This is a genomic window from Agrobacterium burrii (assembly GCF_017313405.1).
GTDB lineage: Bacteria > Pseudomonadota > Alphaproteobacteria > Rhizobiales > Rhizobiaceae > Agrobacterium > Agrobacterium burrii.
Window position 1 is genome coordinate 54275 of record NZ_JAFLNA010000016.1, and the last position, 55935, is coordinate 110209.

General features: G+C 60.2%; 52 protein-coding genes, 2 tRNA genes and 1 pseudogene (2 of these 55 only partly in view). 25 read left to right on the top strand and 30 right to left on the bottom strand.

Going from position 1 to position 55935, the window contains the following annotated elements; genetic code table 11:
* Positions 1 to 7, bottom strand: the 5' end (the start) of a protein-coding gene (locus tag JZX89_RS24080) for a hypothetical protein (RefSeq protein ID WP_207135552.1). Its footprint begins 1094 nt before the window's first position; 7 of the gene's 1101 nt are visible here — the first part of the coding sequence; the start codon lies at positions 5 to 7; its stop codon lies off the left edge, out of view.
* A 234-nt stretch (positions 8 to 241) separates the two neighbouring features.
* Here JZX89_RS24080 and JZX89_RS24085 point away from each other — a divergent pair, with 234 nt between their 5' ends.
* From JZX89_RS24085 to JZX89_RS24095, 3 genes are all read left to right on the top strand, one after another.
* A complete protein-coding gene (locus JZX89_RS24085) occupies positions 242 to 1387 on the top strand; it encodes a site-specific DNA-methyltransferase (protein ID WP_153513313.1) in 1146 nt (381 codons plus the stop codon).
* Positions 1388 to 1944: 557 nt separating this feature from the next.
* Positions 1945 to 2421, top strand: coding sequence for a hypothetical protein (locus tag JZX89_RS24090; RefSeq protein WP_207135553.1), 477 nt, complete (start codon positions 1945 to 1947; stop codon positions 2419 to 2421).
* A gap of 248 nt (positions 2422 to 2669) precedes the next feature.
* Positions 2670 to 4184, top strand: a complete 1515-nt coding sequence (locus tag JZX89_RS24095; RefSeq protein ID WP_207135554.1) for a DegQ family serine endoprotease — start codon at positions 2670 to 2672, stop codon at positions 4182 to 4184.
* A 66-nt stretch (positions 4185 to 4250) separates the two neighbouring features.
* On the opposite strand, the pseudogene JZX89_RS24100 reads toward JZX89_RS24095, so the two are convergent.
* The 4 genes and pseudogenes from JZX89_RS24100 to mutY all read right to left on the bottom strand — a co-directional run.
* Positions 4251 to 4346 (bottom strand): annotated as a pseudogene (locus tag JZX89_RS24100) (HAD family phosphatase); the annotation flags it as partial.
* A 50-nt stretch (positions 4347 to 4396) separates the two neighbouring features.
* Complete coding sequence (locus JZX89_RS24105) at positions 4397 to 5152, bottom strand: alpha/beta hydrolase family protein (RefSeq protein WP_207135555.1); 756 nt, start codon at positions 5150 to 5152, stop codon at positions 4397 to 4399.
* A 68-nt stretch (positions 5153 to 5220) separates the two neighbouring features.
* Positions 5221 to 5832 carry an HAD family hydrolase gene (locus JZX89_RS24110; RefSeq protein WP_207135556.1) on the bottom strand — a complete coding sequence of 204 codons (612 nt, stop codon included), beginning with the start codon at positions 5830 to 5832 and terminating at the stop codon, positions 5221 to 5223.
* Positions 5829 to 6932: an A/G-specific adenine glycosylase gene (gene mutY, locus JZX89_RS24115; protein WP_207135557.1), complete on the bottom strand. Its 1104-nt coding sequence runs from the start codon at positions 6930 to 6932 to the stop codon at positions 5829 to 5831. Before mutY ends, JZX89_RS24110 begins: the two co-directional genes overlap by 4 nt.
* Positions 6933 to 7029: 97 nt before the next feature.
* Between mutY and JZX89_RS24120 the strand changes: the two genes are divergently transcribed.
* The 3 genes from JZX89_RS24120 (at position 7030) to JZX89_RS24130 (ending at position 11920) form a co-directional block, all read left to right on the top strand.
* A complete protein-coding gene (locus tag JZX89_RS24120) occupies positions 7030 to 7557 on the top strand; it encodes a DUF721 domain-containing protein (protein ID WP_207135558.1) in 528 nt (175 codons plus the stop codon).
* Positions 7558 to 7687: 130 nt separating this feature from the next.
* Complete coding sequence (locus JZX89_RS24125) at positions 7688 to 8368, top strand: DsbA family protein (protein WP_207135559.1); 681 nt, start codon at positions 7688 to 7690, stop codon at positions 8366 to 8368.
* 84 nt (positions 8369 to 8452) lie between these two features.
* On the top strand, positions 8453 to 11920 hold the full coding sequence (locus JZX89_RS24130) for a chromosome segregation SMC family protein (RefSeq protein ID WP_207135560.1): 3468 nt from the start codon (positions 8453 to 8455) through the stop codon (positions 11918 to 11920).
* A gap of 465 nt (positions 11921 to 12385) precedes the next feature.
* On the opposite strand, the gene JZX89_RS24135 is transcribed toward JZX89_RS24130, so the two are convergent.
* On the bottom strand, positions 12386 to 13363 hold the full coding sequence (locus JZX89_RS24135; RefSeq protein ID WP_207135561.1) for a VOC family protein: 978 nt from the start codon (positions 13361 to 13363) through the stop codon (positions 12386 to 12388).
* A gap of 228 nt (positions 13364 to 13591) precedes the next feature.
* Here JZX89_RS24135 and ppdK point away from each other — a divergent pair, with 228 nt between their 5' ends.
* Positions 13592 to 16318, top strand: a complete 2727-nt coding sequence (gene ppdK / locus JZX89_RS24140) for a pyruvate, phosphate dikinase (RefSeq protein ID WP_174372956.1) — start codon at positions 13592 to 13594, stop codon at positions 16316 to 16318.
* Here ppdK and JZX89_RS24145 read toward each other — a convergent pair.
* The 3 genes from JZX89_RS24145 to JZX89_RS24155 form a co-directional block, all read right to left on the bottom strand.
* Positions 16296 to 16568, bottom strand: coding sequence for a hypothetical protein (locus JZX89_RS24145; protein WP_149898760.1), 273 nt, complete (start codon positions 16566 to 16568; stop codon positions 16296 to 16298). The two genes, ppdK and JZX89_RS24145, sit on opposite strands and share 23 nt — an antisense overlap.
* A 205-nt stretch (positions 16569 to 16773) precedes the next feature.
* Positions 16774 to 17172 carry a hypothetical protein gene (locus JZX89_RS24150; protein ID WP_207135562.1) on the bottom strand — a complete coding sequence of 133 codons (399 nt, stop codon included), beginning with the start codon at positions 17170 to 17172 and terminating at the stop codon, positions 16774 to 16776.
* A gap of 170 nt (positions 17173 to 17342) precedes the next feature.
* Positions 17343 to 18707 (bottom strand): dicarboxylate/amino acid:cation symporter, encoded by a 1365-nt coding sequence (locus tag JZX89_RS24155; protein ID WP_207135563.1) that lies wholly within the window; start codon positions 18705 to 18707, stop codon positions 17343 to 17345.
* Between the two features lie 749 nt (positions 18708 to 19456).
* On the opposite strand from JZX89_RS24155, the gene JZX89_RS24160 reads away from it, so the two are divergent.
* Positions 19457 to 20377, top strand: coding sequence for a DUF1499 domain-containing protein (locus JZX89_RS24160; RefSeq protein ID WP_207135564.1), 921 nt, complete (start codon positions 19457 to 19459; stop codon positions 20375 to 20377).
* A 279-nt stretch (positions 20378 to 20656) separates the two neighbouring features.
* On the opposite strand, the gene JZX89_RS24165 is transcribed toward JZX89_RS24160, so the two are convergent.
* Entirely contained in the window at positions 20657 to 21565 is a 909-nt protein-coding gene (locus tag JZX89_RS24165) for an MBL fold metallo-hydrolase (RefSeq protein ID WP_207135565.1), read from the bottom strand.
* Between the two features lie 203 nt (positions 21566 to 21768).
* Between JZX89_RS24165 and JZX89_RS24170 the strand changes: the two genes are divergently transcribed.
* A tRNA-Gln gene (locus tag JZX89_RS24170) sits at positions 21769 to 21843 on the top strand.
* Between the two features lie 12 nt (positions 21844 to 21855).
* On the opposite strand, the gene JZX89_RS24175 is transcribed toward JZX89_RS24170, so the two are convergent.
* From JZX89_RS24175 to JZX89_RS24190, 4 genes are all read right to left on the bottom strand, one after another.
* Positions 21856 to 22167 (bottom strand): type II toxin-antitoxin system RelE/ParE family toxin, encoded by a 312-nt coding sequence (locus JZX89_RS24175; RefSeq protein ID WP_174372951.1) that lies wholly within the window; start codon positions 22165 to 22167, stop codon positions 21856 to 21858.
* The gene (locus tag JZX89_RS24180) at positions 22157 to 22438 is read right to left on the bottom strand and encodes a type II toxin-antitoxin system ParD family antitoxin (RefSeq protein ID WP_149898766.1); all 282 of its coding nucleotides are present in this window, start codon (positions 22436 to 22438) and stop codon (positions 22157 to 22159) included. Before JZX89_RS24180 ends, JZX89_RS24175 begins: the two co-directional genes overlap by 11 nt.
* Positions 22439 to 22722: 284 nt before the next feature.
* Entirely contained in the window at positions 22723 to 24456 is a 1734-nt protein-coding gene (mqo, locus tag JZX89_RS24185) for a malate dehydrogenase (quinone) (protein WP_207135566.1), read from the bottom strand.
* Positions 24457 to 24845: 389 nt separating this feature from the next.
* Positions 24846 to 25265 (bottom strand): hypothetical protein, encoded by a 420-nt coding sequence (locus tag JZX89_RS24190; protein ID WP_153513326.1) that lies wholly within the window; start codon positions 25263 to 25265, stop codon positions 24846 to 24848.
* 264 nt (positions 25266 to 25529) lie between these two features.
* On the opposite strand from JZX89_RS24190, the gene JZX89_RS24195 reads away from it, so the two are divergent.
* Positions 25530 to 25606 (top strand) — tRNA-Pro (locus tag JZX89_RS24195).
* A 263-nt stretch (positions 25607 to 25869) separates the two neighbouring features.
* On the opposite strand, the gene JZX89_RS24200 is transcribed toward JZX89_RS24195, so the two are convergent.
* The 4 genes from JZX89_RS24200 to JZX89_RS24215 all read right to left on the bottom strand — a co-directional run bounded on the left by JZX89_RS24200 (position 25870) and on the right by JZX89_RS24215 (position 29824).
* A complete protein-coding gene (locus JZX89_RS24200) occupies positions 25870 to 26091 on the bottom strand; it encodes a hypothetical protein (protein WP_142839283.1) in 222 nt (73 codons plus the stop codon).
* 487 nt (positions 26092 to 26578) lie between these two features.
* Positions 26579 to 28060 (bottom strand): sulfate adenylyltransferase subunit CysN, encoded by a 1482-nt coding sequence (gene cysN / locus JZX89_RS24205; RefSeq protein WP_207135567.1) that lies wholly within the window; start codon positions 28058 to 28060, stop codon positions 26579 to 26581.
* Positions 28060 to 29013: a sulfate adenylyltransferase subunit CysD gene (gene cysD, locus JZX89_RS24210; protein ID WP_207135568.1), complete on the bottom strand. Its 954-nt coding sequence runs from the start codon at positions 29011 to 29013 to the stop codon at positions 28060 to 28062. The genes cysN and cysD overlap by 1 nt, the downstream gene beginning before the upstream one ends.
* Positions 29014 to 29041: 28 nt before the next feature.
* Complete coding sequence (locus JZX89_RS24215; RefSeq protein WP_174372946.1) at positions 29042 to 29824, bottom strand: phosphoadenylyl-sulfate reductase; 783 nt, start codon at positions 29822 to 29824, stop codon at positions 29042 to 29044.
* 204 nt (positions 29825 to 30028) lie between these two features.
* On the opposite strand from JZX89_RS24215, the gene JZX89_RS24220 reads away from it, so the two are divergent.
* The 5 genes from JZX89_RS24220 (at position 30029) to JZX89_RS24240 (ending at position 34953) form a co-directional block, all read left to right on the top strand.
* Positions 30029 to 30469 (top strand): RrF2 family transcriptional regulator, encoded by a 441-nt coding sequence (locus JZX89_RS24220; protein WP_111781800.1) that lies wholly within the window; start codon positions 30029 to 30031, stop codon positions 30467 to 30469.
* A gap of 487 nt (positions 30470 to 30956) precedes the next feature.
* Positions 30957 to 31982 (top strand): sulfate ABC transporter substrate-binding protein, encoded by a 1026-nt coding sequence (locus tag JZX89_RS24225; protein ID WP_149898773.1) that lies wholly within the window; start codon positions 30957 to 30959, stop codon positions 31980 to 31982.
* Between the two features lie 196 nt (positions 31983 to 32178).
* On the top strand, positions 32179 to 33036 hold the full coding sequence (cysT, locus tag JZX89_RS24230) for a sulfate ABC transporter permease subunit CysT (protein ID WP_010971172.1): 858 nt from the start codon (positions 32179 to 32181) through the stop codon (positions 33034 to 33036).
* Positions 33029 to 33901, top strand: coding sequence for a sulfate ABC transporter permease subunit CysW (gene cysW / locus JZX89_RS24235; protein ID WP_207135569.1), 873 nt, complete (start codon positions 33029 to 33031; stop codon positions 33899 to 33901). The genes cysT and cysW overlap by 8 nt, the downstream gene beginning before the upstream one ends.
* An 11-nt stretch (positions 33902 to 33912) precedes the next feature.
* The gene (locus JZX89_RS24240; protein ID WP_207135570.1) at positions 33913 to 34953 is read left to right on the top strand and encodes a sulfate/molybdate ABC transporter ATP-binding protein; all 1041 of its coding nucleotides are present in this window, start codon (positions 33913 to 33915) and stop codon (positions 34951 to 34953) included.
* Positions 34954 to 35378: 425 nt separating this feature from the next.
* Here JZX89_RS24240 and JZX89_RS24245 read toward each other — a convergent pair whose 3' ends face one another.
* The 5 genes from JZX89_RS24245 to JZX89_RS24265 form a co-directional block, all read right to left on the bottom strand.
* Positions 35379 to 35744 (bottom strand): HVO_A0114 family putative DNA-binding protein, encoded by a 366-nt coding sequence (locus JZX89_RS24245; RefSeq protein ID WP_149898777.1) that lies wholly within the window; start codon positions 35742 to 35744, stop codon positions 35379 to 35381.
* Positions 35741 to 36034: a toxin-antitoxin system TumE family protein gene (locus tag JZX89_RS24250; RefSeq protein ID WP_207135571.1), complete on the bottom strand. Its 294-nt coding sequence runs from the start codon at positions 36032 to 36034 to the stop codon at positions 35741 to 35743. The genes JZX89_RS24245 and JZX89_RS24250 overlap by 4 nt, the downstream gene beginning before the upstream one ends.
* A gap of 49 nt (positions 36035 to 36083) precedes the next feature.
* A complete protein-coding gene (locus JZX89_RS24255) occupies positions 36084 to 37097 on the bottom strand; it encodes an NAD(P)H-quinone oxidoreductase (RefSeq protein ID WP_207135572.1) in 1014 nt (337 codons plus the stop codon).
* Positions 37098 to 37435: 338 nt separating this feature from the next.
* Positions 37436 to 39238 (bottom strand): GGDEF domain-containing protein, encoded by a 1803-nt coding sequence (locus tag JZX89_RS24260; protein WP_149898779.1) that lies wholly within the window; start codon positions 39236 to 39238, stop codon positions 37436 to 37438.
* A gap of 180 nt (positions 39239 to 39418) precedes the next feature.
* Positions 39419 to 39655: a ribbon-helix-helix domain-containing protein gene (locus JZX89_RS24265; protein ID WP_207135573.1), complete on the bottom strand. Its 237-nt coding sequence runs from the start codon at positions 39653 to 39655 to the stop codon at positions 39419 to 39421.
* Between the two features lie 359 nt (positions 39656 to 40014).
* On the opposite strand from JZX89_RS24265, the gene betI reads away from it, so the two are divergent.
* The 3 genes from betI (at position 40015) to betA (ending at position 44009) form a co-directional block, all read left to right on the top strand.
* The gene (gene betI / locus JZX89_RS24270) at positions 40015 to 40635 is read left to right on the top strand and encodes a choline-binding transcriptional repressor BetI (protein ID WP_207135574.1); all 621 of its coding nucleotides are present in this window, start codon (positions 40015 to 40017) and stop codon (positions 40633 to 40635) included.
* 12 nt (positions 40636 to 40647) lie between these two features.
* Positions 40648 to 42129: a betaine-aldehyde dehydrogenase gene (gene betB, locus JZX89_RS24275; protein WP_174372939.1), complete on the top strand. Its 1482-nt coding sequence runs from the start codon at positions 40648 to 40650 to the stop codon at positions 42127 to 42129.
* Between the two features lie 230 nt (positions 42130 to 42359).
* Entirely contained in the window at positions 42360 to 44009 is a 1650-nt protein-coding gene (gene betA, locus JZX89_RS24280; RefSeq protein WP_207135575.1) for a choline dehydrogenase, read from the top strand.
* Between the two features lie 3 nt (positions 44010 to 44012).
* On the opposite strand, the gene JZX89_RS24285 is transcribed toward betA, so the two are convergent.
* Complete coding sequence (locus tag JZX89_RS24285; protein ID WP_207135576.1) at positions 44013 to 44312, bottom strand: type II toxin-antitoxin system RelE/ParE family toxin; 300 nt, start codon at positions 44310 to 44312, stop codon at positions 44013 to 44015.
* Complete coding sequence (locus JZX89_RS24290; RefSeq protein WP_207135577.1) at positions 44309 to 44584, bottom strand: YlcI/YnfO family protein; 276 nt, start codon at positions 44582 to 44584, stop codon at positions 44309 to 44311. Before JZX89_RS24290 ends, JZX89_RS24285 begins: the two co-directional genes overlap by 4 nt.
* Before the next feature lie 146 nt (positions 44585 to 44730).
* Between JZX89_RS24290 and JZX89_RS24295 the strand changes: the two genes are divergently transcribed.
* Positions 44731 to 46074 carry a chloride channel protein gene (locus tag JZX89_RS24295; RefSeq protein ID WP_174372935.1) on the top strand — a complete coding sequence of 448 codons (1344 nt, stop codon included), beginning with the start codon at positions 44731 to 44733 and terminating at the stop codon, positions 46072 to 46074.
* Positions 46075 to 46078: 4 nt separating this feature from the next.
* Here the strand turns inward: JZX89_RS24295 and JZX89_RS24300 are convergent, their stop codons facing one another.
* A complete protein-coding gene (locus JZX89_RS24300; RefSeq protein ID WP_207135578.1) occupies positions 46079 to 46831 on the bottom strand; it encodes a DUF3750 domain-containing protein in 753 nt (250 codons plus the stop codon).
* Positions 46832 to 46904: 73 nt separating this feature from the next.
* Here JZX89_RS24300 and JZX89_RS24305 point away from each other — a divergent pair, with 73 nt between their 5' ends.
* A complete protein-coding gene (locus JZX89_RS24305; RefSeq protein ID WP_207135579.1) occupies positions 46905 to 47903 on the top strand; it encodes an asparaginase in 999 nt (332 codons plus the stop codon).
* Positions 47904 to 48051: 148 nt separating this feature from the next.
* Positions 48052 to 48672, top strand: coding sequence for a glutathione S-transferase family protein (locus tag JZX89_RS24310; RefSeq protein WP_149898788.1), 621 nt, complete (start codon positions 48052 to 48054; stop codon positions 48670 to 48672).
* Positions 48673 to 48813: 141 nt separating this feature from the next.
* Here the strand turns inward: JZX89_RS24310 and JZX89_RS24315 are convergent, their stop codons facing one another.
* Both JZX89_RS24315 and JZX89_RS24320 read right to left on the bottom strand, forming a co-directional pair.
* Complete coding sequence (locus JZX89_RS24315) at positions 48814 to 49473, bottom strand: glutathione S-transferase family protein (RefSeq protein ID WP_149898789.1); 660 nt, start codon at positions 49471 to 49473, stop codon at positions 48814 to 48816.
* Between the two features lie 82 nt (positions 49474 to 49555).
* Positions 49556 to 50071, bottom strand: coding sequence for a MarR family winged helix-turn-helix transcriptional regulator (locus JZX89_RS24320; RefSeq protein ID WP_149898790.1), 516 nt, complete (start codon positions 50069 to 50071; stop codon positions 49556 to 49558).
* Between the two features lie 141 nt (positions 50072 to 50212).
* Between JZX89_RS24320 and JZX89_RS24325 the strand changes: the two genes are divergently transcribed.
* Positions 50213 to 51742 (top strand): MDR family MFS transporter, encoded by a 1530-nt coding sequence (locus JZX89_RS24325; protein WP_207135580.1) that lies wholly within the window; start codon positions 50213 to 50215, stop codon positions 51740 to 51742.
* Positions 51743 to 51773: 31 nt separating this feature from the next.
* Here the strand turns inward: JZX89_RS24325 and JZX89_RS24330 are convergent, their stop codons facing one another.
* Entirely contained in the window at positions 51774 to 52073 is a 300-nt protein-coding gene (locus JZX89_RS24330; RefSeq protein WP_207135581.1) for an addiction module antidote protein, read from the bottom strand.
* A complete protein-coding gene (locus JZX89_RS24335; protein WP_207135582.1) occupies positions 52054 to 52368 on the bottom strand; it encodes a type II toxin-antitoxin system RelE/ParE family toxin in 315 nt (104 codons plus the stop codon). The genes JZX89_RS24330 and JZX89_RS24335 overlap by 20 nt, the downstream gene beginning before the upstream one ends.
* A 234-nt stretch (positions 52369 to 52602) precedes the next feature.
* Here JZX89_RS24335 and JZX89_RS24340 point away from each other — a divergent pair, with 234 nt between their 5' ends.
* The 3 genes from JZX89_RS24340 to JZX89_RS24350 all read left to right on the top strand — a co-directional run.
* Positions 52603 to 53619 (top strand): ligase-associated DNA damage response exonuclease, encoded by a 1017-nt coding sequence (locus JZX89_RS24340; RefSeq protein WP_207135583.1) that lies wholly within the window; start codon positions 52603 to 52605, stop codon positions 53617 to 53619.
* 1 nt (position 53620) lies between these two features.
* Positions 53621 to 55246 carry a cisplatin damage response ATP-dependent DNA ligase gene (locus JZX89_RS24345; protein ID WP_149898791.1) on the top strand — a complete coding sequence of 542 codons (1626 nt, stop codon included), beginning with the start codon at positions 53621 to 53623 and terminating at the stop codon, positions 55244 to 55246.
* A 128-nt stretch (positions 55247 to 55374) separates the two neighbouring features.
* Positions 55375 to 55935: the 5' portion of an alpha/beta hydrolase family protein gene (locus tag JZX89_RS24350; protein ID WP_207135584.1), read on the top strand. The gene runs 405 nt beyond the window's last position; only the first 561 of its 966 coding nucleotides appear in the window; the start codon lies at positions 55375 to 55377; the stop codon falls past the right edge of the window.

Below are 55935 nucleotides of genomic sequence, written 5' to 3' on the forward strand. Positions count from 1 at the left end.
ACCCCATTGCGGATCACCCCTTGCCATTGCCGTCTTCCTGCCGCGCAGAACAGCGCGACAGACTAACCCGTTGTGCACAACGTTTTCGTGCCGCTTCGGGTTCCCCGCCCGCCGCCGCAAATCCAACCTGTCCGCGTCAAAAGCTATTTATTTTGCGTTTTCCGTGACTTGTTCAGGCTTTGATAACCATCTTCGGTAACCATAAGCGTCAGTAGAGAGTAAGCGTATGGAGCGAGTACCAATGGCAGCAGTTTTTCCGCTGGCCGATTTTCGGCGTGCCGGTTTTGATCGTGCGGGCGAGAGTGACGCCTGGAAAGACAGCATCATCAAAGGTGATTGTGTCGCTGCCTTGGATGCCCTCCCGAGCCAGTCGGTGGATGCGATTTTCGCCGACCCGCCCTATAACCTCCAGCTTGGCGGCACGCTGCACCGGCCCGATCAGTCGCTGGTCGATGCCGTCGATGACGAATGGGACCAGTTCGCCTCCTTCGAGGCCTATGATGCGTTTACCCGCGCCTGGCTGCTCGCCTGCCGCCGCGTGCTGAAACCCAATGGCACCATCTGGGTCATCGGCTCCTATCACAATATCTTCCGCGTCGGCTCCATGCTCCAGAACCTCGATTTCTGGATCCTCAACGATATCGTCTGGCGCAAGACCAATCCCATGCCCAATTTCAAGGGCCGCCGTTTCCAGAACGCCCATGAGACGATGATCTGGGCCAGCCGCGATCCGAAAGCCAAGGGTTACACCTTCAATTACGATGCGCTGAAGGCCTCCAACGACGATGTGCAGATGCGCTCCGACTGGCTGTTCCCGATCTGCAGCGGCCATGAGCGGCTGAAGGGTGACGACGGCAAGAAGGTGCATCCCACCCAGAAGCCGGAAGCCCTGCTGGCACGCATCATCATGGCGTCGACCAAGCCGGGTGACATCGTGCTCGACCCGTTCTTCGGCTCCGGCACCACGGGTGCTGTCGCAAAACGTCTTGGCCGCCACTTCGTCGGCATCGAGCGCGAACAGGATTATATCGACGCGGCATCCGCCCGCATCGCCGCCGTCGAGCCGCTCGGCAAGGCGGAACTGACCGTCATGACGGGCAAGAAGGCTGAGCCGCGCGTTGCCTTCAACACGCTGGTGGAAAGCGGCCTCGTCCGCCCCGGCCAGGTGCTGACGGACGCCAAGCGCCGTTATAGCGCCATTATTCGTGCCGATGGTACTTTGGCATCCGGCGGGACCGCCGGCTCCATTCACCGCCTCGGCGCGAAGGTGCAGGGTCTCGACGCATGCAACGGATGGACATTCTGGCATTTCGAGGACGGCGATGACTTGAAGCCGATCGACGATTTGAGAACCATCATCCGCAGTGAAATGGCAAAGGCCGAATAGTCAAAAGCCTTGGAGGCTGGAGACGGACGATCCACCGCCCGCCCTTGTCAGAATACGTCTCCGTCCGGTTTAGTACCTTCAGTCCCGGATGGAGAACGACCAAAGCCCGGCACCTCAGTGTCGGGCTTTGGTATTTTCGAATATATTATTTTAGCCAGACAAGTTTCGCGCAAGAGACGGCCCATACTCTCTTGGTCAAAGCAGTGGTTGTGAAAATCCGGTTCGGACAGATCACGAAAACATTGCTGTCCCATGCCGCTTGCGGCAGGACTGGCGCAGGCCGGAGACCGCCATTTCCGCCTGCGCCAATTTTCTTTATGCGGTCCCGAAGGCTTTCATGAGCCGCTCCATAGCGGCTCGCCCGGCCAAGACGAGTTCCCTTGCCTTAACATTAGATGTCCTGCGCGTTACGGAAGATTAACGTGACGCTACACACGGCGGGGAGTACATATTCTCCCAGGCTGAGTGTCGCCGGCGACCGGAAACGATCGCGACGCGACGATGCGAGACAGCCGGATTCGCAAGGCGCAGACCTGCGATGAATAAGGAGGCGTGCCATGCGCTCGCTTTTCAAAACAGTCACAATTGCATCCTTCATTCTGGCGGCCGCCACCGGCGGTGCTTTCGCGGCCGGACATTCGCACGGCGAGCATTCCGGTTCCGGTGGAATGCACCACGAAGGTTTCCACGCTTCCGACCGGGGTGGGAGACATTTCTTCCGCCATAATGATGACGACCTGTTCATGAACGACATGTATACGGGCTATACCGGCCCCGCCGCTTACGGACAGAGGCCGCATCTGGTTCGCGTTCTCCATGAGCTTCGCGTCGCCGACCACAGGATCGACTTCGAACGCCAGCAGGGCAAGTTGACCGCAAGCGCATTCAACAGGCTCGAAAACGAAGCTTCCGCAATCCGCACCCAGGCATTGAAAACCGCCGACATGCATCGTGGCTATATTCCCATGAAGGCGTTTGCCACGCTTCAGGGCGAAGTCCGGCAACTTGACCGGAATATCGTTCGAATGAGCTGACCGGGGCTTTTCTGTCCTCGGCAGCATGAGGACAGACCAGGCTGCCACGAATAGGGCCGGAGAGCGGTGACAACGTTACGACCCGCCCTCCGGCCTTCAGGAATATCACCCCGTTCGGGGTTGCGCGGATTTCGAAAGAAACGATCGAAAACTCAAAAAACCATGTGCCCGGCCGGATGCATGGGGTGCGGGCAAGCCTGCTCCCCGATGGCTGAGGCCGTGAGCATGTCCTTGAAAGGAGAAACGTCATGTCCGGCATTCTACGCAGATATCGCATTGCAGCTTTGCTCGGCGCAGCCTTTGTCGCCGCACCGCTTGTGACGCCTGTCTTTCTGCATAACACACCCGCTTTTGCCCAGGCCGGATTATCGGCTGTTCCCGGTCCGGTGACGTCGGGCGGTTCCTTCGCCGGGATAGTTACCGCCGACAAGCCGGCGGTGGTGACCGTCACCACCGAAATGAAAACGCAGGAACAGGCGACCGATGACACCACGCCGTTTGACCAGCAGTTTCGGCAGTTCTTCGGCGAGCAGGGCATTCCCCTGCCGCAACAGCAGCCGCAGCAGCGTCAACCCCAGATCGCGGAAGCGCTGGGTTCCGGCTTCATTATCTCGCCGGACGGCTATATCGTCACCAACAATCACGTCATCGACAATGCCACCTCCATCAAGGTGACGCTGGATGATGGCACGGAGCTTCCCGCCACGCTTGTCGGCGCCGATCCGAAATCGGATCTGGCCGTCCTCAAGATCACCGCTTCCAAGCCGCTGGCGGTGATTTCCTGGGGGGATTCCGACAGGCTGAAGGCCGGCGACCAGATATTGGCAATCGGCAATCCGTTCGGCATCGGCACCACGGTCACGGCCGGCATCGTCTCGGCCCGTGGGCGCGATCTACACAGCGGACCCTATGACGATTTTATCCAGATCGACGCGCCGATCAATCACGGCAATTCCGGCGGTCCGCTGGTCGATGTCGAAGGCAAGGTCGTCGGCATCAACACGGCGATCTATTCACCGAATGGCGGCAGCGTCGGTGTCGGTTTCGCCATTCCCTCCGATCAGGCGCAGAATGTCGTCGTCCGCCTCATGAAGGATGGGTCGATCCACCACGGCTTCATTGGCGTCCAGATACAGCCGGTGACGCCTGACGTGGCCAACGCCATCGGCCTTGCCACGCCGGAAGGTGCGCTGGTCGCCAAGGTGGAAGCGAGCACGCCCGCAGGCCGCGCCGGCATTAAGACCGGTGACGTGATTACCGCGCTCGGCGGCCAGGCGATCAAGTCCCCGCGCGACCTGTCGCGCATGGTCGCCGATCTGTCGCCGGGCCAGAAGGAACACGTTACAGTCTGGCGCCAGGGCGAGACGAAAGACTTGCTTCTCACCGTGGGTGGCAATGATGGCCAGAGCGCACAGGCATCCCCTGACAATGGCCAGCAAAAGGGCGACGCCTCATCGCAAGCCCTGCCGATGATCGGTATCGGACTGGCCGATATCACCCCGGCGATCCGTGAAGCCCTCAATCTCCCGCAGGATGAGAAGGGTACGATCGTCGAAAGCGTGACACCCTCCAAACCCGCCGCCGAGGCCGGCTTGCAGGCGGGAGATGTGATCGTTTCGGTCAATCAGACCGCGGTGAAATCGACTGCTGACGCCAAGGCGGCCATTGCGCAGGCCGGCAAGGCCGGTCGTAAATCCGTTCTGCTGCTCATCCAGCGCGGCGATTCGCAGACCTATGTCGCCGTGCCCTTCGCACAGGGCTGAACGCCGGTTTTCCGCTAAAATCTCAAGGAACGGGCAACTCCATAGGAGCTGCCCGTTTTGTCATCTTCAGGCATCTACCCCATAGGCCCGCAGATCCTGCCGCAGCTTTTCCGCGCCGGTGAAATGCACCGCCTGCCAGCCGGCTTGCTTTGCGCCGTCAACCATTGCGCCAGTTTTCTTTGCACAATCTTCGGTTCAATCCGGTTACAAGATCAGTGAAAAGTGGCGGCGGGGGCAAGTATCCTCGTCAGAAAACCGCGCAGTACTGGAGCGGTCAGCTCGCCTCCGATACGATGCCCACATTCAAAGGTGTGAAGGTCGACGGATAGTCCTGCTTCCGCAAGCGCATTCGCAAATCTCTCGGCTTGATCCACCGGTGCACGGTCGTCATGTTTACCATGCAAAAGAAGCGTTTCTGCGCGAATTTTGTGTGAATGAAACAGAGCAGAACGATCCAGGAAAGCTGTATTTGTAAGTCCAGCCTCTTTCTCAATGGCCAGCCGCAGACCCCGCGAACTGCTTTGGTAAGCTCGTTTGAGATCGTAAACGCCACTCGATAGAATGACAGCGCGCAGGCTGGGCATCCGGGTGGCAACCATCGCCGAAGCAACTGCACCGCGACTATTGCCGTAAAGAATGATCCGTTCGGGATCGATTGAAGCTTGCTTCTGGAGAAAACCCAAAGCGGCTATAATCGCCTGCTGCGTAGCTGGACCGCAAAAATCCGTGGGGCCTTCGGATGCGCCGAATCCGGGCTGCGAAACCGCCGCCGCCGTGACGTTTAGGCGGGAGGAGAATCGCAGCAGCATTCCGTTGTCGACAGCCTCTTTCGCCCCCAGAAGAAGCCCGCCCTGATTGCCATGCACAAACAGTATCGCTCCCTTCGGTGCGTCTGACGTTTGAGCTTGGAAAAGTTCGACGGCGGCGCCATCGCCTCGATCAATGATATGTTGCGTTGGAGCCGCCATTCCCATCCCCAAATTGAAACCGGTTCGCGAGGGAGCTTACGAAGATATGATGGCTGTGCCCATGTTTTTTAAACCTCCACCCCATAGGCCCGCAGGTCCTGCCGCAGCTTTTCCGCGCCGGTGAAATGCACCGCCTGCCAGCCGGCTTGCTTTGCGCCTTCCACATTCGCCAGAGTGTCGTCGATGAAGATGCTGGCAGCGGGATTGAGGCCGAATTCCTTGGCGTGCAGATCGTAGATCGCCACGTCAGGTTTCAGCAGCTTCACATCGCCCGAAACCGTCACGCCGCGCGGCAAAGTCAGGAAGGGAAACATCTTCTGCGCCTCACGAAACGTATCGGAGGCGAAATTGGTGAGCATCGTCACATCGTGGCCACTGTCGATCAGGCCAACCATGATCGCGACGCTGTCATCATAGGAATGCGAGACCATCTCGTGCCAGAATTTGCGGAAGGCGCGAATATGCTCTTCCCGTTCGGGAAACTGCTCCAGCAACAGCGCTTCGGCATCCTCCCAGCGGCGACCGCGATCCTGTTCGAGGTTCCAGTCATGGGTGCAGACATTGTCGAAGAACCATTGGCGCTCGTCGGCATCGGGAATGAGACGGCTGTAGGGGAGATGCGGATCGTAGTGGATCAGCACTTTGCCGATGTCGAATACGATATGCTCAATCTTGGTCATCGAAATTTCCTGCGTTCATCGAATGCGGATGGAATAGCCTGCGCAATGACTTTTTTCATCACCGTTGGCAGCGCCTGCGCGTCAAGATTTGTAACCGGCTCCCACCATCCGTCATCCGGCCCTGTTTTGAGGCTATCCGGCACCTGCACGCGATAGACGGTGAGCCGCAGCTCGAAATGGGTGAAAACATGCACGATCACGCCCGCCGCCTGCCATTCGGCGGCAAAGGGCGCGTGGTTCGTCTCCGTGCCGCCATCCACGCGGGCGGTCCATGCCGTTGTCGGCACCTCGGTCATGCCGCCGAGAAGCCCGCTGTCGATGCGCCGCCGCAGCAGGATTTCGCCGCTGGTATTCACCGCCACGAAGGCGCCGCCAAGCCGCACCGGCTTTGCCTTTTTCGCAGGCTTGACCGGAAAACGCTCCGGCTCGTCATCGGCAAGCGCCAGACATTCGCCGTTGAACGGACAGAGCGCGCAGGCCGGCCGCTTCGGCGTGCAGATCGTCGCGCCGAGATCCATCATCGCCTGGGCAAAATCGCCGGGCCGGTCGGCAGGGGTGAGCGCCGCCACCTTTGCCTTCATGGCGGGTTTGGAGCCGGGCAGGGGGGCATCGATGGCAAACAGGCGGGAGATGACGCGCTCGACATTGCCGTCCATGACAGCCGCCTGCCGGTTAAACGCGATTGCCGCCACGGCGGCGGAGGTGTAATCGCCGATGCCGGGCAGCTTTTTCAGGCCCTCTTCGGTATCCGGAAAGACGCCGCCATGCTCTTTCGCCACGGCTTCCGCGCATTTTTTAAGGTTGCGGGCGCGGGCATAATACCCAAGCCCCGCCCATGCGGCCATCACATCCTCAACCGGTGCCGCCGCCAGATCGCTGACGGTTGGCCAGGCGGCGAGAAACTTTAGAAAATAGGGTTTTACCGCCTGCACCGTCGTCTGCTGCAGCATGACTTCCGACAGCCAGACGTGATAGGGATCGGCACGTTGTCCCCGCGCGGCCATGGCCGGGGAGGTGCGCCACGGCAACTCGCGATGGTGGCGGTCGTACCATGCCAGCAGCATCTGCGCGTGAGACGGCGGGGCGGTTTTCTGGAGCATGGTTTGCCGTTTCCGTTGGATTCGGCCTATAGTTGGGACATCAGGACCGGCCGATCAAGAACACCCCGATGGTGCGGTCAAAAATCGCGAGTGAAACATGCGTTATCCCCAGAAGGGCGTCGGATACAAGAAGGGCGTGGTACAGATCGCCGAAGTCGCCAATGGCATCATGGATCCGGTGCTGTCGAAACGCGCCGGCATCAATACGGCGCTGCTCGGCTCATGGGACGAGATCGCCGGCGATGACTTTGCCGATTGCACCCGCCCGGAAAAGATCACCTGGCCGCGCCGCGACGAGGGGCCGGATCGCGGTGGCTATCAGCCGGGCGTGCTGACGATTGCCTGCGAAGGCGCGCGTGCGCTGTTCCTCACCCATGCGCAGGGCGAACTCATCGCCCGCATCAATGGTTTTTTTGGTTTTCCGGCGGTGCGCCAGATCAGGATCGTGCAGAAGCCGGTTTCCCAAACCATTACCCGCAAAAGAAAACCGCCGCCGCTGCGTGGCGATGCGGCAAAACGTCTCGATGACATGATGGAAGGCATCGAGAGCGAGGCGCTGCGCAAGGCGGTGGAAAGACTTGGCACGGCGGTTTTGCAGAGGAAGCCGGGGCGCAAGACTATTTGATGAAAGAGGTGCCGTCCTCGACTGGTCACAATTCTTTGACAGGAAGAGTTCAAAACCCCGCTTGTGATGAACAGGCCGTCGCTATATCGGAATCAACAGACAATAGAGTCTATTACCAACAGGTGCTTTCATGCATTTTCCCGAACTGACCATTTCCCGTCGCAGCCTGCTTGGCGGTGTTGCTCTTGCCGCCGTTGCTGCGGCCCTGCCGTTTGCCTTCACGCCCGGCATCGCCGAGGCGCAGGAATTGCCCCAGTCCACCGGTGACGTGGATATGGCTGCGGTGATGAAGCCCGGCCCGCTGCCGGAAGCAGCGCTCGGTGATGCCAACGCGCCCGTCAAGATAGTCGAATATATGTCGATGACCTGCCCGCACTGCGCCAATTTCCACAACAAGACCTTCGACGAGATCAAGAAGAAATACATCGATACCGGCAAGGTCTATTTCGTGCTGCGCGAATTCCCGTTCGATCCGCGTGCGGCTGCCGCCTTCATGCTGGCGCGCTGCGCACCGGAAGGCCAGTATTTCCCGTTCGTTTCCATGCTGTTCAAGCAGCAGCAGGGCTGGGCCACGGCGCAGGATGCCCGCGGCGCTCTGCTGCAATTGTCTAAAATGGCTGGTTTCTCACAGGAGTCTTTCGAGGCCTGCTTGACGAACCAGAAACTTCTGGATGATGTGAACGCAACCATGCAACGCGGTGCGACGGAATTCGGCATCAACTCCACGCCGACTTTCATCATCAACGGCAAGAAATACGCAGGAGACATGTCTGTTGAAACCATGTCGGCTGTCATCGACAAGCTGCTCTGATCGCCGAACCCCGAAAGAGACGGGCGGCGGATATCTCCGCTCGCCCGTTTTTTATTGCCGTGTGTTTAGGCGGAGCATGGCGGCATGAAGTTCAACAAGCTGCGCGTCGTCGGTTTTAAATCCTTCGTCGAACCATCGGAATTCATCATTGAGCCGGGCTTGACTGGCGTCGTCGGTCCCAACGGCTGCGGCAAGTCCAATCTGGTCGAAGCGCTGCGCTGGGTGATGGGCGAAAATTCCTACAAGAACATGCGCGCATCCGGCATGGATGACGTCATCTTCTCCGGTTCCGGCAATCGCCCGGCCCGCAACACCGCCGAAGTTGGTCTCTACCTCGACAATTCCGACCGCACCGCCCCCGCCGCCTTCAACGATGCCGATGAAATTCAGGTCACGCGCCGCATCGAGCGCGAAAACGGCTCGGTCTACCGCATCAACGGCAAGGAAGCCCGCGCCAAGGATGTGCAGCTGCTGTTTGCGGATGCCTCCACCGGCGCACGCTCGCCCTCGATGGTGGGGCAGGGGCGCATCGGCGAACTCATCAACGCCAAGCCGCAGGCCCGCCGCCAGCTGCTGGAAGAGGCCGCCGGCATTTCCGGCCTGCATTCCCGCCGCCATGAGGCGGAGCTTCGCCTGCGCGCCGCCGAGACCAATCTGGAGCGGCTGGAGGACGTGACCTCGCAGCTGGAAAGCCAGATTGAAAGCCTGAAACGGCAGGCGCGGCAGGCGAACCGTTTCAAGATGCTGTCGGCGGATATCCGTTCCCGCGAAGCGACGCTTCTGCACATTCGCTGGGTGGAGGCGAAGGAGGCGGAAGGCGAAGGGGAAAGCGCGCTCAATCAGGCCACCAACATCGTCGCCGAAAAGGCGCAAGCGCAGATGGAGGCGGCAAAACAGCAGGGCATCGCCAGCCTGAAGCTGCCGGAGCTGCGCGAGGACGAGGCCCGTGTCGCCGCCGCCCTGCAACGCCTGCAAATCGCCCGCACCCAGCTGGATGACGAGGCAAACCGCCTGCTGCGCCGTCGCGATGAGCTGGCCCGTCGTCTGTCGCAGCTTGGCGAGGATATCGTTCGCGAGGAACGGCTTGTCTCTGACAATGCCCAGATCCTTGCCCGGCTCGATGAAGAAGAGGCCGACCTTCTCGAAATCCTGTCGGATCAGGGCCGTCACGGTGAAGAACTGCGGGAGGCCTTCGAGGCTGCGGCCGTCAAACTCACCGAGAGCGAAGCCGTTTTCACCGCCATCACCGCCGAGCGCGCGCAAGCCGCCGCCTCCCGTCAGCAATTGGAAAAGACGATCCGCGATCTTTCTGATCGCAAGCTGCGGCTGGAACGCCAGTCGCAGGAAGCATCGTCCGAGATCGACGCCATCGATGAAAAACTCGCCGGCCTTCCCGATCCTTCGGAGCGCCGCGAAGCGGTCGAGGCAGCCGAGATTGCGGTTGAGGATGCGCTGATCGTGGCGGAGGAGGCGGAAGCCGCCGTCGCTGCGGCGCGTTCCGCCGAAGCACTGGCGCGCGGACCGCTGGAGACGGCGAGAAACCGGCTGAACGCGCTGGAAACCGAAGCGCGCACCATCACCAAAATCCTCGCTTCCAGTGCGGCTGCCAATGGCAGCTTCACACCGGTGGCTGAGGAGATGACGGTGGAGCGCGGGTTTGAAACGGCGCTGGGGGCGGCCCTTGGTGACGATCTCGAAAGCTCGCTCGACCCCGCCGCTGCCGCCTATTGGGCCGGCAATGGCGATGGGGCGGGCGATCCCGCCCTGCCGCAGGGTGTGAAACCACTTCTGGACTACGCGCAGGCACCGAATGCGCTGCGGCGCTCGCTCGTCCAGATCGGCGTTGCAGCCGATACGGCGGAGGCCCTGCGCCTGATGCCATCGCTGAAACCCGGCCAGCGGCTGGTGACGCGCGAGGGCGCGCTGTTTCGCTGGGACGGCCATATCGCCAGCGCCGATGCGCCGGGAGCCGCCGCCCTGCGTCTGGCACAGAAAAATCGTCTTGCGGAAATCGAGACCGAACTCGACGAAGCTCGTTATGGCCTCGAAGAGGCTGAAGAACAGCTAACCATCAAAACCGAAGACATCCGAAGCGCCGAAATGCGGCTTTCGGAGGTGCGCGACAGAAACCGCTTGGCGACACGCCAGCTTGCCGAAGCGCGCGAGGCGCTGACATCAGCCGAACGGGCCTCGGGCGATCTGCTGCGCCGCCGCGATATCGTTTCCGAGGCGCTCAACCAGATCGGCGCGCAGATCGACGAGATCGCCGTTCAGGAAGAAAATGCCCGCATCGAAGTCGAGGACGCTCCCGATCTCTCCGTCCTCGACCTGAAGCTGCGTGAAAGCCAGCTTGAAGTCGCTACCGATCGCGGTCTTTTGGCGGAAGCTCGCGCCCGTCATGAAGGTGTGAGCCGCGAGGCCGAAAGCCGCCAGCGCCGGCTGCAGGCGATTGCGCAGGAGCGCGCCACTTGGGGCTCGCGCGCGGCAAGTGCAGCCGATCATATAGCCACCCTGCGCGAACGCGAGGAAGAGGCGCGTGAGGAAATCGCCGAGCTGGACATAGCGCCGGAGGAATTCGACGAGAAACGCCGCAATCTTCTCAACGAGCTTCAAAAAACCGAAGACGCCCGCCGGGAAGCCGCCGACCGGCTGGCCGAGGCGGAAAACCTGCAACGCGCCGCCGACCGCACCGCCACCACGGCGCTTTCCGAACTGGCCGAAGCCCGCGAGAAGCGCGGCCGTGCCGAAGAGCGACTGGTGTCGGCCCGCGAAAAACGGCAGGAAACCGAACATCGCATCCGTGAGACGCTGAATACCGAGCCGCATATGGCGCTGCGCCTGACCGGCCTTGGCCCCGACCAGCCGAAGCCCGATATCCGCGATGTCGAGCGCGATCTCGACCGGCTGAAGATCGAGCGCGAGAGGCTTGGCGCGGTCAATCTGCGCGCCGAGGAGGAGCAGGCCGAGCTTTCCGCCAAGCTTGCGGCGCTGATCAAGGAACGCGACGACATCATCGACGCCGTGCGAAAACTGCGCGCCGGCATCCAGAGCCTCAACCGCGAAGGCCGCGAGCGGCTGATTGCCGCCTTCGATGTGGTCAATTCGCAGTTCCAGCGGCTGTTCACCCATCTTTTCGGCGGCGGCACGGCGGAATTGCAGCTGATAGAATCCGACGATCCGCTGGAGGCGGGGCTGGAAATTCTCGCCCGTCCTCCGGGCAAGAAACCGCAGACCATGACACTGCTTTCGGGTGGCGAGCAGGCTTTGACGGCCATGGCGCTGATTTTCGCGGTCTTCCTCACCAATCCAGCACCTATCTGCGTGCTTGATGAGGTGGACGCGCCGCTCGACGACCACAATGTCGAGCGCTACTGCAACCTGATGGACGAGATGGTGGCCTCGACGGAGACGCGTTTCGTCATCATCACCCACAATCCCATCACCATGGCGCGCATGAACCGCCTCTTCGGCGTCACCATGGCCGAACAGGGCGTGTCGCAACTGGTATCGGTCGATTTGCAGACCGCCGAACAGTTGCGCGAAGCTGTCTGAGGCGGCTTTTCCGGGGATCAGTCCCGACTTTTGCTCAATGTGAATTTATCTCGCCGTATCACCCATTCGGGTGAGCGACAATGCGCGGCATTTTGCTATGTTTTACGAAACAACCAAGGGCTCTCACCAGACCCCACCATCCGGTTTCCTGTACCGGATGGAATGCCTTGCGAGGCCGCTGCCGTGGCCTCGCAAGGCTTTCTTTTCATTGGCTTCATAGTTTGATGCGGCGATCTGGCTGGTAGTCGTTTCCGGGGAGCAAACCTCCTCCGTCATGCCGGCCTCGAGCCGGTATCCGGCCAGCCCAAGTCATTGGGCTGAAAGGAACCCTTCCTGTCGCGCAGACGCGTGCCGACTGGATTCCGGCTCAAGGCCGGAATGACGGAGGAGGGGTGCTACGAATTCTGGTAAACGCGTCACTTGCCGCAACTGTCAATCACGCAGTGTGCGTGTTTCTGTGCTCACTCAAGCCGGCACCAGCCGCAGTCGCGTGCCCCACGGATCAATCGCTTCCACCACATCGTTCTCCATCTCCACCAGCACATAAGCGGCGGCCCGCAGCCTGGTCTTCTGCGCTTCGAGATCGTCGGGATTTCGGACAGTGAGTGAAAACCAGTCGAGGCCGGTCTCTGTGGCGTTGCGTTCCTTCGCCCCCCGGCTGTTCCATGTATTCACCGCCAGATGATGGTGATAGCCGCCGGAGGAGAGGAACGATGCGTCCGAACGCGCATCCTGCGTCGGTTGCAGGCCGACTGCCTGTTCATAAAAGCCGCGGGCGGTGGCGATTTCGCCGACCCGCAGGTGAATATGGCCGATGCGCATTCCCGCCGGTGCGACCTCATAATGGTCGGTTTTGGTGTCGGTCAGCGCCACTAGATTATCGACATCAAGCGGTTCGGTGCCCATTTTCACCACCCGGCCGCTCCAGACCCATGCGTCCTGCGGGCGGTCGCTGTAAACCTCGATACCGTTGCCCTCGGGGTCGTTGAGATAGACCGCTTCGCTGACATTATGGTCGGCAAAACCCGAAAGCGGCACCTGCCGGAGCGCCGCGTGCACCAGCCAGCGGGCAAGATCCTTGCGGGAGGGCATCAGATAGGCGATGTGGAACAGGCCGGCGGAGGTGGGGCTTTCGTAGTCGGCCGCCGGTTTGTGCACGAGATCGAGCAGCGGCACGGTGCCGACGCCAAGCGTCACGCCTCTGGCCGTGCGTCCCACCTCGTTCATGCCAAGCACCGAACGGTAATAATCGATCATCGGATCAAGATCGCGCACGCGAAGTGCTGCCTGGCCGATATGCATGGGTGTCGTGAGGGCAAAGGGCAGGGCGGTTGCGGCATTTGCGGCGGGCGTGCCGCCCTCGGCCTTGAGCGCACCGGCCAGCGCCGTGGCGGCGCAAGAAATTCCGGCAAATTTCAACGTATGGCGGCGAGTAAATTGCATGAATAATCTCTTTGTCGGCGATGATAGTGGCTTAGGGAACACTCCGTTTCTGCGCACTACACGAATGCGTCAGTCATGCTGTTATTTTGTGTTTGCGGCAATTCTGGCGCGCAATTCGCCGCAATTATGCTGCACTGCGATGTAAACTGCACGTTGCGGCGTTCCCAACATGCTGGCAATGCTGTAGATGATAGAAAAATGACAACGCTTCTGGGTGGAGAGCGTGGAATGAAAAAATGGGTTTATACCTTCGGCAATGGTGTCGCCGAAGGCAGGGCAGGTGACGTTGCAATATTGGGCGGCAAGGGCGCGAACCTTGCCGAAATGGCAAGTCTCGGCCTACCCGTCCCCCCCGGCCTTACCATCATTACAGATGCCTGCGCCCTTTATCACAAGAACGGCCGTGATCTTCCAGAAGACCTGAAGTTACAGGTCATGGCTGGCCTGCACGGCATGGAAAGCGTGACTGGAAAGACCTTCGGCGGCAGCCAGTCGCCGCTGCTTCTCTCCGTCCGCTCCGGCGCGCGCGCCTCCATGCCCGGCATGATGGACACCGTTCTCAATCTCGGTCTCAATGACCGCACCGTCGAGGCGCTGGGCCACGATGCCGGCGACGCCCGTTTTGCCTGGGACAGCTACCGCCGCTTCATCCAGATGTATGCCGATGTCGTCATGGGCCTCGATCATGAACTGTTCGAGGAAATTCTCGAGGATGAAAAAGGCCGCCTTGGCCATGAATATGATACCGATATGTCGGCGGTCGAATGGCAGCACGTCGTCCAGCTTTATAAAAAGCTGATCGAGGATGAGCTGGGCGAAGCCTTCCCGCAGGACTGTCACGTTCAGCTCTGGGGCGCCATCGGCGCGGTCTTCGCCAGCTGGACCAACCACCGCGCCGTGACCTATCGGCATCTGCACAATATTCCGGGTGACTGGGGTACGGCGGTCAACGTTCAGGCCATGGTCTTCGGCAATCTCGGCTCGTCTTCGGCAACCGGCGTCGCCTTCACCCGCAATCCTTCCACCGGCGAGGCGGAGCTTTACGGTGAATTCCTCGTCAATGCGCAGGGTGAAGACGTGGTCGCGGGCATCCGCACGCCACAGTCGATCACCGAGGCCGCGCGGCTGGCGTCGGGTTCCGACAAGCCCTCCATGGAAAAGCTGATGCCGGAGGCGTTCATTGAATTCCTGGCCATCTGCAAGCGGCTGGAAAACCATTATCGCGACATGCAGGATCTGGAATTCACCATCGAGCGCGGCACGCTCTGGATGCTGCAGACCCGTTCCGGCAAGCGCACCACCCGCGCCGCCATGAAGATCGCCGTCGATATGGTGGAAGCAGGGCTGATTTCGCAGGAGGAGGCCGTTTGCCGCATCGAGCCGTCCTCGCTCGACCAGCTGTTGCACCCGACAATTGATCCGGGCATTTCCCGCCCCATCATCGGTTCCGGCCTGCCGGCCTCTCCGGGAGCGGCGACGGGGGAGATCGTCTTCACCTCGGAAGAGGCTGTTGCGGCAGAAGCTGAAGGCCGCCGCGTCATTCTGGTGCGCATCGAAACCAGCCCGGAAGATATTCATGGCATGCATGCCGCCGAAGGCATTCTGACGACGCGCGGCGGCATGACCAGCCACGCCGCCGTGGTGGCGCGCGGCATGGGCATCCCCTGTGTCACCGGTGCCGGTTCCATGCGCGTCGATATGCGCAACAAGGTGCTGATCGGCGTCGGCTGCATGCTCAAGCGCGGCGATATCATCACCATCGATGGCTCTTCCGGCCGTGTGCTGAAGGGCGAAGTGCCGATGACGCAACCGGAACTGTCAGGCGATTTCGGTAAGCTGATGATCTGGGCTGACAATCTGCGCCGCATGACGGTACGTACCAATGCCGACACCCCTGCCGACGCCCGCGCCGCCCGCGCCTTCGGTGCCGAAGGCATTGGCCTGTGCCGCACCGAACATATGTTCTTCGAAGGCGACCGCATCCATGTGATGCGCGAAATGATCCTTGCCGAAAGCGAAAAGGGCAGGCGGGCGGCGCTCGACCAGCTTTTGCCGATGCAGCGCTCGGATTTCACCGAACTGTTCCAGATCATGCACGGCCTGCCGGTGACGATCCGCCTGCTCGACCCGCCGCTGCATGAATTCCTGCCGAAGACCGATGGCGAGATCGTCGAGGTGGCGGCCGCCATGGGCATGCCGCAGACGGTGTTTCGCCAGCGGCTGGATGCGCTGCACGAATTTAACCCCATGCTCGGCCATCGCGGCTGCCGTCTGGCGATTTCCTATCCGGAGATCGCCGAAATGCAGGCGCGCGCCATTTTCGAAGCCGCCGTTGAGGCGGCGCGTATCACCGGCGCGCCTGTTGTGCCTGAGATCATGGTGCCGCTGGTCGGCCTGCGCTCAGAGCTGGATTATGTCACCGAGGTTATCGATCGCGTCGCTGCCGCCGTGGCGGAAGAGACCGGCATGGAACTCGAATATCTGACCGGCACCATGATCGAGCTGCCGCGTGCGGCCCTTCGTGCCCATGTGATTGCGGAAGCCGCGGAGTTCTTCTCCTTCGGCACCAACGATTTGACGCAGACGACCTTCGGCATTTCCCGCGACGATGCGGCGCGCTTCATCAACACCTATCAGCGCAAGGGCATCATCGAACGTGACCCGTTCATTTCGCTCGATTTCGACGGTGTGGGGGAGTTGATCCGTATCGCCGCCGAGCGCGGCCGCCAGACGCGGCCGGAACTGAAGCTCGGCATTTGCGGCGAACATGGCGGCGATCCGGCCTCGATCCATTTCTGCGAGGATGCGGATCTCGACTACGTGTCCTGCTCGCCCTTCCGCGTGCCCATCGCCCGCCTAGCCGCCGCGCAGGCAACGCTTGCGGCAAAGGCGGACAAAGGCAAGGCGGCAAGCAACGTCGCCTTCATCCCCATCAGGGGTTCTGTCGGACGATGATCTGACGCTCGACCACGACCGGCCGGTAGAACATGTCGCGGTTCATCTGCGCCTGCCAGGCGCGGTTGTCCGCACGGCGGTCGAGATCGAGGTCGAGAAGGCATCCGGCCATCTGGTCGGTGCCGGTGCGGAAACCATAACCCCGGCACGTCGCCTCATCCCGCGCCCGCCGCTCTTCCGGCGTCAGCGTCTGGCAGGCGGTGAGCGCCAACATGGCGGCAAGCGAACCGAGGACGATGGAAACGCGCATCTTGTTTCTCCCTTGAAAAGCGTAACCGGGCGGCTGTTTTATTGCCGCGATTGATACGCTTGTTTTCATACGGGGAAAAGCCGCGTTGGGGTGGAAAGTTGCATTCCGCCTGTGCTGGAGAAGGCGCGCGGCAGATGGCCGCGTGGGCGGGCTTGCTTCCAGCGCGACGAATGACGCCGCAGGAAACCAACCAACTTGCGGCAGGTCAGGAATGGCGCAGGAAAGGAGGCGGGAAGAAACCTTGCACAACAAGCCAGTCGGCAAGCAGAAGTGCAGGAACGCCGACAAAGACGAGACCACCCATAAACCCGATCAAGCCAACCGTGGCGCGTTTCCAGGGGCGGGTTTGATAAAGATAGATCGCGAGCCCAACTGGAGCGAGCAGAATGGTCGCCACTTTGGCGGCGGAACTGCGCTGAAAGTCTTTTTTGGCGGCATCCTCTATTTGCCACCAGGAAAACAGCGTGAGGATGCCAACCATCTGCACCAGATCATTTGCGGTAAAGGAGCTTGGAGGTCCGGCAGGCCAGATAGCCGCGTCGATGAGAAGCCCAAGGGATATGAAGACCAGCAGACCAACATAGATCCAGTTACGTTTCGTCATGTGCACGGGTTCCGCTGAAATATGCGTTGTCATTGGAATGACGCCGCCCGCAAGTATCATATCACTGGTAGTGAAATCGCATTCCCAAGCCTAGTGCTGTTTGGAGCAGCGGAAAAGGTCTTCGGGGGTCATTTCCGCTCTCCGCGGAGCCGACCCCCAGATTATAGCAATCAGGCCGGGGCTACCTCCCGGTCATCGAGCGCGTCGATGTCCTTGGCGTTGTTATAAACAGCTTCATCCAGAATGCCCTCACGCTTGGCAACAAGCGTCGGCACCAGAGCCTGACCGGCGACGTTGACCGCCGTGCGGCCCATGTCGAGGATCGGGTCGATGGCAAGCAGCAGGCCCACGCCTTCGAGCGGCAGTCCGAGCGTGGAAAGCGTCAGCGTCAGCATTACCACAGCACCTGTGAGACCCGCTGTTGCAGCCGAACCGAGCACCGAGACGAAAACAATCAGCACATATTCCTGAATGCCGAGCGGGACCTGGAAGAACTGTGCGATGAAGATCGCCGAAATCGCCGGGTAGATGGCGGCGCAACCGTCCATCTTGGTGGTGGCGCCCAGCGGCACGGCGAAGGCGGCATATTCGCGCGGCACGCCGAGGCTCTTTTCCGTCACGGTCTCGGTGACGGGCAGGGTGCCGATGGAGGAGCGCGACACGAAAGCAAGCTGGATGGCCGGCCAAGCGCCCGCAAAGAAGCGTGACGGCTTCAGGCCATGGGCGATCAGCAACGCCGGATAAACCAAGAAGAGCACCAGCGCGAGACCGATATAGACGGCCGCAGCATACCAGCCGAGCTGCGACAGCGTCGTCCAGCCATATTGGTCAACCGCGCGGCCAAGCAGGCCGATGGTGCCGATGGGGGTGAGGCGGATGACCCACCACAGGATTTTACGCACGATGGCGAGCAGCGACTGGTTGAAAGCGAGGAACGGCTCCGCCGCCTTGCCTGCTTTCAGCGCCGCAACGCCAAAGGCAATCGATACCACGAGCAGCTGCAGAACGTTGAAGTTCAGCGAAGTGCTGCCGGAACCGTTATTGATTTTGGTAGACGCTTCAAGGCCGAAGACGTTGGCAGGAACCAAGCCCTTGAGGAAGTCCAGCCACGAACCGGTGGAGGAGGGGGCTGCCGCTGCCGTATTGGCAATCGCCGTGTTGACACCCGGCTGAATGACGAGGCCGAGCACGATGCCGATGACCACGGCGATGAGCGCCGTGATGGCGAACCACAAGAGCGTCTGCCATACCAGCTTTGCCGCATTGGAAAGGTTCTTGAGATTGGCGATGGAAGCGACGATGGCCGTGAAGATCAGCGGCGGTACCAGCGCGCGCAGCAGCTGCACGAAAATGCTGCCGATGGTCTGCAGCGTTACCGAAAGCCCATTCGGGCTGCCGGCGGCATCGGGACCGATGTTGCGCGCAACGAGCCCGAGCAGCAGGCCGATGACCATGGCGCTCAGAACCTGAAAGCCGAAATTGCGATAAAAGGGTTTAGGCCCGGATGAGCGGGCGGGCGTCGTTGCCTGTGACATGGCTTGTCTCTTTATTGTGCAAGAAAACGAGAATGTTGCACTTTTTACACGCATTCTCGAGGGAGGTCGCCGAGGATACGCCGATTTCCTCAGCAATTAAGGGATGAGCTTGCGTATTTGTTGCATTGTCGGGGAATTATTCTCCTAAGCGCCACTCATGCGGAAAAATATTCCGATTTCTTGTTGCCGTGGCCTCTCGGCCCGTCGGAGCGATACCGGAGGCCCGGAGAGCGTCTGCATTTGGCAGGAGTGTGCGTACCCCCAGACCATGTCCACTACTGTCCGGATTAAATTTTCGAAGAAGGCACAGGTCGTGGCTTCTATTATATTTTTGGCCGCACCGTCTCGAACTGGACACGAAAGAAGATCAGCGTCGTTAGATGGTAAGGCCGGGCATGCCACTCAGTCATCGTCATCCTCGGGCGTGTCCCCAGGATCTGCAACGTATTGATTTTATTCAACGTGATTAGATCCTCGGCACAGGGCCGAGGATGACGTCGAGAGAATTCGCACTCATTGCAGGGGACTGCATCCTGCCCGGAAATTTAAACCGGACAGCAGTGGATCATGTCCGGCATCACGGAAGAGAGATCTTCGGAGGTTGTGAGCACGCTTTACCCGCAGATCGGCTCCCTCCTTTGTTTTCCTCGCCGCAAATCCGGTCTATGACATCATATGCAGGTGATTCCCTTGCCAGATTTCGGGTGCAACGCTTTTACGCCAATGCGATCTTACGGATATCCGCTTCCATGACTGTGCGTTTCGTCCGGCCTTTTTCGGTTGCAGCCTATCTTTCCCGCTATCTCGGGCTAGTGGCGCTGGCGCTATTTCTGATTGCCGCCGGTATCCACCGTTTCGGGCCACTGACGACGCCTGACCTTGTGGGGTTGCTGATGATTGCCGCCGGCATCGCGCTCACGGCGGTGCTTCTGGCGCTGATCGGCCTTGAGCGGCTGTGGACAAAGGGCGCGCGGGGCGGGCTTTCGGCGCTTGCCGCCCTGCTTCTATCGGCCCTGCCGCTCGGTGTGGTCGGTTACGGCGCATATCTTTATTGGCAGCAGCCGAAGATTTACGATATCTCCACGGATCTGACCGACGTGCCGGAATGGCTGGTGGCACCGGCGGCGAACCAGCAATGGCTGGCAAGGCCCACCGTGGTGGCAAAGGAAGACCGGGACGCGCAGGCGATTGCTTATGCCAGCCTTGCCGGCCGCCGTTATGAAGGCGCGATAGACCGTATCTATGCCGCTGCCAAGAAGATGGCCGCCGCCCAGAATATCCGCATCACCCATACCAGAGGTGTCATCGGTGCGGTGGAGCCGCCCTCCGTCGGCGTTCCCGAACAGGACAAGACGCCGCCCGGCGAAGAGGGGCCGGTGGAAGACCTGCCCTCCATCGTGCCTGTGCCCATGGCCCGCCCGGCCGAGGCGCCGCAGCCCACCTTTTTTAACGGCAGCGGCGTGGTGCTTATGCAGGGCGAAACGCGCACCCGCATCTGGGGCCTGCGTTTCGATATCCTCATCCGCCTCAAGGAAGAGGCGGAAACTACCATCGTCGATATCCGCGTGGCCTCTCGTTACGCCCCGCACGATCTCGGCATGGGGGCTGCGATCGCGGAGGCCTATCTCGATGCGCTGGATGCGGAAATGCAGGGGTTGAACGACAACTGAGACGTTTTGGGTGAATGAAGCAGAGGTGCTGCGGGTCGTCTTGATTGTGTGGCAGTGGCGTCGCCGCTTGTTTCTTCTCCCCGCCGGGGAGAAGGTGGCCCGAAGGGTCGGATGAGGGGGCAACGTTGCCGTATCTCACCACCCTTGCCCCCTCATCCCGCTGCCGCGACCTTCTCCCCGGCGGGGAGAAGAAACAAGCGGCTTCCGCTCGCCCCCATCAATGGGTGAGCGGGTGGCGAGGCCAGAGCAAGCCTTGATGTCGATCGCCAGAAATATCCGTTAAGCCGGAAAATATTCGCCCAGCAGCGAAGGCGCACCCTCGGTCTGTACCTCGCCCTTCTCGATCAAATCTTCGATATGCGCCAGCACGGACAGTGCGGCCGCCCCATGCAGGCGCTTGTCGGTGCTGGCATAGATCACCTTCACCATCTCGGCGATCGACCGGTCACCCTCGCGGATACGCTTTAGCACCGCCTTTTCCCGCATGCGGCGGTGGGCGCGCAGCCCGCGCATGAAGGCCGCGGGGTCGGTGACCGGCCCGCCATGGCCGGGCAGGAACAGCCGGTCGTCGCGTGTCAGCAGCCGTTCCAGCGAGGCCATGTAGTCGCTCATCGCTCCATCCGGCGGTGCGACGATGGTGGTGGCCCAGGCCATGACATGATCGGCGGAAAAGACGATGCCGCTGCCATCAAGCGCAAAGGCGGCGTGGTTGGCGGTGTGGCCCGGCGTGTGCAGGGCAGTCAGCGTCCAGCCATCGCCGGAAAGGCTCTGCCCGTCGCCAAGCGCAATATCAGGCACGAAAGCCATATCGGAGCTTTCGGCAAATGGGTTGGTTTCACCCGCATAGAGCGGCCGGGCGGCGCGGTGCGGACCTTCCGCCACCGTTGTCGCCCCCGTGGCTTCCTTCAACCGCCGGGCAAGCGGCGAGTGATCGCGATGGGTGTGGCTGACGAAGATGTGGGTCACCTCGCGGCCGTCAAGCGCCGTCATCAGCGCCTGAAAATGCGCCTCATCCTCCGGGCCGGGATCGATGACGGCGACGGAACGGTCGCCGACGATATAGGAATTGGTGCCATGGAAGGTAAAGGCGGAAGGATTGTTGACGGTGAGGCGCTGGATCAGCGGGGCGACAGGAACCGCCTCGCCATAGGCCGGCTTGAAATCGAGATCGAATGCCGGGTCCGCCATCAAGACCTCCTGAATGAATGCCATGCCGCCAGTGCCGACGGCGCCCGCCGCACAATCGCCAAGCCCTATCATGCCGTCTGCGGCGCAGCATCCAAAAAGCTTGGGTTTTGTGAAAAAATTGGTCGCCGGGTCATTGCCGCGCCGGGCAGGCTTTGCTAATCAGGCGCGGTTCAGGCAGCAGCGTTTCGCTTTCGCTGCCCTGTTGGGGCGTCGCCAAGCGGTAAGGCACCGGTTTTTGGTACCGGCATTCCCAGGTTCGAATCCTGGCGCCCCAGCCATCCATTCCAAAGTCAGAACAATGTTCGCAGGTCTCGGCGACCATCGATCACGCGAACGATTTCCACGGAATATATTTCGCCGTCATCGGTATCCGGCACGGTTTCGTAGAGAATGACATAAGGTGCTTCGACGAGCATACGGGCAGACGGAAAAATTTCCGGATGGCGTTCGCCAAGATGGGGATGGTCGACCAGACTCACCGCCTTGGCGCGGAACCGAGCGAAATACCGCTCTGCGGCAAGAGGCTGTGATTTGCCAATATCGAGATAGATTTTCTTCACATCGCCGCGTGCGCGGGGTGTCCAGACAAGCTTAATGGTCACGATTTTTCAACGAAGCCAGTTCTGCACGCGCTTCATTCAGCGCCTCGTCAAAATCCACTTCGGTTGAACTGCCACTGGCTTTGCCCTCAGCCCACAACGCGCGCAGCTTGGCGATGTCGTCGCGTCGCTGGAGCCATTTTGCAGACCAGTCTCGCATCGCTTCACGGATGACTTCGCTGCTGCTGGCATAAGCGCCGCTTTCCACGGCATCACGCAAGATTTCGGCGTGCTGGGGCGTCATCGAGACGCTGATCTTTTCCACGTTGGCCACGGCTATCTCCATCATCTGGTAGGAATTATTACCACCGAGTATGTTTGGGGGCCAGATATTTCGGTGGCGGTATATCCGATGATGGCCAGCTTGCTATAACGTTAAGCGCGAAAACCTGTCCTCCGCCCTCCTCGGGCTTGACCCGAGGTCCACGATCCGTTGAAGTTAATGGATTCTCGGGTCAAGCCCAAGGAGGACGTTGAGTGCGGAGAAAGGCCTGCATCAACAAAAACGCCGCGCATCCAAAGACACGCGGCGTCTAATCTAACAATCGCGACGATGCCTTAAAGCGCGATATCCGGCACCTTCTTCACCGGCGCACCCGCAGGTGCCACACCGGCACCCTTCAGCGCATCAAGATCGATCTGCGGAGGGGTCGGCAGCTGCAGGTGTTCGGCGGTGTAGGCCCATTCCTCACGCACCTTTTCCGGGTCGTCATTCAGCTTGGTGCCGTAGCTCGGCACGATCTGGCGGATCTTGGCCTGCCATTCCGGCGTTGCCGCCTTGTCCTTGAAGACCTTTTCCAGGACGCTGAGCATGATCGGGGCGGCGGTGGAGGCACCCGGCGAAGCGCCGAGCAGGCCGGCGATGCTGCCGTCCTGTGCGGAGACGACTTCGGTGCCGAGCCGCAGCACGCCGCCCTTTTCTTCGTCGCGCTTGATGATCTGCACGCGCTGGCCCGCCTGCCACAGACGCCATTCGCCCTGCTTGGCATTGGGGAAATATTCCTTCAGCGCGGCAAAGCGGTCGTCATCCGACATCATCAGCTGGCCGGCGAGATATTCCACCAGCGGATATTCATCGATGCCGACGCGCACCATCGGCCAGGCGTTGCTTGTTGTGACGGAGGAGACGAGATCGAAATAGGAGCCTTCCTTCAGGAACTTGGTGGAGAAGGTGGCGAAAGGTCCAAACAGGATGACACGCTTGCCGCCCAGCACACGGGTGTCGAGATGCGGAACCGACATGGGCGGCGAGCCGACAGAGGCCTTGCCATAGGCCTTGGCCAGATGCTGCATCGTCACATCAGGATTGTCGTTGATGAGGAACGAACCGCCCACCGGGAAGCCGGCATAATCATCGGCTTCCGGAATGCCGGACATCTGCAGCAGATGCAGCGCGCCGCCGCCGGCGCCAATGAACACGAATTTAGCATCCACCACCTGTTCGGCATCGGTCTTCGTATTGGTGTAGGTCACGCGCCAGCTGCCATCGGCATTGCGCTGAATGTCGGAAACCTCGCTATTGACCTGCAGGTCGAAATTCTGGTCGCTTTGCAGATGCGACACGAACTGGCGGGTGATTTCGCCGAATTCCATGTCGGTACCGAGCGGCGACCACGTCGCGCCGATCTTCTGGGAAGGATCACGGCCTTCCATCATCAGCGGCACCCATTTCTTCAGCTGCTCGGGGTCGCTGGAATATTCCATGCCGGCGAAAAGCGGGCTGGCTTTGAGCGCCTCGTAGCGCTTTTCCAGGTAGGCGATGTTCTCATCGCCCCAGACGAAGCTCATATGCGGCGTGTGGTTGATGAAGGAGCGCGGGTTCTTCAACACGCCGTTGCGCACCTGCCAGGCCCAGAACTGCCGGGAAATCTGGAAGGATTCGTTGATGTTGACCGCTTGGCCGATCTTGATGTTGCCGTTGTCGTCTTCCGGCGTGTAGTTGAGTTCGGCAAGCGCGGAGTGGCCGGTGCCGGCATTGTTCCAGCCGTTGGAGCTTTCAAGCGCCACGCCATCCAGCCGCTCGAGCATCTGCATCGACCATGTGGGCTCCAGTTCGCGTAGCCACACACCGAGTGTCGCGCTCATGATGCCGCCGCCGATCAGAAGCACATCGACCTTCTTGGCGGTCGTGTTGGCGAGAAGCGGAGAGGAGGGCAGCGCCGCTGCGGCAATCCCGGCAAGCGCGCCGCCCAGAACCTGACGGCGGTTCATTGGAAAAGCGTGGGAAAGGGAAGTGTCCTGGGAGAGATCAGTGAGCTGGGATTTGTCTTGATCGATGGGAGTCACGGCCATACCTGATTCTTGTTTTGTGTTAAAAACACTCCTCCCAGCCGCCCCGTTACAGCAAAGCGCAAAGCGGCACAACCCGGACTTATTCACTCCAGTTCAAGCGCTTTCGCCGGGGTTTTGCCGGGACATAAGGTCGCAACGGCGAATTTCGCGGTTTTGCGGGTTGTCATTTTTCAGGATCGCGAAGATTAGGCGGTGCTTTAAAACGGTTGAAAGGGTCTTGTGAGCCGGATATCGCGCAAAGCCTCGCAATCCAGCCCTTGCAGGGCATCATCAGGCGGACCGAGCCGTTTCGGCTAAAATTTTTTGCAGAAAAATGGCAATAATCCCGAAAAAGTGAAAAGGCCCGCCGGTTGTGCGAGCCTTTCTGTTCCGATTTTCTGGCCGAAAATTCAGTTCGCGGCGAGGAATTCCGCGCAGTAGCTGGGGCCATTGACGCCGGGGCGGTCGGAGACCGTGCGCACGGAGGTGATCGTATAATTGCTGGAGACGACCAGCTGCACCGTGCAGGAGAGCGAGGCGGTGCGGGCGGGCGAAATCTGGCGACCCTTCTTGCCGTCCTTGCCTTCTTCGAACCTGGCCGGAACGGTGGCCTTCTTGTAACCGCCGCGCCAGTTATAGACGGTCGAGCTGCCGGATTCCGTGTCGCTCAGCGGCGGGCCGAATTTCGCGAAGAAAATACCTGCCGACTGACCGACCCACCGCGTTTCAACGGGGCTCTTCTGGGTGAAGGAAGGCACGGAGCCTTCCGATGTCGTGCAGGCGGAGAGCGCAATGGCGAGCCCTGCGAGCGTTACGCTGCGAAATAGCATGGTGAAATGTCCTTTGTGCCGTGTCCGGCTTCCCGCCGGTCATTCCGTTCCCCTAGCAGATTTGGCGGCGACGGGCAGGGGAGGTATGCGGCTTGACGAAAATTTCCTGCCACAATTGCTTTTTTGTAACGTTTTTCAGCCCTGCGCCCTTTGCCGCAAGCGGTTGGCGAGACGGCCTCGCTGTGGGGAGGAAACTTGTCATAAAAAATGCAATAAGCCGCTTGTCGAATGCCGGAGGCTGGTCTATAGAAGCGCCGCTGGTCACGGAGTGTAGCGCAGTCTGGTAGCGCACGTCGTTCGGGACGACGGGGTCGGAGGTTCGAATCCTCTCACTCCGACCAGCTTGAAGCCTTGTATTTACGATGGCTTGCAACTGATCCCGATATTTCCTGAAAATCCCTGAATCAAAGTCTCGTGCCGAACCGACGTCTGAGCCCCCCGGTCGGCTAGTATGCAGTCGACGACTGTTCGGAATCGACGCACGGTTGTTCCGTCGATTTGCGACTGCACAAGCATTTCTCATTCTCGTCAGTGCGAGAATGAGAAATGCAAACAACGGCCGGACGCCGGTAAGAGGCAATAGGACTAATCCAGTCGACCATTATCAGCGGTAGCGGTGGTCACCACGCCAGTCGCGGCGATCACGCCAATCCCTCCGGTCGCGCCAGTCGCGACGATCATAATCACGGTAGTGGCGATCGCGGTCATAGGTGCGGTAATACACGCCGGTCGTATAGTATCCGCCGCTCCGGTATCCTCTGTCGTCAACACAGCCGCTCAGGATGCCGACCGAAACCAGACAGATCGCTGCAGTCAAAATTTTCATGATCTTCATCTCCCAATGACGAACCCCAACGTGCGCTGGAGTTCGTAGTTCCATGGTTGAGAGAGTGACGTGTCGGCCATTAACCGGGCCTGAACGCGGTTCCACGGGTTTCCCTGAGGACAAGGTCGTGGCTGCGCGATGGGTGACGGCGCAGGCTCCAGCGCCGATGTGGCGGGGTACCATGGCGAGCCATCTTCTCGGTTTTTCCCGCCTTCGCAAACCTGATGCATTTGCCGTTATCAACTGCGATGAAGCCAATGTCGGCTCAGCCACAGGGAACGCAACCGCGCTTCAGCCGTTATCCATTCACAACAACGATGGAGGATAATATGCTGAAGGGTATTGCACTGTGGGCTATGGGCGTTCCGGTCGTCGTGATCATTCTGCTTTATATGTTCGTGTTTTAAGCGGCGCTTCACACCAATGGCCCGCAACGAAAAAAGGCGACCGTTTTGCGGTCGCCTTTTTGTTTGTATCGCAAACTTTCTCAGTCCAGATCGCTGATCAGCCTTGAGGCGGTCGCCACGTCAGTGCGGCGAATGTCGATCTCGTCGCGGTGTCTGGCCAGCAACTCGCTTGCCAGCAGCTTTTCCGCAAGATCGGCGGGCAGGGACAGAATGACCCGGTCACCCTTTTCTTCCGCCGCGCCAACGCTGCGCTTGCTGGTGATCATGCCGCCCGCAACCGTGTTGTTGGTGTCGGGGTCGATCAGGATGAAGGAGCCGGTCGCCCGGTTTTGTTCATAGGCATCGAAAATCGCCGTCTCATCAAAGGAGAGCCGCACCTTGCCGATGGCGTTCATGGAAAGCGACGTCTCATGCGCCTGCCATTCGCCTTCCTTGAGGTTCAGCTGGCTGATCGGCTGCACGCTGACACGCTGGCGGCGGCTGCCGCTTTTCAGCCAATAGCGCTTTCCGGCCTCAATGCCGCCGGGCTGCAAAGCCACGATCTGCGCGTCGAAGGCAAGCCCCGTCTGTGGCTGCGCCTCGATGGAGACGATCATGTCGCCGCGCGACACATCCACCTGACGGTCGAGCACGAGCGTGATGGCGTCACCGGCCACGGTGGCGTTGCGTACCAGATCGAAAGTGACGATCTGCTTGACATTGGCGACCATGCCGGAAGGCAAAACCACGACGCTGTCGCCGGGCTTCACCGAGCCGCCGGCAACCGTGCCCTGATAACCGCGAAAACTTTCGCCGGGACGAGACACACGCTGCACGGGGAAGCGGAAGCCGCCCGATTGCGCCGAGCGAACCGTTGCCAGTTCCAGCGTTTCGACCAGCGTCGGGCCTTCATACCACGGCATGGCGGCCTTGCCGGACAACACGACGTTTTCGCCCTTCAGCGCCGACATCGGAATGGCGGTGATCTGCTTGATGCCGAGATTGGACGCGAATTCGCGGAACTCATGGGCGATCAGCTCGAAACCGGCCTTGTCGTAATTCGTCAGGTCGATCTTGTTGATCGCCAGCACGAATTGCCGGATGCCCATCAGCGCCGCAATGGTGGCGTGGCGACGGGTCTGTTCCAGAATGCCGGTGCGGGCATCCACCAGCAGCACGGCCAGATCGGCCGTGGAAGCGCCGGTCGCCATATTGCGGGTATATTGCTCGTGGCCGGGGGTGTCGGCCACGATGAAGGCACGCCGGTCGGTGGCGAAATAACGATAGGCGACATCGATGGTGATGCCCTGCTCGCGCTCCGCCTGCAAACCGTCGAGCAGCAGCGCGAAATCGGGCAGGCCGAGATCGTTCTGCTTGCCGCTGTCGCGGTGCAGCGTGGCGGCCTGATCTTCCTTGACGGCTTTCGTATCCCAGAGGAGACGGCCGATCAGGGTGGATTTGCCGTCATCGACGCTGCCGCAGGTGATGAGGCGAAGCGGACGCGTATCGCGCGTCGCCTTCGAATGTTCGGCAAAAGGCAGAATGGTGGCGGAGGAGGGGGTGTTGGCGATGGCGGCACTCACTAGAAATACCCCTCGCGCTTCTTCTTCTCCATCGAACCGGACTGGTCGCGGTCAATGGCGCGGCCCTGCCGTTCGGAAACGGTGGCGATTTCCAGCTCGGCGATCACGTCCTGAAGCGTCGCCGCCTCGGAACGGATCGCGCCGGTCAGCGGGAAGCAGCCGAGCGTGCGGAAGCGGATCGAGCCGTGCTGGATTTCTTCGCCGGGCAACAGTTCCAGACGCTCGTCCTCGGCAAGGATCATCATGCCGTCGCGTTCCACATAAGGACGCTGGGCGGCATAATAGAGCGGCACCAGCGGAATGTTTTCCGCCTCGATGTAGCGCCAGATATCGACCTCGGTCCAGTTGGAGAGCGGGAAGGCGCGCACGCTTTCGCCCTTGCGGACCATGCCGTTATAGATGTTCCACAGTTCCGGGCGCTGGTTGCGCGGGTCCCATTTATGGTCGGGGGAGCGGAAGGAATAGATGCGCTCCTTGGCGCGGCTCGCCTCTTCGTCGCGACGCGCGCCACCGAAGGCTGCGTCGAACTGGCCGGCATCCAGCGCCTGGCGCAGTGCTTCCGTCTTCATGATGTCGGTGTAAAGCGCCGATCCATGCGAGAAGGGCGTGACGTTTTCGCTCTCGCCGCGCGGGTTGGTGTAGGAAATCAGGTCGAGATCATATTCCCTAACGATATTGTCGCGGAATTCGATCATTTCCTTGAACTTCCAGCCGGTATTGACGTGCAGCAGCGGGAAGGGAATGCGGCCGGGGAAGAAAGCCTTGCGCGCCAGGTGCAGCAGCACGGATGAATCCTTGCCGATGGAATAGAGCATCACTGGATTATCGAATTCGGCGGCGACTTCGCGGAAAATATGAATAGCTTCGTTTTCAAGCGCCTTCAGATGGGGATCGAGCGGCGGCTTGGATGCGACAGTATTCTTGCTGTCCGTCTCGTGGACTGCGTTGGACATTGTGAACTCCGGGAGATTTACTCAGTGATTATCGTTGCGGGATGGCGGAAATGGCGGAGGTCTGCTCCGCACCGGCGACGTGAAGACCGCATTCGCGCTTCTCGTCGTTTTCCCACCACCATCGTCCGGCGCGCTCAGGCTCACCGGGTTTGATGGCGCGCGTACACGGCTCGCAGCCGATGGAGGGGTAACCACGCGCATGCAACGGATTGACGGGAATGTTTTCCTTGGCGACATGCGTCCGAATAAGGTCGATATCCCAGTCCGCCAAAGGATTGATCTTGATGAGATTGCGCTCGGCGTCGAATTCGGCAAACGGCGTCGTGGCGCGATTGCCCGACTGGCCGCGACGAAGGCCGGTGATCCAGAAAGCGGCTCCCTCCAGCGATTTGCCGAGCGGGATCAGCTTTCTGACATGACAGCAGGCGTGGCGGGCTTCGACGCTTTCGTAAAAGCCGTTGAGACCGTATTTTTCCGCATAAGCGTCGATATCGTCCTGCTCGGGCCGGAAGCGGCGGATTTCGATGCCGAAACGCTCCTCGGTCTCATCGATGAGATCGACGGTTTCCTTGAACAGACGGCCTGTTTCCAGCGTCACGACGTCGATCGGCAGGCGATGCGTGCCGATGGCCGCCGTGATGACCTGATCCTCGATGCCGAGACTGGTGGTGAAAACCGCACGGCCACCAAGGCCGGCGACGAAGGCGAGACGTCCCGCAAGGTCGAGCCCGGCCAGCGTGGCGTCGAGGGATGCGGTATCGGCAGAAACATTTGCTGAATTGATGGTCATTGTCACGTCCGGGATTTCCATGGCCGATTATTGTTGAAATCCGGCCTTTGGAACAGAAATGACAGTGCTTGTGCGCTGCACTTGAGAGCAAAAATGCCTCTCGCGCGCATAGTCTGAGCAAAAGATACCCGTTCACCTTCTTTGCAGCCTGGATTTGAATTGTGACAACTTCTGCGCTAAGCCGGAATTGCCGGGTTACCAGGCTTGTGATCTACTGGTTTTACGATGATTTCGCAGAAGGCAAAATATGCGCTAAGGGCGCTCCTTTCGCTGGCCAAGGCCGACGGCGGCTGTCCCGTGCAGATTTCCGACATTGCCCGCGAACAGGCCATTCCGAAAAAATTCCTCGAACAGATACTTCTCGAAATGAAGAAGGAACGCATCGTTGAAAGCCGGCGCGGCAAGCAGGGGGGGTATCTTCTGGCGCGCCCGGCCTCCGACATCACCTTCGGCGAGGTGCTGCGCCTCATCGACGGGCCGCTCGCCCCCTTGCCTTGCCTGTCGCAGACCGCCTATCGCCGCTGCGAGGATTGCGACGGCGAGAAGCAGTGCGAGATCCGCCACGTCTTTGCCCGCGTGGCTGATGCCACCCGCAACATCCTTTTCAATACCACCATCGCCGATGCGGTGGCGGGTGTCGAAGTGCCCGAGCTTTTGACGGCCTAGCACCACACCATCCACGACCTCCACCCACGAACTCCACCGTCATCCTCGGGCTTGACCCGAGGATCCATGGTCAGACTGGGTTGTGGATCCTCGGGTCAAGCCCGAGGATGACCGGGGGAGAGGGCATACCGGCCTGTCGGCACATGGTCCTGCAACTTGTGACACGAGTTTCGCAGTGGTGAATGCTCAAACAACGAAACAGGCGGCAGAGCCCTTAGCTGTCGCCCTTCTGCGTCCCTCAAACGAAAAAATCGTCTAAAACCCCATAATATTTTTCGCCGTCAGCGCAAAAAATCGGCAAAAATGTGAAACGGTTTTGCATTCAGCAAAGTTTTACACGACGCTTGTTGCGCCTTTCGCTTATGCTGCGCTGTATTTGTTGCCCGGAGAAACGCTCAAGGGAAACACTTTTTCGATCGTATTCGGCCTCATTGACCAACTCTACTCAACCGGTAGAGTTAAGCCATCTTCACAGGAGGGAATACCGATGTCTAAGCTTCTGTCCGGTTTGAGCGTTGCCGCTCTCGGCCTTTCACTGGCTTTGGGGGGCGTTGGCACGGCGTTCGCGCAGACCAAGCTGCTCAATGTGTCCTACGATCCGACCCGCGAGCTCTACAAGGATTTCAACGAGGCCTTTGCCAAGAAGTGGAAGGCCGATACCGGTGAGGATGTCACCATCCAGCAGTCGCATGGCGGCTCCGGCAAGCAGGCGCGCTCGGTCATCGACGGTCTGGAAGCGGATGTGGTGACGCTGGCGCTGCAGAGCGACATCGACGCCATCGTCCAGAATTCCGGCAAGATCAACAAGGACTGGCGCACCCGCCTGCCGCACAATTCCTCGCCTTACACCTCCACCATCGTTTTCCTGGTGCGCAAGGGCAATCCGAAAGGCATCCATAATTGGGGCGATCTGGTGAAGGGCGACATCCAGATCGTCACGCCGAACCCCAAGACATCAGGCGGTGCACGCTGGAACTATCTTGCCGCCTGGGCATGGGCGAATGAAGAGTTCAAGGGCGATCAGGACAAGATCAAGGCCTATGTCGGCGATCTCTACAAGCGCGCCCCGGTTCTCGATACCGGCGCCCGCGGCTCCACGGTCACTTTCGCACAGCGCCAGATCGGCGACGTGCTGCTGGCTTGGGAAAACGAAGCCTATCTCGCCGGTCAGGAATTCGGCGCTGACGCCTTCGATATCGTCGTGCCACCGATCTCGATCCTTGCCGAACCGCCGGTTGCCGTTGTGGATGCGAATGTCGATGCCAAGGGCACCCGCAAGGCGGCGGAAGCCTATCTGCAATATCTCTATTCCGACGAAGGCCAGAATATTGCGGCCAAACACTTCTACCGTCCGTCCAACCCGGCCGTTGTCTCCAAGGACCTGCTGAAGCAGCTGCCCGACATCAAGCTCGTCACCATCGACGACCCGATCTTCGGCGGTTGGGCCAAGGCGCAGCCGGAACATTTTGGCGATGGCGGCATCTTCGACCAGATTTACAAGCCCGCGAAGTAAGCGGATGATAGGGTGACAAGAGATCACCCCGTCCACCGGGACAAGATAAACAAAAGCCTGATCGACCGGACACCGTGCCGGTCGATACTTTATAATAAACGCCGGGGAACTCCGGCTCCCAGAGAGCATTTCCAGGAAAAGTGGACCCCGGTTTCCTGTCCGGAAATGCGCCAAACAAAGATTATCCGGAGCCTTGATGAGCAATAATACATCCGGAAACAGGTGGAAGTGGCGGCAGTCGAGTGTCATACCCGGCTTCGGCCTGACATTCGGTTACACCGTCACCTATCTGTTTCTCATCATTCTTATTCCGCTCGGCGGCCTTGTCTGGTCCACGGCGAAACTTGGTTTTGCAGATTTTATCGCGATTGCCACCGATAGCCGCACGCTGAATGCGCTGCGCGTCAGTTTCGGCACGGCCTTCATCGCCGCGCTGGTCAACGCCGTTTTCGGCGTCATCGTCGCCTGGGTTCTGACACGGTACCGTTTCCCCGGCCGCCGCTTCGTTGATGCCATTGTCGATCTGCCCTTTGCCCTGCCAACGGCGGTGGCCGGTATCGCGCTCACCACGCTTTATGCCAATCGCGGCTGGGTCGGCTCGCTGTTCGAACCCTTCGGCATCAAGATCGCGTTTACGCCGACCGGCATCGTCATCGCGCTGATCTTCATCGGCCTGCCCTTCGTGGTCCGCACGGTGCAGCCGGTCATGGAGGAGATCGACCGGCAGGTGGAGGAAGTGGCGGCGACGCTTGGCGCCAACCGTTTCCAGACCATCACCCGCGTTCTGCTGCCAAGCCTCACACCCGCCATCCTCACCGGTTTTGCGCTGGCTTTCGCACGCGGCGTTGGCGAATACGGCTCGGTCATCTTCATCGCCGGCAATATCCCCTACGTGTCAGAAATCGCGCCGCTTCTCATCGTCATCCGGCTGGAGGAGTTCAACTATGCGGCCGCCACCGGCATCGCCACCATCATGCTGATCATTTCCTTCGCCATGCTGTTCCTCATCAATCTCATTCAGGCCTGGAGCCGCAAGAGGTACGGTTATGTCTGAGACCGCTTCCCGCACCGCGCCCCGGCCGTTCCGCGATCCCGCCAGCGAAAGCTTTCCCGCCCGGCTGGCGCTGATCGCCATCGCCTTCCTGTTCCTGGCGGCCTTCCTGGTGCTGCCGCTCGTCTCGGTGTTCTTCGAAGCCTTCCGCAAAGGCGGCTACGCCTTTTGGGAAGCCATCGTCGAGCCGGATGCGCTGTCGGCCATTCGCCTGACGCTGCTTGTCGCCGCCATTTCGGTGCCGCTCAATGTGGTCTTCGGGGTTGCTGCCGCCTGGGCTATCGCCAAATTCGAGTTCAAGGGCAAGGCGTTCCTGATAACGCTGATCGACCTGCCATTCTCGATCTCGCCGGTCATTTCAGGTCTGGTCTATGTCATCCTGTTTTCCGCCCACAGCGTGCTCGGGCCATGGTTGAAGAGTTACGGCATCGAAATCCTCTTCGCCGTTCCGGGCATCGTGCTCGCCACCATCTTCGTCACCTTTCCTTTCGTGGCGCGTGAATTGATCCCGCTAATGCAGGAACAGGGCAATGGCGACGAAGAGGCGGCGATTTCGCTCGGGGCAACCGGCTGGCAGACCTTCTGGTATGTCACGCTGCCGAACGTGAAATGGGGCCTGCTTTACGGGGTGCTGCTCTGCAACGCCCGCGCCATGGGCGAGTTCGGCGCCGTCTCTGTGGTATCGGGCCATATTCGCGGCGAGACCAACACCATGCCGCTGCATGTGGAGATACTCTATAATGAGTACAATATGGGCGCGGCCTTTGCGGTGGCGACGCTGCTGGCCGGTCTGGCACTGGTGACGCTCGTTCTCAAAACCATTCTCGAAATACGCTTTGGCGCGGGCAACGCAGCCGGCAAGCATTGAAAGGCATCTTCATGGAAGTGAAAGTTTCCGGCATCACCAAGCAGTTCGACCGCTTTCCGGCGCTGAACGACGTGTCACTCGACATTCGTTCCGGTGAACTGATCGCGCTGCTCGGTCCTTCCGGTTCCGGCAAGACGACGCTGTTGCGCCTGATCGCCGGCCTCGAACAGCCGACGCAGGGCCATATCTATTTCGGCGATGAGGATGCCTCGCATCGCACCGTGCAGGAGCGCAATGTCGGTTTCGTTTTCCAGCACTACGCGCTGTTCCGCCACATGACGGTGGCCGACAATATCGCCTTCGGTCTGAAAGTGCGCCCCTCCGCCACCCGCCCGCCGAGAGCGGAGATCCGCAAGCGGGTGTCCGAACTTCTCGACATGGTGCATCTCTCCGGTCTTGAAAAACGTTATCCGACCCAGCTTTCCGGCGGCCAGCGCCAGCGCGTGGCGCTTGCCCGCGCCGTCGCCATCGAGCCGAAAGTGCTGCTTCTTGACGAACCCTTCGGCGCGCTCGACGCCAAGGTGCGCAAGGAGCTGCGCCGCTGGCTGCGCGAATTCCACGACCGCACCGGCCACACCACCGTCTTCGTCACCCACGATCAGGAAGAAGCGCTGGAACTGGCCGACCGCGTCGTGGTCATGAGTCAGGGCAAGATCGAACAGGTCGGCACGGCTGACGATGTCTATGACACGCCCAATTCCCCCTTCGTCTTTTCCTTCATCGGGGAATCCTCCAGCCTGCCGGTCACGATCCGCGACGGCCATGTGCTGTTTCAGGGGGAAAGCATCGGCGTAAACGAAAGCGGCGCAGGCGAGGGCGAGCTGTTCTTCCGGCCGGAAGACGTCGTGCTAACGGACGAGAAGGATACCCTCTACGGCAAGGTCACCACCTGTCGCCGCCTCGCCGGCACCCGCATCGCCGAAATCGACATCGCCAATAACGGCCATGAGCCCTATCACCTCGAAATCGAAGTGCCGCTCAATGCCGCGGTGGCCGTGGGTGCCGAACTGCGCTTTCGCCCGACACGCTGGAAGGTGTTTGGGAAGAGGTAGGCTGGGAACAGGCCTATCAGATTTCCTCATTCCTGTGCTTGTCACAGGAATCCAGCCGACGCGCGTCTGCGCGTCGAAAAGGACTCCTTTCAGCCCAAAGACTTGGTCTGGCTGGATCTCTGTGACAAGCACAGAGATGAGGGAGGTACACCCAATCCCCACAAACAGAAAAGGGCCGCCAGAGGCGACCCTTCCATGAGTTTGGTCCTGTTTACAGACCCGGGACTGTTTCTCAACGTTCCGAAGGCTGGTGGTTTTACGCCGAGGGTTGCCCCGTCGCACACACACCCTTTCCATTGCCTGAACCAGAAACCGAAATCTCATTAGACATTGGATCACCTCCTTCCGATACGTTGAACATAACTAGAAGGTAGTACGATTCGCGGTGAATGCAAGAGGCAGTCGTTCAAGCACGACCAGTGAGACTATGCCGCTTCGCCGGCCTTCACGTCGAATTCGAAATGGATGCTGTCATAGGGAAACGCAATACCGTCGTTGTTCCTGTCGATGATGCCCGCATGGAGAAGCGTCGTGACGTCGCGATGAACGGCCTGCACATCCCGCCCCACGCGGCGCGCGACCTCGCGGATCGAAAGCGTTCCCTGACCCGACAGAGCCCGGACAATGGCAAGACGCAACGGGGCGAGAATGCGGTGCAGGTCTTCATAGCTGGAAAATTCGACAGACGGTTTCGCCTCCGCCGGCTTTCCAGACATCGCCAGATTTCCGGCGGCGACAAACCGGCTTTTAATGTCATCGATGGTGCCGAGACGGACAGTCAGTGCGGTCATGCCAAAATCCTTTCCATATCACCCTGAAAAGCATCGAAGAGGGCTTCAAACGTGGTGAACTCGATTGTGTCCTCACGCCCCTCCATGTGGCGATGATCACCTTTGCCGCGTTCATTGTCATAGCGCAGAACGCATTCACCTTTGATCACAAGCGCCAGCCGGTACTTGAAAGGATGGGCGCTTCCAGGAACCGGCTCCGGCAGGTGCCACAGGACAACCTCGAAAAAGGCGGTCTCATCGATTACCTTGCGGGTTTTTTCGAGCAGTACCGCCTTCGTGTTGTTATTCATGACAACGTCCTCGTCTGTTGTCAATAAAAACAACACGAGCAGCGTGTAATCACGACACCCGCATCACGATCTTGCCGATATGATTGCTGCTTTCCATCAACCGATGTGCCTCCGCGACCTCATCCAGCGCAAAGACCTGATTGATGACCGGTGCGATTTTGCCGCTTTCGATGAGCGGCCAGACCAGCTCGATGAGGTCATCGCGGATCGCGCGTTTCTCGTCGGCGGTGCGGGGCCGCATGGTGGAGCCGGTGACGGTGAGGCGTTTGACCATGATGGGGCGCAGGTCGACCTTCTCCGCCACGGCGCCGCCCAGAAAGGCGATGATGGACAGGCAGCCGTCCTTAGCGAGGGCGGCGATGTTCTTTTCGAAATAGGCAGCGCCGATCATATCCAGAACGACGTCCACGCCCTTGCCGCCGGTCTCGGTCTTGACGACGGCGGCGAAATCTTCCTCACGGTAATTGATCGCCCGTTTGGCGCCGAGCTTGACGCAGGCGTCGCATTTCTCCACTGAGCCCGCCGTGGCATAGACTTCCGCGCCAAAAGCTTTGGCGAGCTGGATGGCCGTTGTGCCGATGCCGCTGGTGCCGCCGTGGATCAGCACGCTTTCGCCTTCGGTGAGGCCCGCCATTTGGAAGAGATTGGCCCAGACCGTGAAGAAGGTTTCCGGCAGCGCTGCGGCTTTGACGGCATCATAACCCTTGGGGAAGGGCAGGGCCTGTCCGGCCGGCACGGTGCAATATTCGGCGTAGCCGCCGCCATTGGCGAGCGCGCAGATTTTATCGCCCGGTTTGAATTCGGTGACGCCTTCGCCGAGCGCAACCACTTCTCCGGCAATTTCCAGGCCGAGGATCGGGCTTGCATCCCTGGGCGGCGGATAGATGCCCTGTCTCTGTGCGACATCGGGACGGTTGACGCCCGTTGCCTCGACCTTGACCAGAATCTCGCCTTTGGCGGGTTTCGGCAAAGCCATCTGCGAAAGCTGCATTACTTCCGGGCCGCCATGGGAAGGAAGGTCGATGAAGCGCATTGTTTCGGGCAGGGTCGTGGTATCGGACATGGGTGAGGGCAACTCCCTGGGGATTGGCGTTACCTTAAAATGTAGGCCGGATGCGTCCTTTAGGAAAGGCGGCTCTTTGACGCTGGAGTACGTTGGGTGTTGTTGGTTCGCATGGGCGTGGAGTGCGCGGCTTTACCCCCCTCTGCCCTGCCGGGCATTTCCCCCACAAGGAGGGAGATCATACGCGGCGAGGTTTCGCCCCTCTTAAAGTTTGAGAATGAAGCGACGGTAGAGCCGCTTGCCGATCTCCCTCCTTGTGGGGGAAATGCCCGGCAGGGCAGAGGGGGGTAAAGCCGCAAACTCCGGGTCAACCGGATCCCAACCTCGCCCCCTGTTTCTCAATTTGTCTCGCCGAACACCCGGATGACGAGGCCGCCTTCGTTTTCCTTCGCGGCTGTCTTGACGCCGGCAATCTCGCTGCCGATGCGTTCGGGATTGGCGATGATCAACCCTTTCGGCAGGGTGAGAACACCGATAGAGCAGCGCAGCAGCGCGAAATCCCGCTCATTGCCGCGACGGTCGAGCCCGACCATGTGCCCGGCGTCGCGGTCCTCCTGCGAATAGAGTTCCGCCACGTCGTCGTGGAAATCGCTGAGCAGGCGTTCGAGGATTTCCGTCAGTTCTTCCACCGTCCAGTCACGCACGCCGATGAAGAAATCGTCGCCGCCAATATGGCCGAGGAAACAGTCGCCGGCGAAGAAGTAACGGCGCATCAGCGCCGAAAACAGGGTGATGGCGTGGTCGCCGGCGTTGAAGCCGTATTTGTCGTTGAAGGGTTTGAAATTGTCGAAGTCGCAATAGCAGAAGAACCGCGTCTCGTCGCCGTCGCCGCAGCTGTCGGATATGAAGCCGCCAATGGCGCGGTTGCCGGGCAGCGCGGTCAGCGGGTTCTGGTCCTGCGCCATCTTCAGCTGTTTTTCATTGATAACCTTGATGAGCGAGGCAGCCGAGACGATGCCGGCATAACGCATGTTTTCGGTCAGGATGATGCAGGCGCTGCCGCCCATGCTGGCGAACATGTTCATCAGCTGATCTGCATCGGCATCAAGGCCGACGATCGGCGCGGGATCGACGAAATGGGAGATGGTGCGCTCATAAATCTTGTTCTTGAGCAGGTCGCGACCGAAAGGCCGGTAGATATATTCCTTGAGGTGATATTCGTTGATAACGCCGCGCGGTTCGCCATTGGCGTTGAGAACCGGGAAAAATGCCTGCTGCGGGTTTCTGCGGAACAGTTCGAAGACATTATCGACGCTGTCATGCTCATAGACGGTGGGAAGCCGCTCGATTTCCCGGCGGATCAATATTTCGTCCAGCGACTGGCTGCTGCGCCGCGCCACGCCCATGCGGTTGAGGTGCGGAAAGCTCTCCGGCAGCTCGCTGGTGAAGACCGTCGGTCTGGCGATCAGCCAGCCCTGCACCAGATCGACGCCATATTCGCGGCAGGTCAGGAATTCCGCTTCCGTTTCAATGCCTTCCGCAATCACCCGAACCCCAAGAACATGGGCGATGTTGACGATGTTGCGGACGAGATGCTGTTTGCGCGGAAGATGATCGACGCCACTGATGAAGTGCCGGTCGATCTTCAGGTAGTCCAGCGGATAGTCGCACAAAAGCTTCATCTCGCCGTGACCGGCGCCGAAATCATCGATCGCCAGCTTGAAGCCTTCCTTGCGCATACGGGCAATCAGCGCCGTGAATTCCGGCACGCTGGTATTGTCGAAACGTTCGGAAAGCTCAAAGCAGATGGAGGAGGCCGGAATGCCTGCCCGCGCCAGATGGCCGACAAGCTTGTCGAGAATGGCGTCGCCGTGCGGGATCAGCCGCACATCGAGATTGAGGAACAGGGTGGTGGAGGAAAAGTCGGGCAGGGTGGAGAATTTCGCCAGCGCGCGGCTTGCCAGCATCTGCTCGAAAGCTTTCAGTTCGCCGTCCGCAGCAGCCTGGTCGAGAAGCGCCAGCGGATTGGAAAATCCAAGCCGGTCATGGCCGCGCATCAATGATTCATAGCCGAAAATCGTGCCCGTCGTCGCCTCGACAATCGGCTGAAACGCGGTTTCAAGCACAAGCTTTGCCATGGGAAACATGTGCCCGGAGGCAAATCGCCTTATGACATCATTCTCCATCGTGACGGCCTGCATTTCTTTCTCCGCAATTGGCCAGCCCCGAGATTGCATGGCGTGAAAATCCGCCACAACGGGGCCGTTTCTTTTACGGCGAACAATTGCAGATCACAGGTCAACAAAAGCTTTCACGATTGTGAAGCTTTGATGAACGTTTTGTCACAACCCCCTCGATATGCGGGGTTGCCGGGCAAAGCCTCAGGCCCGGCGCGCATGCCCGGTGTGAGCGGCGTAAAGTTCCGCAACATTCATGCGCTCCCGGTCCGCTTCGACAGGGACGGGAGGCGTTGTTTCAGTGCCGTGTTGGGCAGAGGCCGCCCATAGCCGCAGCGCGGCCCTGACGACCTCGCTGCCGGATGCGTAAGCGCCACTATTCACGGCCTCGCGCATTCTTGCTGCCTGTTCCGGGGAAATCGATACTGTTACCATTGGCATGATATCACTCCCTTCTTTAAACGCTGCGATCGAACCTTTGATGTCCAATGTGCGGACCAGGTATCGTCGTGGTCTATGGCGGGCGTTTTTATTGTTTTTCGTCTGGCGCCGCTTCCAGCGAAATTTGTATCACTTCCTATATTAGCACGAAACGCGTTTCATTCCCAATTAGCAGTATATCACGGTTTAGTTTTTCCCCTGTCAGAGGGGTAATGAGCCGGATGCCCGGCATTCGTGAAATTATTGGAATACGGCGTCGGAAAATATGATCCATCGCAAATCCGCGACATAAAACGGCGCATTTTTTATTGATTGATCGATCAATCAAGAATAATTTGCCATCCGTCAAGGAGACGATGATGCCAAAGATCGGAATGGAGCCTCTGCGCCGCAAGGCGCTTGTGGATGCGGCGCTGCGCACCATCGGCCACCATGGTTCGCTGAATGTGACGATGTCTGACATCGCCCGGGAAGCGGGCGTGTCGGCGGCACTTGCGCATCATTATTTCGGCAGCAAGCAGCAGCTTCTTCTCGAAACCGTCCGCAGCCTGTTGCGCGACCTCAGGCGCGATGCCGTGGCGGCGCTGACCCGCGCTTCCGGCCCGCGCGAGAGGCTGAGCGCCATCGTGCACGTCTCCTTCCAGAGCGACCAGTTCACGCCGGAAACGGTGGCGGCATGGCTTGCCTTTTATGTCGAGGCGCAGCGTTCGGAGGAAACCCGGCGGCTGCTGGTGATTTATTCCCGCCGCCTGCGCTCCAATCTTCTGTCCAGCCTGTCCCGCCTTTGCCCGCCGGATGATGCCGCACGCATCGCGGAAGGGGCGGCAGCGCTGATAGACGGTCTTTACATCCGCCACAGCCTGCGGTCCGCCCCGCTCGGCTTCGCTTCCGCGCCGGCGCTTGTCGAGGATTATTTCGACATGCAGCTCAAACCCTATCCCGATGGACAGCGCCCCAAGCCGTCCATCCGCGTTCTCTAAGGAGACTTCGACATGACTATCGCCACGCCTCTCCGGGCGCAGCCCAAAGCCTCGCATTTCATCGACGGCGACTATGTCGAAGACACTGCCGGCACGCTGTTCGAAAGCATCTTTCCGGCCACCGGCGAGGTTATCGCAAGGCTACACGCAGCAACCCCGGCGATTGTCGAGCGCGCCATCGCGTCTGCCAAACGCGCCCAGAAGGAATGGGCGGCGATGACCCCCATGGCGCGCGGCCGCATCCTCAAGCGCGCCGCTGATATCATGCGTGAACGCAACGATGCGCTTTCCACGCTGGAGACACTCGATACCGGCAAGCCGATCCAGGAAACCATCGTCGCCGATCCCACCTCCGGCGCGGATGCCTTCGAATTTTTCGGCGGCATCGCACCTTCTGCGCTGAATGGTGATTACATCCCGCTCGGTGGAGATTTCGCCTATACCAAGCGCGTGCCGTTGGGAGTCTGCGTGGGCATCGGCGCATGGAACTATCCGCAGCAGATCGCCTGCTGGAAGGCAGCGCCGGCACTCGTCGCCGGCAACGCCATGGTCTTCAAGCCTTCGGAAAACACCCCGCTGGGCGCACTGAAGATCGCCGAAATCCTCATCGAAGCCGGTCTGCCCAAGGGCCTGTTCAACGTCATTCAGGGCGATCGTGATACCGGTCCGCTGCTGGTCAACCACCCCGATGTAGCGAAGGTCTCGCTGACAGGCTCAGTCCCAACCGGCCGCAAGGTGGCCGCTGCCGCTGCCGGGCATCTCAAGCACGTGACCATGGAGCTCGGCGGCAAGTCGCCGTTGATCGTTTTCGACGATGCCGATATCGAAAGTGCTGTCGGCGGTGCGATGCTCGGCAATTTTTATTCCTCCGGGCAGGTCTGCTCCAATGGCACGCGCGTCTTCGTGCAGAAAAAAGCCAAGGGCCGCTTCCTCGAAAACCTGAAGCGCCGCACCGAAGCGATGATCCTCGGCGATCCGCTTGACTACGCCACCCATCTCGGCCCGCTGGTCTCCAAGGCCCAGCAGGAGAAGGTTCTTGCCTACATCGAAAAGGGCAAGGCGGAGGGTGCGACGCTGGTGACCGGCGGCGGCATCCCCAACAATGTGTCGGGTGAGGGGGCCTATGTGCAGCCGACCGTTTTTGCCGATGTAACCGACAACATGACCATCGCCCGCGAGGAAATCTTCGGCCCGGTCATGTGCGTGCTGGATTTTGACGATGAAGACGAGGTTCTCGCCCGCGCCAACGCCACCGAATTCGGCCTCGCCGGCGGCGTCTTCACCGCCGATCTCGCCCGTGCTCACCGTGTGGTGGATCAGCTGGAGGCGGGCACGCTATGGATCAACACATACAATCTCTGCCCGGTGGAAATCCCCTTCGGCGGCTCGAAACAATCCGGCTTCGGGCGGGAAAATTCGGCGGCGGCGCTGGAGCATTACAGTGAGCTGAAGACGGTTTATGTGAGCACGGGGAAGGTGGACGCGCCTTATTGACGGTTGGCGCGTGGGGCTTACCCCCCTCTGCCCTGCCGGGCATCTCCCCCACAAGGAGGGAGATCGACCTGCGGCCACGTCGCGTCCTTCTTCGAGGTCGCAAATGAAGCGATGCCCCGTCGTCTTGCTGATCTCCCTCCTTGTGGGGGAGATGTCCGGCAGGACAGAGGGGGGTAAGCCCCACGCGCATACCCTAAATCAGAACCACAGCTCATCGGAGAGCACAAATCATGCAAGCAGATTACGTCATCGTCGGCTCCGGTTCCGCAGGTTCCGCCATCGCCTACCGCCTGTCGGAAGACGGTCGCTATTCCGTCATCGTCATCGAGGCTGGCGGGTCGGATTTCGGTCCCTTCATCCAGATGCCGGCCGCACTCGCCTGGCCGATGAGCATGAAGCGCTACAATTGGGGTTACCTCTCCGAGCCCGAACCCAATCTCGACAATCGCCGCATCACCGCCCCACGCGGCAAGGTCATCGGCGGTTCGTCGTCCATCAACGGCCTCGTTTACGTGCGCGGCCATGCCGAGGATTTCAACCGCTGGGAAGAGCTTGGTGCGCATGGCTGGGCCTATGCGGATGTGCTGCCCTACTTCAAGCGCATGGAACACAGCCATGGCGGCGAGGAAGGCTGGCGCGGCACGGATGGGCCGCTGCATGTGCAGCGCGGGCCGGTGAATAATCCGCTGTTCCATGCCTTTATTCAGGCAGGCGCACAGGCCGGCTTCGAGCTGACGGACGACTATAACGGCTCCAGGCAGGAAGGTTTCGGCCTTATGGAGCAGACCATCCACCACGGCCGTCGCTGGTCCGCCGCCAATGCCTACCTGCGGCCGGCGCTGAAGCGCGGTAATGTTACGCTGGTTGGCGGTTTTGCCCGCAAGATTGTCATCGAGAATGGCCGCGCCGTGGGTGTCGAGATCGAGCGTAAGGGCGTGGTGGAAACCATCACGGCCAATCGCGAAGTCATCGTGTCCGCCTCTTCCTTCAACTCGCCGAAACTGCTGATGCTTTCGGGCATCGGCCCTGCCGCGCATCTGGCTGAGATGGGCATTGAGGTCAAGGCGGATCGTCCGGGTGTGGGCGCAAACCTTCAGGACCATATGGAGTTCTATTTCCAGCAGGTCTCGACCAAGCCGGTCTCGCTTTATTCCTGGCTGCCATGGTTCTGGCAGGGCGTGGCGGGCGCGCAATGGCTGCTGTCGAAGGGCGGACTTGGTGCCTCCAATCAGTTCGAGGCCTGCGCCTTCCTGCGCTCAGCACCGGGGCTGAAACAGCCTGACATCCAGTATCATTTCCTGCCGGTCGCCATTTCCTATGACGGCAAGGCGGCCGCGAAAAGCCATGGTTTTCAAGTGCATGTCGGCTATAACCTGTCGAAATCGCGCGGCAATGTCACGCTCCGCTCCGCCGATCCGAAGGACGATCCGGTCATTCGTTTCAACTATATGAGCCATCCGGAAGACTGGGAAAAATTCCGTCATTGCGTGCGCCTGACGCGCGAGATTTTCAGCCAGAAAGCCTTCGACGATTTTCGCGGACCGGAAATCCAGCCGGGCGAAAATGTCGGGACGGACGAGGAAATTGACGCCTTTTTGCGTGAGCATCTGGAAAGCGCCTATCACCCCTGCGGCACCTGCCGGATGGGCGACCGCAACGACCCGATGGCCGTCGTCGATCCCGAATGTCGGGTGATCGGCGTGGAGGGATTGAGGGTCGCCGACAGCTCGATCTTCCCGCATGTGACCTATGGCAACCTCAACGGCCCCTCGATCATGACCGGCGAAAAGGCGGCCGATCATATTCTCGGCAAGACCCCGCTGCCGCGCTCCAATCAGGAACCTTGGGTGAACCCGCGCGCGGCGGTCAGCGACCGGTGAGGATCAGTGGTAATCATCCTCGCGCTGGTGGCGGATCGCGAGGATTGTTACTTTCTCGGCATTCTCTATTTCAAAGAGAATGACATAACCGGAAGACCCAAACGGGATGAGAAATTCCCGCAGAAACGGGCTTTCCGCATCAACTTTTCTGCAACTCATTGGAAAGTCCGCAAGTGCGGCGATCCCCTTTTCGATTGCCCTGTAAGCTCGCTTCGCCGCATGTTTGTCCTGGCGAAGGAGATGGGCATATAGACGCATTATGTTGTCGCGTGCTCTGTCGGCGAGAAAAACCTGATATGTCACTGGTCGTCGTCTTCAGCGAGCTTTGTGTCAAGCATATTTTTCAGTTCGGCAAGAACATCTTCCGCTCTGTGATAAACACCCGTTTTCTTCGATTCTTCACGTGCCGCCAGCCCGCGTGCAATAAAATCCGCCTGCGATTTACGGATTTCCACTTCCCTGCGTACGGAATCCTCAACGAAGGAAGAGAGCGTTTCGCCGTCCTTCAGCACACTTTCCGCCGCCTCACGAAAATCCGCCGTTACCCGTAACGAAGGCAAAGTCGCGGTTTTCATCTTGCCTCTCCCTGCGTTGCATTTGCGATGCAGAGCATCTACCATGTATCGCAAAGAGTCAAATGCAAAACTTGCAATCGCGGGCTGGCAGTCCGATAAAAGGACCTCCCGCCCGACAATGACTGAAATTACCGATCTGGACCGCCATGCCCGTCGATTACAAGAAGCTGAAGATGCTCCGCCGTTCCCGTGTTGTCTGGGGGTCGTGGCGGGCCTGGAAACCGCGGGCGGTTTTCTGGGTCGGCGCGCTTGCGGTGGGGGTCATCAGCGTCGGTTTTGCATGGGCGGCGGATCGCGCCCAGCATCTTTTCTTCGCGGCCACTTCTTCGGGGCCGTGGGCGTTCCTGTTGCCCCTCATCATCACGCCGCTCGGTTTCACGCTCTGCGCCTGGCTGGCATTGACGGTTTTCCCCAATGCCGGTGGCAGCGGCATTCCGCAGGCGATCGCGGCGCGGCATCTGCGTGACGATGCGGATCGCTCGCGGCTTCTGTCGCTGAAGCTCGCTTTCGGCAAGGTGGTGTTGACGGTGGCGGGTCTTTTGTCCGGTGCGTCGATCGGGCGTGAGGGGCCGACCGTTCAGGTGGGTGCCTCGATCATGCTGCAGGCCGCCCGCTGGGGCGGCATGGCGCAGGCGAAGGGTCTCATCCTTGCCGGATCGGCGGCGGGCATCGCGGCCGCCTTCAATACGCCGCTGGCAGGCATCGTCTTTGCCATCGAGGAAATGAGCAAAACCTACGAATCACGCGCCAATGGTCTCGTTCTCACCGCCGTCATCCTGTCCGGCCTTGCTTCGCTGGCGCTGGTCGGCAGCTACACATATTTCGGTACGAGTTCCGTTCTGGCAAAAACGACAGCAGACTGGCTTCTGGTGCTGATCTGCGGCATTGGCGGCGGCGCTTTCGGCGCGCTTTTCAGCGCCGGGGCGCTGCGTCTGTCCGCCCGCATCCGGCGCTTCGCGCAAACCATGCCTTTGAAGCGAATGCTGGCGGTTGCCGCCGCCTGCGGCCTCGCTTCGGCCGTCATCGGCATTGCAACGGGTGGCGCGACCTTTGGAACCGGCTACGAACAGGCCCGTGCGGCGATTGAGGGGCAAGCCGCTCCGACCTTCTTCTTCATCGAAAAGCTGGCGGCGACGTTTCTTGCAATGATGTCGGGTATTCCCGGCGGCATCTTCGCGCCCTCCCTGTCCGTGGGTGCCGGTTTTGGCAGCACCATGGCCGCTCTGCTCGGCACCAGCATCGGCCTTGGCGCGATCGTTGGCATGGCAGGATATTTCGCCGGCGTGGTGCAGGCGCCGATGACGGCTTTTGTCATCATCCTCGAAATGACCGGCAATCATGAAGGCGTCATCCCCATCATGGTCGCATCGATGCTGGGATATTTGACCTCCCGCCTGTTCTCCCGGGAACCGCTCTATCACGGCCTGTCGCGCGTTTTCATCGCCCAGGCCATCCGCGCAAAAAGGGCAAGTCACGCCGCCGATGCCTGATGCGTCAGACGCGTGCGCCGGCCACCCCGAAATAACCAAGCCCCGGTATCTTGATACCCGGGCGGCTGAAATCGATCCCCGCGACCAGACCGAGAAAATTGATTTCGAAACCGCTGCGCGTTCCCGCCGAAATACCAAACAATCCGCCCAGCGAAACACTCGCATCCTTCCAGTCGTCGGCAACATGATAAAACGCGCCGTTCGGCAGATAGTCGCGACCCACCGCATCTGATGGCAGCACCACGCCGAGTTCCGGCACGCTGCGCAGCACATGGGCGACGAAGGTGTTGGAGTTCGGGCCGGGATAGATGCGGTAGCCGCCCGGTTTGCCATAGGGGTAGTCGGCAATCGCCTGTTCGATCCTGGGGATCAGCTTTTCGGCCGCCGCGCCGTGAATGGCCACCACCTGGCGTGGCGTGTTGGAATACCAGAAGGCATCGGCCGCATAACCATTGCGGCGAATGGGCGTTCCCCAACCCACCTTGTCATAGCGGTCATAGGCCGTCGCACCCGGCTTTTTCAGCACGATCCAGGCATGGCTGGCGACGGAGCCCTTGAAGCCCCCGGTCATGGCGGAAAACACGTAAACCGCTGCCTGCCCATCGGCTCCGGCTTGCGGAAGGGTGCCTGAGGAGGACCAGCGGGCATCGCGCCAGCCCTGCGGATGATCCCGCATGGCCCACAACCCGGCCGATGCCAGCGCAGGCAGCAGATAGATAACGGCAATCGCCAGCAGCAGACGTTTTGCAAATTTCACTGAGAGCCCCGTGCATCGAAAAATCAATTGCGGTATCAACGACATAAAATCAGAATTTTTTGAGGCTGAGAGAATGAACAATTCCGTTACCGTCGAAATCACCAGGGGCAGTCTTGTCGAAAGCCGCCATCAGGGCCTTGCCGTGGTGGTGGATGGCGATGGCGGTGTTGTGTTTGCGGCAGGCGATATCGAGCGCGGCATCTTCCCGCGTTCTGCCTGCAAGGCCATGCAGGCGCTGCCACTGGTGGAAAGCGGCGCGGCGGATGCCTATGGTTTCGGCAATCGTGAACTGGCGCTTGCCTGTTCCTCCCATTCCGGTGAAGACGAACATGCGGCGCTTGCCGCTTCCATGCTGGCCAAAGCGGGGCGGGATGTGGAGACGCTGGAATGCGGTGCGCACTGGTCATCAGACCAGAAAACCATCATCCATCAGGCCCGCACGCTGGAAAAACCGACGGCGCTACACAATAATTGCTCCGGTAAACATTCCGGCTTCATCTGCGCCTGCTGCCACACGGGCACCGACCCCAAGGGCTATGTCGGTTATGATCACCCGTTGCAGAGGCAAATCCGCGCCACGATGGCAAGCCTGACGGGGGCGGCGCTCGGCCACGACAATTGTGGCGTCGATGGTTGCTCCATCCCCACCTATGCGGTGCCGCTCACGGGTCTGGCGCATGGTTTCGCCAGGATGGCGACGGGCAGGGGGCTGGAAGTGGGCCGCGCCAAGGCCTCGCGCCGTCTCATCGAGGCCTGCATGGCGGAACCCTTTTATGTGGCAGGCACCGGCCGCGCCTGCACGAAGCTTATGCAGATCGCACCGGGCAAGATTTTTGCCAAGACCGGCGCTGAAGGTGTCTTCGTGGCGGCTCTGCCAGAAAAGGGCATTGCCATGGCGGTGAAATGCGAGGACGGCACCACGCGCGCGGCCGAAGCCATGGTCTCGGCATTGCTCGCCCGCTATTTTGATGAGGGCAGTGCCGAGCAGCAGGCGCTCATTGGCATGTCCAACCGGCAGATGCGTAACTGGAACGGCATCCATGTCGGCGATGTCAGAGTCGTCGGGCTGTAAGAAACGCCATAAAACCTTTGACGCCGCCGGTTGCCGGCACGATGATGGCTTGCCCTGCGCGTGATGGCCGACTCCCGGCCGCCGGCAAGGTCCGGCGTCCACAGCAAGAGGAGGTGGACGCCTTCATTGTCCTGGAGGTCGCATATTCATGTTTACCCTGTTTTTCTCCCCCGGTTCCTGCTCGCGCGCCAGCCATATCGTGCTTGAGGAATCCGGCCTGCCTTACACGGCCCACCGCGTCAATTTTGCGCAGGGCGAACAGCGTTCCGAGACATTTTTGAAGATCAATCCGAAAGGCCGCGTACCGGCGCTGGCCACCGCAAGCGGGGTGCTGACCGAGACCCCGGCCATCCTCGCCTTCATCGCCCAGATGGCTCCGGAGAAGAAACTTGCGCCGCTGGATGATCCCTTCGAATTCGCGGTCATGCAGTCTTTCAACGCCTTCATCTCCTCCACCGTGCATGTCGCCCATGCGCATGGCCGGCGCGGCAGCCGCTGGGCGAATGAGGATGCGTCTCTGGCGGATATGAAAGCGAAAGTGCCGCAGACCATGGGCGAGTGCTTCGAATTGATCGAGCACGGCCTGCTGCACGGCCCCTGGGTTCTGGGCACGGCCTATTCGGTGGCTGACCCCTATCTTTTCGTCATGTCCGGCTGGCTGGAAAGCGACAGCGTGGATATTGCCCGCTTCCCGAAAGTGCACGATCACTTCCGCCGCATGAACGACCGCCCGGCAGTGCAGCGGGCGCTGGCGAGCGAGAGGGGCTAATAGTTGCTGTCGTCATCCTCGGGCTTGTCCCGAGGATCTGCAACGTATTGATTTTATTCGACGTGGTTGGATCCTCGGGACAAGCCCGAGGATGACGTTGAGTGCGGAGGGACATCGCCAGTCCGCGCCCAAAAGCTCATTTCAAGCAGCCTCAGCCGCGCGCGTATCCCACATGGTCTTAAACGCCGTGCGCGCCTGACAACGGGTGAGCCAGGCCTTAACCGCCGGATGGGCGTCAAACAGCGGCGGGTGACCCTGCGCATAACGGACGATTTCCGCGGCATTGAGATCGGCGACGGTGAAGCGATCACCCACCAGATAATCATGGCGGACAAGATGCTGTTCCAGCACCCGGAAAGGGCGTTTCAGCAGGCGGGCGGCAACGTCGATCACAGCCCTGCCGGCATCGCCTTCCGATAGACCTTCGGCGACGGCGGAAGAAATCTTCAGCGAATTGGCTTCGACTTCGGTGGCGGCGAAGAACGACCATTGCAGCATCGCCGCATCTTCCTTGAGGTCCACAGGCGCCAGCGGCCCGCCATATTTGCGGGCGAGGTAAAGATTGATGGCCATGGATTCATAAAGCACCATGCCGTCATCTTCGACGCAGGGAATGGTCCCCATCGGATTGATGGCGAGAAACGCGGGCGACAGTGTGTTGAGCGGCGCGTCGGCAGCGAGCGGATCGGCAAGACGGCGGGCCTGTATGACAGGCACATGTTTGAATTCTATGCCGAGTTCCCCTGCGAGCCACAGCGTGCGCGTGGCGCGGGACCGGTAGACACCGTAAATCGTCAACATCGAAATTACCCCTTGAACCTGTTCGATGGCGGCACGTTACGGTCTCGTTGTTTTAAAGTGAAGTTGCAGAGCGCCGGGGCAACTATGATTTTTTCTGATCCGTCAACAAGTCCGTATCCGGCGACAACCGGTATTCGAAACGGTCGATAAACCGCTCGAACAGGCGCGCGAAAGTCTCCACATCGTCGGCCGGCCAGCCATCCATCACATCTTCGATGACGCTCATCTTGGTGCGGCGCATTTCCTGCAGCAGGCTGGTGCCGAGCGGCGTAATCTCGACGATGCTGCGGCGGCCATCCTCCTGCGAGACGCCGCGTTTCAGCAGGCCGCGCCCGACCATGTCCGCGACGACGCGGCTGCCACGCGAGGGATCGATGCGCATGCCCTCGGCAATCGCACCCACGGTGACATCACCTTCGGCGCGCCGCAGAATATCCAGAACGTCGATATGCGAAAGTTCGAGACCCGGAGCGAGCTTGGCAAGCGCCATGCGGCCGATGATGCGGCGGCCGATCATGATGCGCATGCGCGTCATCGTATTGCCGATCCGCTTGATGTCTTCGGGCAAATCCTCTTTCCAGTCTTCCTCAGTCGCCACGCTCAGCCGTTCCTTTTCTTGCTCGTTCGCGATCACATTTAGCGCGAATAGCATGGATGTCAAAAACTTGCCATTGACATATATATGCTAATAGCACACAAATTGGCGCAGTAAAACCGCCGGAACTCAACGAGATTTTTCATGGATATGTCCGCAGCCCCCGTGGCGCCGCTTGTGTCGGATCATCGGCGCAGGCTCATCGTCTTTCTGTTTCTGATGCTGGCCATGTTCATGGCGACCCTCGACAACCAGATCGTATCGACAGCACTTCCCACCATCGTCGGCGAATTCGGCGCGCTGGAGCGTTTCGGCTGGATCGGCTCGGCCTATCTTCTGGCAACCAGCGCGGTCATGCCTGTTTATGGCAAGCTGGGCGATCTGTTCGGGCGTAAATATGTGATGATCGCGGCGGTCGTCATCTTCACGCTGGGTTCGCTCGCCTGCGGTCTGGCCTGGTCGATGGATAGCCTGATTGCGGCCCGTGTGTTGCAGGGGCTTGGCGGCGGCGGCATCATGGTGTCGATCTTCTCCGTCAATGCGGATCTGTTCGAACCGCGTGAACGCGCCCGTTACCAGAGCTATTCCAGCCTCACCATCATGGCGTCAGGCAGTGTCGGCCCGATCCTCGGCGGCACGATGAGCGATCTGTTCGGCTGGCGGTCGATCTTCCTTATCAACCTGCCGCTCGGCATTATCGTCATTGCAGGTCTGGCGCTGATGCTGCCTTACCGTCGCCCGGCGCGTCAGCCGAAGATCGATTATCTCGGTGCGGTCCTGCTGGCGGCCACCATTGCCAGCGTGGTGTTCTGGGCTGACAGCAGCGAATTGTTCGGCTCGCTGATCGCGGCACCGAGCCTTGGCATCGTCGCCTTCGCCGTCATCGCCGCTTTCCTCTGGGTGCAGGTGGAGCGCCGCGCGCCGGAACCCGTCGTACCGCTCAGGCTGTTCAAGGATTCGACCTTTCCGCTGCTGATGATCGTTTCGCTGACCAGCGGCGGCATCGGCATCGGCATGGTCAATTATTATGCCCTGTTCCTGCAGACCACGACGGGCCTTTCCCCCTCCCATGCCGGCCTGTTCTTCATCGCTGTCACCAGCGGCATCGTCATGGGCTCGCTATCGGCCGGCCGGCTGATTTCGATTACCGGCGTCTACAAGCCGTTCTCGGTGGCGGGCCTCACCATCAACCTCATTGCCATGCTGCTGTTCACGCAAATGCATGCCGGTACGCCGCTTTCGTTGATTGCCGTGCTGATGCTGGTGCAGGGGTTCGCCGTTGGCCTTGGCCAGCAGGCGCCGATCATCGGTGTGCAGAATTCCGCGCCCAAGGCGGATATCGGTGCGGCGAGCGGCGCGGTGACGCTGACCCGCATGGGCGGCGCCGCCATCGCCATCTCGGTCTATGGCGCGATCGTCACCTCCAGCCTCAAGGGCGTGGCGGTGGATATTCCCGGCGTCGGCAGAATAGAGGAACTGACGCCGAAAATGCTCGCCGAACTGCCCGCCGCCTCACAGGCGGCCGTTGCCTCGCTCTACTCGGATGCGTTTACACCGCTATTCTTCGCGGCCGCCGCAACCGCTGCCATCGGCCTTGCGGCAGCGCTGATGCTGAAACCGGTGCGCCTGCCGGCCGCGGTTGAGGCGAAGCCCGCGGAAGCCGCGGGGGAATAAGATGGTGAAGGCCGGCGTGTAAACGCCGGCCTTACGCGGCGTTCAATGATTTTTCGACGGCCAGCCGGAACCCCAGCGCATGCAAGACTTTCTGCACGGTTTCGTAGCGGAGCTTCGAACCGGGTTTAAGCGCTTTATAGAGACTTTCCCGGCCGAGACCCGATACATCCGCGACATGCGACATTCCGCGAGCTCTGGCGACTGCGCCAAGGGCGGCGATGAACACATCGGGGTTCTCGTCTTCCATCGCCACTGCCAGATATTCGATCATGGCTTCATCGCTATCCAGATAGTCCGACACATCGAATTTACTAAATTCCGTCATGGCCATCCCCTGCTATTGTTTGCGCCATCGCGATTGCGCGCTTTATGTCCCGCTTCTGCGACGACTTATTCCCGCCGATCAGGAGGAAATAAATCCTCTTGCCGACACGCGTGAAATAAACCCGATAACCCGGACCGAAGTGGATGCGCATTTCTGAAACGCCTCCATCTACCGGTTGACAATCGCCGAAATTCCCGTGCTCGGCTGCCGTGAGGCGATGAAGAATCCGCACCTTTCCGGTACGATCTTTCAAAGCCTTCAGCCACTCGTCGAACTCTGCCGATTTCTCGAAACTGTTCATCACGACATGTATCCGAATGGATACATTCCCGCAAGCTCAAATCTCATGATTGTCCTCTCAGCGGTCTTACGCTGGTCTCGTGTGCGAACTGCCGGCACAACTCGATACAGCCCCAGCTAAAAGCCGAAATGACAGGGAGGTGACGGCAAAACAAAAACACCCCTGCGGGAAATTTAACGCCCGTTCCGCGTTATGCTCGCAGCACTTTACATTCGCGCGGGCGGCCCTATCTCAATGAATATGAAGCCGGAACAGCTCCTGAACTCCACGCCCAAAGGCCTTTATTGCCCGGCGGGCGATTTTTATATCGATCCCGTGCGTCCCGTGGCGCGGGCGCTCATCACCCATGGCCATTCCGATCACGCCCGTCCCGGCCATGGCGCGGTGCTGGCCACGCGCCAGACGCTCGATATCATGCGTATCCGTTATGGCGAGGATTTCTGCGGCAGCGAGCAGGCGGTGGAATTCGGTGAAACGGTGGAGGTGAACGGCGTCACTGTCGGGTTCCATCCGGCCGGCCATGTGTTGGGCTCGGCGCAAATCTCTGTGGAGATGAACGGCATGCGCATCGTCGCATCGGGGGATTACAAGCGCGGCGTCGACCCAACCTGCGCGCCCTTCGAGACGGTGCCCTGTGATGTCTTCATCACCGAGGCCACCTTCGGTCTGCCGGTGTTTCACCATCCGCTGCCGCGTGTGGAAATCGGCAAGCTGCTTACCTCCATCAAACAATTCCCCGAACGCACCCATCTGGTCGGGGCCTACTCGCTCGGCAAGGCGCAACGCGTTATCCGGCTATTGCGTGACAATGGTTATGCCGAGCCGATCTACATCCACGGCGCGCTGGCGCGGCTTTGCGATTATTATGTCTCGCAGGGCATTGATCTCGGCGATCTGCGCCCCGCGACGCTCGAAAAAAGCAATCCAGCCGCCTTCAAGGGTGCGATTGTCGTCGGCCCGCCCTCGGCCTTTCAGGAGCGCTGGGCGCGGCGCTTCAACGAACCGCTGATCGCCTTCGCCTCCGGCTGGATGATGGTGCGGCAGCGGGCAAAGCAGGGCGGCGTGGAACTGCCGCTGGTCATATCGGACCATTGCGACTGGCCGGAACTGTTGGAGACCATCAAGGAAATTTCCCCGCAGGCCGTCTGGGTCACCCATGGCCGGGAGGAGGCGCTGGTGCGCTGGTGCGAGTTGCAGGGCATTGCCGCCAAGCCGCTGCATCTTGTCGGTTACGAAGACGAGGGGGATTGAAATGAAAGCCTTCGCCACGCTTCTCGATCGCCTTGTCCTCACCCCGTCGCGCAATGGCAAGCTGAAGCTGCTGACCGATTATTTTCGCGATACGCCTGATCCGGATCGGGGTTACGGGCTGGCGGCGATTGCCGGCACGCTGGACCTCAAAAGCGTCAAACCCGCCATGCTGCGCGAGCTGGTTATGGAGCGGATGGACGAAGTGCTGTTTCGCTACTCCTACGATTATGTTGGCGATCTGGCCGAAACCATCTCGCTGGTCTGGGGCAATATCGGCGGTGCTGACGATTCCGAGGCGCAGGATCCGCGCCTCGGCGACGTCGTGACGCTGATGAATTCGCTGGGGCGCACCGAAGTGCGCGGCGCGGTGCGCGATCTGCTCGACCGGCTGGACACATCCTCACGTTTCGCCTTCCTCAAACTCGCCACCGGCAGCCTGCGCATCGGCGTCTCGGCGCGGCTGGCGCGGCAGGCGCTGGCGGATTTTGCGGGCAAGGATATCACCGAAATCGAAACCCTCTGGCACGGTCTGACGCCGCCCTACACCACGCTTTTTGCGTGGCTGGAAGGCAAGTCGGACCGGCCGGTGCTGGCCACCCCCGCCATCTTTCATTCGGTCATGCTGGCCACACCGGTGGCCGAAGGCGACCTCGATGCATTGGACCCGGCGGATTATGCCGCCGAATGGAAATGGGACGGCATTCGCGTGCAGCTATCCCGCGCCGGGGAGACGCGAAAGCTTTACTCCCGCTCCGGCGACGATATTTCCGGGGCATTCCCGGATGTGCTCGATGCGCTTGATTTTGAAGGCGTGATGGATGGCGAGTTGTTGATTGGCGGGACAGTGCGCTCCAACAATCTCACCCGCACCTTTTCCGACCTGCAGCAGCGACTGAACCGCAAGACGGTGACGGCGAAGATGCTGGATGATTACCCCGCCTTCATCCGCGCTTACGATCTGCTGTTCGATGGCGAGAGCGATATCCGCGCGCAGAGCTATCTGGAGCGTCGCGGCCGGCTGTCTGACATCATCGAACATGCCCCGCATGACCGCTTCGACCTGTCGCCATTGATCTCGTTCTCCACATGGCCGGAACTCGACACGTTGCGCGCCGCCCCGCCCGATCCGGTGATCGAAGGCGTGATGATCAAGCGCCGCGACAGCGCCTATCAGGCAGGCCGCGCCAAGGGGCCATGGTTCAAGTGGAAGCGTGATCCCTATAATATCGACGCTGTCATGATGTATGCCCAACGCGGCCACGGCAAAAGATCGAGCTATTATTCCGATTTCACCTTTGGTGTGTGGGCGGAAGGCGAGGATGGCGAGCAGCTCGTCCCGGTCGGCAAAGCCTATTTCGGTTTTACCGATGCAGAGCTGGAGGTGCTGGATAAATTCGTGCGCGACAATACCGTCGAGCGTTTCGGCCCGGTGCGGGCGGTGCGGGCCACGCCGGATTTCGGTTTTGTGCTGGAGGTGGCCTTTGAGGGCATCAACCGCTCCACCCGCCACAAATCCGGCGTTGCCATGCGGTTTCCGCGCATTGCGCGGCTGAGAGCCGACAAGCTGCCGGCCGAAGCGGACCGGCTTTCGACATTGGTGGCGATGATCGATGGCGCGGAAGGGTAGGGTGGCCGTCCAGAAATTGCCACGATGGCTGCGAATACATTGTTGTCATTCGCGAATCCGTGATTGGACAGTCTCCCGCCGCAGTGCTGAACTGCTAATATTTCCATCCCCGTCCTCAGAGTGCACCCATGGCAGATAAACGCTTTCTTTTCTCAGCCTTCGGACAGGAAGAGAGCGGCGTGATTTGCGAGGGCCTGAGCCGGCGTAGCCTGCTTGCCGGCGCCATGGGCCTGTCAGTGGCAGCGCTTCTGCCGCAGGGCGCGAAAGCCGGCATTGCTGCCCCCGAGGTTTTGCCGCTTGAAAGACAGGATTACGCGGAGGCGCGTCAACATTTTCACACCCACCTGCTGCGCAAGATGGCCGCGCCGGAAAAATCCTCGGCCCTCGGCACGCCGCCCGGCGCGGAACGCGTGACTTATCCAGGCGGGCCTGATGGTTCCATCGAGCTTGTCGCCTGGCTCTCCCATTATCAGCCTTCCAGGACACTAAAGCCAGCAGTGCTTTTCCTCCATGGCGGCAATGCCACGGGAGACGGCCACTGGGCGCTGATGAAGTCCTATTGGGAGGCTGGTTTTGTCGTGCTGCTGCCGTCTTTCCGGGGAGAGAACGGCCAGAACGGCAATTATTCCGGTTTCTACAATGAAACGGCGGATGCGCTGGCGGCGGCAACCTATCTGGAAAACCTGCCC

Excerpts from the sequence above, each read along its gene's own strand:
- JZX89_RS24085 (WP_153513313.1), top strand. The coding sequence starts at position 242 with ATGGCAGCAGTTTTTCCGCTGGCCGATTTTCGGCGTGCCGGTTTTGAT.
- JZX89_RS24090 (WP_207135553.1), top strand. The coding sequence starts at position 1,945 with ATGCGCTCGCTTTTCAAAACAGTCACAATTGCATCCTTCATTCTGGCG.
- JZX89_RS24095 (WP_207135554.1), top strand. The coding sequence starts at position 2,670 with ATGTCCGGCATTCTACGCAGATATCGCATTGCAGCTTTGCTCGGCGCA.
- JZX89_RS24105 (WP_207135555.1), bottom strand. The coding sequence starts at position 5,152 with ATGGCGGCTCCAACGCAACATATCATTGATCGAGGCGATGGCGCCGCC.
- JZX89_RS24110 (WP_207135556.1), bottom strand. The coding sequence starts at position 5,832 with ATGACCAAGATTGAGCATATCGTATTCGACATCGGCAAAGTGCTGATC.
- mutY (WP_207135557.1), bottom strand. The coding sequence starts at position 6,932 with ATGCTCCAGAAAACCGCCCCGCCGTCTCACGCGCAGATGCTGCTGGCA.
- JZX89_RS24120 (WP_207135558.1), top strand. The coding sequence starts at position 7,030 with ATGCGTTATCCCCAGAAGGGCGTCGGATACAAGAAGGGCGTGGTACAG.
- JZX89_RS24125 (WP_207135559.1), top strand. The coding sequence starts at position 7,688 with ATGCATTTTCCCGAACTGACCATTTCCCGTCGCAGCCTGCTTGGCGGT.
- JZX89_RS24130 (WP_207135560.1), top strand. The coding sequence starts at position 8,453 with ATGAAGTTCAACAAGCTGCGCGTCGTCGGTTTTAAATCCTTCGTCGAA.
- JZX89_RS24135 (WP_207135561.1), bottom strand. The coding sequence starts at position 13,363 with ATGCAATTTACTCGCCGCCATACGTTGAAATTTGCCGGAATTTCTTGC.
- ppdK (WP_174372956.1), top strand. The coding sequence starts at position 13,592 with ATGAAAAAATGGGTTTATACCTTCGGCAATGGTGTCGCCGAAGGCAGG.
- JZX89_RS24145 (WP_149898760.1), bottom strand. The coding sequence starts at position 16,568 with ATGCGCGTTTCCATCGTCCTCGGTTCGCTTGCCGCCATGTTGGCGCTC.
- JZX89_RS24150 (WP_207135562.1), bottom strand. The coding sequence starts at position 17,172 with ATGACGAAACGTAACTGGATCTATGTTGGTCTGCTGGTCTTCATATCC.
- JZX89_RS24155 (WP_207135563.1), bottom strand. The coding sequence starts at position 18,707 with ATGTCACAGGCAACGACGCCCGCCCGCTCATCCGGGCCTAAACCCTTT.
- JZX89_RS24160 (WP_207135564.1), top strand. The coding sequence starts at position 19,457 with ATGACTGTGCGTTTCGTCCGGCCTTTTTCGGTTGCAGCCTATCTTTCC.
- JZX89_RS24165 (WP_207135565.1), bottom strand. The coding sequence starts at position 21,565 with ATGGCGGACCCGGCATTCGATCTCGATTTCAAGCCGGCCTATGGCGAG.
- mqo (WP_207135566.1), bottom strand. The coding sequence starts at position 24,456 with ATGGCCGTGACTCCCATCGATCAAGACAAATCCCAGCTCACTGATCTC.
- JZX89_RS24190 (WP_153513326.1), bottom strand. The coding sequence starts at position 25,265 with ATGCTATTTCGCAGCGTAACGCTCGCAGGGCTCGCCATTGCGCTCTCC.
- JZX89_RS24200 (WP_142839283.1), bottom strand. The coding sequence starts at position 26,091 with ATGAAAATTTTGACTGCAGCGATCTGTCTGGTTTCGGTCGGCATCCTG.
- cysD (WP_207135568.1), bottom strand. The coding sequence starts at position 29,013 with ATGTCCAACGCAGTCCACGAGACGGACAGCAAGAATACTGTCGCATCC.
- JZX89_RS24215 (WP_174372946.1), bottom strand. The coding sequence starts at position 29,824 with ATGGAAATCCCGGACGTGACAATGACCATCAATTCAGCAAATGTTTCT.
- JZX89_RS24220 (WP_111781800.1), top strand. The coding sequence starts at position 30,029 with ATGATTTCGCAGAAGGCAAAATATGCGCTAAGGGCGCTCCTTTCGCTG.
- JZX89_RS24225 (WP_149898773.1), top strand. The coding sequence starts at position 30,957 with ATGTCTAAGCTTCTGTCCGGTTTGAGCGTTGCCGCTCTCGGCCTTTCA.
- cysT (WP_010971172.1), top strand. The coding sequence starts at position 32,179 with ATGAGCAATAATACATCCGGAAACAGGTGGAAGTGGCGGCAGTCGAGT.
- cysW (WP_207135569.1), top strand. The coding sequence starts at position 33,029 with ATGTCTGAGACCGCTTCCCGCACCGCGCCCCGGCCGTTCCGCGATCCC.
- JZX89_RS24240 (WP_207135570.1), top strand. The coding sequence starts at position 33,913 with ATGGAAGTGAAAGTTTCCGGCATCACCAAGCAGTTCGACCGCTTTCCG.
- JZX89_RS24245 (WP_149898777.1), bottom strand. The coding sequence starts at position 35,744 with ATGACCGCACTGACTGTCCGTCTCGGCACCATCGATGACATTAAAAGC.
- JZX89_RS24250 (WP_207135571.1), bottom strand. The coding sequence starts at position 36,034 with ATGAATAACAACACGAAGGCGGTACTGCTCGAAAAAACCCGCAAGGTA.
- JZX89_RS24255 (WP_207135572.1), bottom strand. The coding sequence starts at position 37,097 with ATGTCCGATACCACGACCCTGCCCGAAACAATGCGCTTCATCGACCTT.
- JZX89_RS24260 (WP_149898779.1), bottom strand. The coding sequence starts at position 39,238 with ATGCAGGCCGTCACGATGGAGAATGATGTCATAAGGCGATTTGCCTCC.
- JZX89_RS24265 (WP_207135573.1), bottom strand. The coding sequence starts at position 39,655 with ATGCCAATGGTAACAGTATCGATTTCCCCGGAACAGGCAGCAAGAATG.
- betI (WP_207135574.1), top strand. The coding sequence starts at position 40,015 with ATGCCAAAGATCGGAATGGAGCCTCTGCGCCGCAAGGCGCTTGTGGAT.
- betB (WP_174372939.1), top strand. The coding sequence starts at position 40,648 with ATGACTATCGCCACGCCTCTCCGGGCGCAGCCCAAAGCCTCGCATTTC.
- betA (WP_207135575.1), top strand. The coding sequence starts at position 42,360 with ATGCAAGCAGATTACGTCATCGTCGGCTCCGGTTCCGCAGGTTCCGCC.
- JZX89_RS24290 (WP_207135577.1), bottom strand. The coding sequence starts at position 44,584 with ATGAAAACCGCGACTTTGCCTTCGTTACGGGTAACGGCGGATTTTCGT.
- JZX89_RS24295 (WP_174372935.1), top strand. The coding sequence starts at position 44,731 with ATGCCCGTCGATTACAAGAAGCTGAAGATGCTCCGCCGTTCCCGTGTT.
- JZX89_RS24305 (WP_207135579.1), top strand. The coding sequence starts at position 46,905 with ATGAACAATTCCGTTACCGTCGAAATCACCAGGGGCAGTCTTGTCGAA.
- JZX89_RS24310 (WP_149898788.1), top strand. The coding sequence starts at position 48,052 with ATGTTTACCCTGTTTTTCTCCCCCGGTTCCTGCTCGCGCGCCAGCCAT.
- JZX89_RS24315 (WP_149898789.1), bottom strand. The coding sequence starts at position 49,473 with ATGTTGACGATTTACGGTGTCTACCGGTCCCGCGCCACGCGCACGCTG.
- JZX89_RS24325 (WP_207135580.1), top strand. The coding sequence starts at position 50,213 with ATGGATATGTCCGCAGCCCCCGTGGCGCCGCTTGTGTCGGATCATCGG.
- JZX89_RS24330 (WP_207135581.1), bottom strand. The coding sequence starts at position 52,073 with ATGGCCATGACGGAATTTAGTAAATTCGATGTGTCGGACTATCTGGAT.
- JZX89_RS24335 (WP_207135582.1), bottom strand. The coding sequence starts at position 52,368 with ATGAACAGTTTCGAGAAATCGGCAGAGTTCGACGAGTGGCTGAAGGCT.
- JZX89_RS24340 (WP_207135583.1), top strand. The coding sequence starts at position 52,603 with ATGAATATGAAGCCGGAACAGCTCCTGAACTCCACGCCCAAAGGCCTT.
- JZX89_RS24345 (WP_149898791.1), top strand. The coding sequence starts at position 53,621 with ATGAAAGCCTTCGCCACGCTTCTCGATCGCCTTGTCCTCACCCCGTCG.